We start from the raw sequence: 56,897 nt of genomic DNA, 5'->3' as shown, positions 1-56,897 counted from the left end.
ATATTCAGTATACGTCCGGTGCGTAAGGGCTGTTGCGTCAGCGCTTTAAGAATCGCACAGGTTACCGCCGCGGCGGTGGCGTAGTGCTGATGACCATGTAGCGATACCGCCACGGCAGGTAATCCAAGATGACGGCCTTCCATTGCGGCCGCCACCGTACCGGAATAGATGACATCATCTCCCAGATTGGGGCCAGCATTAATGCCCGACACCACAATGTCTGGCCGGGGTTGCATCAGCGCGTTTACACCCAAATAGACACAATCGGTGGGCGTGCCCATCTGCACCGCGATATCCCCATTTTCATGGGTAAAAGTGCGCAATGGGGTTTCCAGCGTCAATGAGTTAGAGGCACCGCTGCGATTGCGATCCGGTGCCACGACCTGCACCTCGGCAAATTGACGCAAAGCCTTTGCCAGCGTCTGAATACCAGGCGCATGGATACCATCATCGTTGCTGAGCAATATCCGCATTTAATTCTGACCTTTTCTGTTCAACCGGGCCGCCGTTATATGGACCTGTTTTGAGGCATGGCAACAAGTTAAGAGTGGACAGCGACTGTTGCATTCTAGCGGTGAGCGAGAGGAAGTGGTAGGCGAAAATAAACGAGTGGGCAGGAAAAGGGCAGGTACTTGCCGATATCGAAACGATTCAGGGCGACGAAATGCACAGATGAGGCAGCCAACGGGCCGGGAAAAACCACCAGAAGCAGGCCATGCGGCTTCCCCTGTGGTGAGGGACAAGGGAAGCAGCGGCTTATTCGTCAAGCATTTCAAGAGACTCGGTGCTGTTTAACAGCTCTCTGACGACGCTGGTGGCAAAGCTGCCTGCGGGCAGCCAAAATTGCATCTCCAGCGTGGCATCATCCTGCCAGCACCAGCGCAGGTCGCGTGGCACAACCAGCATGGCACGCCGCCCGGCATCTACGCGCTCGCGCTCAAGCAGACCTCGCAGCTCGCCGGCATCGGCCAGGCACTGCTGCTCAAACGCCAGCGCATCGGCCTGCGGGCCGGGATCGCCCTGCCCCGGTAACGGGGCCGTAATACGGAGCGCATGCTGATTAACCCGCGCCTGCAGCTCAGCCAGCTCTTCCGGCTGTGCGACGAACCAACTGCCACGACCGGCAAGTTGCAGAGCATCCCCGTTCATCACCTGAGTGAGTCCACCCTGCTGCTGCAAACGCATGCTGGTGACCTGATTAAACAACGCACTGCGCGCTGCAGAAAGCATCAGGCCGCGCTTGTTGCGATCGCGAATCTGAATCTCGTTGCGCGCCAGCCTGACCGCCGTCACCAGGTTGTTGCCATTGCGACCAAAGCGTTGTTCGCCAAAATAGTTGGGTACGCCGCTGTCGCGAAGGCGCACCAGGCGCGCGTCTGTTTCCTCGCGATGGCTGACCTGGCGAATCACCAGCCGGAAGGCGTTTCCCGCCAGCGCGCCAATGCGAAGCTTGCGTTTATGACGCACGACCTCAAGGATTTCCACGCCTTCCAGCGCAAAACCCGCCAGCACAGGCATGGCATTGCCGGGAACGCGAAAGCACAGCGTCTGTTCGGTGACCGCATGACGATCTTTCATACCTGCATAGCTCAGATCGCGAACGTTCACTTTCATAAACTTCGCCAGCGCTTCGGCAACAAAACGGGTGTTAGCACCGCTTTTGCGGATACGCACCAGCACATGTTCACCGTCGCCATCAGGCTGATAGCCCAAATCCTCCACGACCACGAAATCGTCCGCTGTCGCTTTGATCACGCCCGTCGCTGTAGGCTTGCCATAAAGGTAATGCAGCGTCATGCCGGTTCCGCTTTCAGCAGCAGTGCGACCGCTTCACAGGCAATGCCTTCACCCCGGCCGGTAAAACCCAGTTTCTCCGTGGTGGTAGCTTTGACGTTGACCTGGTCCATATGGCAACCCAGATCTTCGGCAATATTAATGCGCATTTGCGGTACGTGCGGCAGCATCTTAGGTGCCTGGGCAATCAGGGTGACGTCGACATTACCAATACAGTAGCCTTTGGCCTCAATACGGCGCCAGGCTTCCCGCAGCAGTCCGCGACTGTCCGCGCCCTTAAACGCCGGATCGGTATCCGGAAACAGCTTACCAATGTCGCCCATGGCCACCGCGCCCAACAGCGCATCGGTGAGGGCATGCAGCGCTACATCGCCATCAGAATGGGCGATAAAACCATACTCAAATGGGATTCGCACACCGCCAATCACCAGCGGACCTTCTCCACCGAAGGCGTGAACGTCAAAACCGTGACCGATACGCATCATGTGCTCTCCTTTGACTGAATCTGACTAAGATAAAAAGCCGCCAGGGCTAAGTCTTCCGGGCGGGTAACTTTGATGTTATCGCTACGACCTGTTACCAGCTCAGGATGGTAGCCACAGAACTCCAGCGCGGAGGCTTCATCGGTGATGGTCGCCCCTTCGTTCAGGGCTCGCGTCAGGCTGGCGGTAAGTAAGGCCCGGGGAAAGAACTGGGGCGTTAACGCGTGCCACAGGTTGTCGCGATCGACAGTGTGCGCAATCGCCGCCTTACCGGGTTCCCCGCGTTTCATGGTGTCACAGACCGGGGCAGCCAGAATGCCGCCCGTTTTGCTGGTCTCCCGTAACCGCAGCAGGCGCTGTAAGTCATCAGGATGCAGGCAAGGTCGCGCAGCATCATGGACCAGCACCCAGCCGGCACCTTGCGCAGCCTGAAGGCCAGCCAGTACCGATTCAGCACGCGTATCGCCCCCGGTCACGCGAATCACGCGCGGATCGCTTGCCAGAGGCAAAGTGGCAAAATGCCGATCGTCAGGGCTTAAGGCGACAATAACCTGCGTGACAGCAGGATGGGAAAACAGGCGGGCAATGCTGTGTTCCAGAAGTGTGTGCTGACCAATCGTCAGATACTGTTTCGGACAGGTTGCCTGCATGCGGCTGCCGATACCGGCAGCGGGCACAACGGCAATCACATCCGCAGAGTGGGACTGATTGTTCATGTTTTATCGTTGTTGGTTTTGCGCAGCTTGTTGCGCGTTGCGTTTGTTCTGGTCAGGTACCAGACGATAGAAGGTTTCACCCGGCTTAATCATGCCTAATTCGCTGCGTGCGCGTTCCTCAATCGCTTCAGAGCCGCCATTGAGATCGTCAATTTCAGCAAAGAGTTGATCGTTACGCATTTTCAATTTGGCGTTATTCGCCTTTTGTACCGCAACGTCGTCGTCGACGCGCGAAAAGTCATGGATGCCATTCTTACCCAGCCACAATGAATATTGCAGCCAACCTAACAGCACCAACAGCAGTAACGTCAGTTTTCCCATCCCGCCCCCTAAAAACGGCCCAATCATCCCATAACTTTACTCAGGACTCCACACTGGCAGTAAAAATGCCGTGTAATGCCGTTCACGCAGGCAAAAAAGGGAAGAAAAGATCGGGCGCAACGCAGGAAAACTTTTGTAACCTGCTGCTGCGTTTAGACATCAGTCTGGCTACCAGCGAGACAGAAACAGGAACAGTAACCAGAACTGACAAGCGACGGCAACGACGCATATCAGAGAGGTCCAGAGCAACTGCCCACGCAGCCATGTATTCAATACCATGCCTGTCAGGACGGAAACCGGAAACAGCGCCAGGAAAAATGGCCAGGTGTAGAGAAAGAAAAACAGGGTGCTTGAGCCGTACAACAGGAAAGGTATGGCAAGCGCACACCAGTAACATACAAAGCCAATGACGCCGCCCGGAAGGACAGAGCGAGGCTCATCCGGTGTGCCGTGGTCTTTGCGTGCCAGCATGGGAGTAATATTCTGCATAAATATCCTGTCAACGCGAAGGCGGCAAAACGAAAGGCGCTTTGCCGCTGTCTGTTCAGGAACTGATAATATCGCGCTGACGCAGCAGATCTAACAATTGGGCCGTCAGTTTTGTAACCAATTGTTCCCCATTAAGCGAGATTTCTGGCTGGTCCGGCGCTTCATAAACGCTATCTATACCGGTGAAGTTTTGTAGTTCACCTGCCCGGGCCTTTTTGTATAACCCTTTAGGATCTCGCGCTTCACAGACCGCCAGCGGCGTATCAACGTAAACCTCGATAAACCGGCCGCTGTCCAGCAGGTCGCGCACCATTTGGCGCTCGGCACGATGAGGCGAGATAAACGCGGTAAGAACCACTAAACCCGCATCCACCATCAGTTTAGCCACCTCACCAACACGGCGGATATTCTCTTTGCGGTGCTCATCGCTAAAGCCCAGGTCGCGACACAGTCCGTGACGAACATTATCCCCGTCCAGCAGATAGGTGCTGACACCGAGACGGTGAAGCGCCTGTTCCAGCGCCCCCGCTACGGTCGATTTCCCTGACCCCGACAGGCCGGTAAACCACAGCACCACGCCCTGATGGCCGTGCTGCTGTTCACGCGCCTGGCGCGTCACCGGATGGTCATGCCACACGACGTTTTCATCATGCTGGGCCATTACTGACCGCCCAAAAGATCGCGCGCATTCCAGTGGGGGAAGTGGCGACGCACCAGCGCATTAAGTTCAAGTTCGAACGCGCTGAATTCGCCGTTATGCTGCGGCCGATCGCTCAGTGGCTCATTGATCAGCCCGGCACCCACGGTAACGTTACTGAGGCGATCGATAATGATCATGCCGCCGGTCACGGGGTTTTGCTGATAGCTGTCGAGCACCAGCGGTTCGTCAAACGTAAACTCAGCCAGACCAATCCCGTTCAGCGGCAGGATGTCCACCTGGCGTTTCTCCAGTGAATTAATCTCAACCTGATGAATGACCTTTTCTACTCGCCCACGGGCTTTCTTGCCGGCAATTTTAACGTCGTAGCTCTGACCGGCCTGAAGCGGCTGCTCAGCCATCCAGACAACATCCACTGTGGCGGACTGAACGGCACGCAGCTCGGCGCTGGCGTCCACTAACAGATCGCCACGACTGATATCAATTTCATCGTTCAGGACAAGAGTAATGGCTTCTCCGGCACCGGCTTCCTGCAGATCGCCGTCAAAGGTTACGATGCGGGCGATGGTGGATTCGACGCCAGAAGGCAGCACTTTAACCTGTTGCCCCACTTTCACCACACCAGATGCCAGCGTACCGGCATAACCCCGGAAATCGAGATTAGGGCGATTCACATACTGCACCGGGAAGCGCATCGGTTGGTTAGCCACCACCGCGTTTAACTCCACGGTTTCCAGCACATCAAGCAACGTCGGACCGCTGTACCATGGCATGCTCTGGCTCTGCGACGCGACGTTTTCGCCTTCCAGCGCCGACATCGGCACAAAGCGAATATCCAGGTCTTCAGGCAATTGCCCGGCAAAGTCGAGGTAATCCTGCTTGATCTGCTCATACACAGCCTGCTGATAATCCACCAGGTCCATTTTATTGATTGCCACGACCAGGTGTTTAATCCCCAGCAGCGTCGAAATAAAACTGTGTCGACGCGTCTGATCCAGCACGCCTTTACGGGCATCAATTAACAGGATCGCCAGATCACAGGTCGATGCGCCCGTGGCCATATTTCGGGTGTACTGCTCGTGCCCCGGCGTGTCGGCAATAATGAACTTACGCTTTTCGGTAGAGAAATAGCGGTAAGCCACATCAATGGTAATGCCCTGCTCGCGCTCAGCCTGTAAACCATCGACCAGCAGTGCCAGATCCAGTTTCTCGCCCTGCGTACCATGGCGTTTGCTGTCGCTCTGTAACGAAGACAGCTGATCTTCATAAATCTGGCGGGTGTCATGCAGCAGGCGGCCAATCAGCGTACTTTTGCCGTCGTCCACGCTGCCGCAGGTCAGAAAACGCAGCAGGCTTTTATGTTGTTGTGCGGTCAGCCAGGCTTCAACGCCGCCCTGTTCGGCAATCTGTTGTGCAATTACGGTATTCATCTGGCGTCTCCTTAGAAATAACCCTGACGTTTTTTCAGTTCCATCGAACCGGACTGATCGCGGTCAATCACACGGCCCTGACGCTCGCTGGTAGTAGAAACCAGCATCTCTTCAATAATCTCAGGCAAGGTTTGCGCTTCAGATTCCACCGCGCCAGTCAGCGGCCAGCACCCAAGGGTACGGAAACGGACCATGCGCTGTTTAATGACTTCACCTGGCTGGAGGTTGATACGATCGTCATCGATCATCATCAGCATGCCATCACGTTCCAGCACAGGGCGCGGCGCAGCAAGATAGAGCGGCACAATCTCAATGTTTTCCAGGAAGATGTACTGCCAGATATCCAGCTCGGTCCAGTTAGACAGCGGGAAGACGCGGATGCTCTCGCCCTTGTTAATCTGACCGTTATAGTTGTGCCATAACTCCGGACGCTGGTTTTTTGGGTCCCAGCGATGAAAGCGGTCACGGAAAGAGTAAATACGCTCTTTAGCACGAGACTTCTCTTCGTCACGACGTGCGCCGCCAAAAGCCGCATCAAAACCGTACTTATTCAGCGCCTGCTTCAGCCCTTCGGTTTTCATGATGTCAGTGTGCTTGGCGCTGCCGTGCACAAAGGGGTTAATCCCCATCGCGACGCCTTCCGGGTTGCGATGCACCAGCAGTTCGGCACCCATGGCTTTCACCGTGCGATCGCGGAATTCGTACATCTCACGAAATTTCCAGCCGGTATCGACATGCAGTAACGGGAACGGCAGCGTGCCCGGATAGAAGGCTTTACGCGCCAGATGCAGCATGACTGAAGAATCCTTGCCGATGGAGTACATCATGACCGGATTGCCGAATTCGGCTGCCACTTCGCGGATAATATGGATGCTCTCCGCCTCCAGTTGACGCAGATGACTGAGTCGTTTTTGGTCCATCGTTTTTCCTCTCAAGCCAGATTGACAACGGCGGACTCGCGAGCCCCCTGCTGTGCCGAATGCTGAAACCAGGCAAGTTGCCCATGTAAATTAACCACTTCCCCAATCACCAGCAGGGCCGGGGAAGGCGCTGACGCTGCCAGCGTCTCAAGATGTTCAAGCGTGCCGGTCAACACCTGTTGGTCAGACCGTGTACCGCGACCAATCACTGCGACCGGCGTTGTCGCGGCGCGCCCATGAAGAATGAGCTGTTTGCTGATGTGAGCCGCCTTCACGGCGCCCATATAAATCGCCAGAGTCTGACGCGCACGCGCCAGGGATGGCCAGTCAATATCATCGCTATCCGGACGACAGTGACCGGTAATAAACAGCACGCTCTGCGCATAGTCACGGTGGGTCAGTGGAATACCGGCGTACGCGGTGGCACCGGCCGCAGCCGTGACACCTGGCACAACCTGAAACGGAATACCCGCCTGCTGAGCCGCCTGCAGCTCCTCGCCACCGCGGCCAAAAATAAAGGGATCACCGCCTTTCAGGCGCACCACGCGTTTGCCTTTTTGGGCCAGTTGCACCATCAACTGATTAATCTCGTCCTGCGGCAGCAGATGCGCGCTGGCACGTTTGCCCACGCAGATACGGTCGGCATCGCGCCGCACCAGATCGAGGACCTCCTCACTGACCAAATGGTCGTAGAGCACCACGTCAGCCAGTTGCATTACCTGTAGACCGCGCAGCGTCAGCAGGCCGCTGTCGCCAGGCCCCGCTCCCACCAGAATAATTTCACCCTGTCGGGGCGGCTGATCGCCCAGTTCGCTGTCGAGCGTCTGTTTCGCGGCCTCAACGTCGCCTGTTGCCATCTGACTGGCAAAACGGCCGTTAAATATTCTTTCCCAGTAACGACGGCGGTCAGACATACGGCTGAAACGTGCTTTGACCTTGTCACGCCACTGCCCCGCCAGTTCGGCCATTTGGCCCAGATGAGACGGCAACAGCGTTTCGAGTTTCTCGCGGAGCATGCGGGCAAGAACCGGCGCGGTTCCGCTGGAGGAGATAGCCACGACCAGTGGAGAGCGATCAACAATAGAGGGGAAGATAAAGCTGCATTTAGGCTGATCATCCACCACATTGACCAGCTTGTGACGGGCATTCGCCTCGTCGTAGACCTGCGCATTCAGCGCATTGTCATCGGTGGCGGCAATAACCAGAAAGACCTTGTCGAGCTGAGCGGGTTCAAAGGAGGTTGCCAGCCATTCAAGCTGTTGCTCATCCAGTAAAGCCTGCAGCTCCGGGCAGAGTTCGCGTGAGGCGATTTGAATGCGCGCGCCAGCACGACGCAGCAGTTCGATCTTGCGCGCCGCGATATCTCCACCGCCAACGACCAGTACGGGTCGGCCTGCGAGATCGGCAAAAAGAGGCAAATAATCCACGTTAACCCTAGTGTTGTTACGATGCGTTATCGCGACTATACGTTCCCTGGTTTATTGAGATGAAATTACGAATTGGAATGAGTTGTTACTGAATGGAATAACGCCCGGCAAAAGCTCAGAACAAAATGTGCTTAGCAAATGATCTTATGGGCCTTTCCGGACGATTCAAATTGTGTAATCACCGTCACAGTTTCATACTATGGGTGAAAAAATATGACCGTCCTTATAGGGAATGAGCCACAAGGAACCCGACATGTCTGCCTTTCTTCGCCTGGCGACGCTGCTTGTTGGCAGCGTTATTTTCAGCGCTCAGGCCGTGACCGACGTCACCGGACACTTTGCTGAACAACAGGTTCGACACATTTCTACTTACTTTCCCGGTCGCATGAGCGGGAGTCCGGCTGAGTTGATGGCGGCCGACTATCTGCAACAGCAGTTCACCGAACTCGGTTTTGCAACCAATACCCGACAGTTTAATACCGGCTACAGCTGGCATGAAAATGACGGCACGTCGCGCTGGCATAAAATCACGGCCACCTCAGTCATCGCCGCGCGTGAAGGCAGCGCACCTCAGGAGATTCTGGTTGTTGCCAGCCTGGATACCTGGATTCCACTCAGCCGCAGCGAAACGACGCGCAGCCTGGGCGGATTGCGTTTGCAGGGCGTTGATGACAACGCATCCGGGCTTGGCGTAATGCTGGAACTGGCAAAACAGCTCAGCCATCAGCCACTTCATTACGGCGTGCGCTTTGTCGCGCTCAGCGCCAGTGAGTCACAGCTGCACGGCATGGACGACTACGTGGCGCGCATGAGTGAGAAAGAGAAAAAGAATACGCTGCTGGTTATCGATCTCAACAGCCTGATTACGGGCGATCATCTCTATTTCAACAGCGGCATCAACACGCCGCGTGCCGTGCGTAAACAGACCAGCGAACGCGCCCTGCTGCTGGCTCGCCGCTATGGCATTTCTGCCGCCAGCCGTCAGATGCAAGAAAAGGATTTTCAGGGCATCAATCCTTTCGATGCGGCAGGGTTTCCCCTGCTGGATGTCACCGCGCGAAACTGGAACCTGGGCAGCAAGGATGGCGAACAGCAGCGCAGCCGTTCCCGGCATTTTCCCGACGGCACCACCTGGCATCAGACCGATCGCGACAATCTCGACTTTTTAGACCACTGGCTACCCGGCCGCATTGGCCTGCGTACCCATGACAGCGTGAAAGTCCTGCTGCCGTTGCTGAGTGAGCTAACCAATCCCAAAGTGTGAGGACAGACAATGTATGTGGTGTACCTGAACTATTTTCGGCCGATCGAGGAAGTAGACGCCCTGCTGGCACCGCACATTACGTGGCTGGATCGCTATTTTAACAGCGGCGTATTTATTGCTGCGGGGCGTAAAGATCCCCGCACGGGCGGCATGATAATGGTGAAAGATATTGCGCGCGCACGGCTGGATGCGATTCTGGCGGAAGACCCTTTCATCGCTGTTGCCCATTATGAGGTTACAAAGGTCAACGTAACGCGCGCAGCCGATGCGCTTGCGGTGCTGAAAGACCTGTAGCCCTTTTACCCTGAGCCGACAGCCCGGGTTTAACCCCATTGCTCGTCGGTTCAGGTGAAGTCGGACAGCTTCTGACCTGCATTGATCAAGGTTTTCAGCAACATTTGACGCCGTTCTTCGGGTGTATCCCGGCTGACCATAAAACAGATGGCTGCCACCGCCAGATCGTTACGGGCGCGAATCGGCGCAGCCATACAGCAGGTAAAACTCTCTGACAGCCCTTCCGTCATGGAGTAGCCAAGATGTCCCGCCCGATGAATGTCGGCCAGAAAATCCTGCTTATTTAGCACCTTCCCGTTCGCCAGCCGATAATCCTCTTCCGGGATCAGGGACAGAATTGCCTCATCACTCCAGTTGCTCAGCAGCAAGCGACCGGTGGCCGTCCAGGGAATAGGAATTTTAACGCCAATATCCGAGGTTATCTTGAACGGATGTGCATTGCTCTCTGACAGCACCACCGTATATTTATTGCCTTCCAGCATACACAGCTGCACGGTTTCACCATGCTCGGCAACCATCTCGATCATTAACTGATGCGCCCGACGAATCAGGGGATTGTGCGCGATGTAATCCGCACCGTAGTAGTGCATTTCACGACCAAAATAGATACTGCCTTCCGAATCGATTTCGACCAGTCCCGCTTCACTCAACAGATTAACCAGTTCATACACGCTTGAGCGGGGCGCGCCTGTCGCCTCGATCAGTTCACGCATCGCCATGGGCTGACGGGCAACGTGTAGCTGACGAAAAATAGCGATCACACGGTCCACGCCGCGCGCTCTGGCGGGTTTATCTTCCTGCATACCCTTCTTCTCCTACCGGGATCGTCACGTTGAGGTTGATTTAATACATCATACACAGGCCACTTTGTTTTACCTACGGGCGTGCACGATAACTGTCGTTTTCTTTTTTCGCTTCATGCTATTTATCGGGGCACTAAAAGAGAGCATGCCATAATTACAAAAAGAGATCCTGATCACTATTTATTTAAAACATTTATCATTAATAACAAATATTCGTGAAGCCGATTGTAAAGCACCAAAATAATCCCGGAGCAGGCTATTGCAAAAAAAATAACATTGTGCAAATCTCAACCCATCCGGTATTGCAGATTTAATTCCGGTATACCAGACAAGCTGCAGTGATGATGTTAAGGGCATAAGCATGACAATTAAGCGCTATGGCACAGAAGGCGGTGTCGGTACCGGAGGACAGAAACTGCCTTTCGCTCGCGCCGTAGAAGCCGACGGCTGGCTGTATATCTCCGGGCAGACACCGATGACAGGCGGTGAAGTGGTCGAAGGCGGCATCATTGAGCAGACGCGGCTGGCCTTTGAAAACTGTCTGACCATTATGCGGGAAGCGGGATATCAGATTCAGGACGTGGTGCATGTGACGGCGGTGCTGACCGATGCCCGCTACTTTAGCTCATTTAATAAAGTCTTTAGTGAGCTATTCCATGAAAATCCGCCAGCACGCATTTGCAGCGTGCAAGACCTGGTGGTGGATTGCAAAGTCGAAGTCGATATGAGGTGTTTTAATTCAGGCCGGAAATAACCTTCTCTTCATGTATAACAGGTGAAAACGCATTCACCCGTCAGAATAAATTGATAATTAAAAAAAGTCCCATCCACATTATTTATTAATGTTGGTGATACCACACTTTTATTTGAGATAATAAACATGAACACGACTTCACACCAAAAGGTATTGAACCTGCTGTTTCCGGCCTTGCTGACGGTTGCCGCTCTTGCCGGTTGTACGCCGACAGAAAAGAAAACGGAAGCCGGTGCCGCACCGCAGTCTACGCTGCAAACCGTGCTGCAGCGTGGCACGTTGCGGGTCGGTGACTGCCTGAGCTTTGCGCCCTTCGGCTTTTACGATAAAGCCGGTAATCCCGACGGCTACGATGTGGATCTGGCAAAATCCTTAGCGAAATCGATGGGCGTAAAACTGGAAGTGGTTAACACCACCAGTGCGAACCGTATCCCTAATCTGCAAACCAATAAAGTGGATGTCGTGTTCTGTAATTTCACGCGTAACCTGGAGCGCGCCAAAGAGATTGGCTTCACTCAGCCTTACGTGGTGGCCAGCGAAGCGATGTTGGTCCGCAAAGTAAGCGGGATCAAGTCGGCCCACGATATGGCAGGAAAAACCATTGCAACCGTGAAAGGCTCAACCAACGGTGACGAAGTCCGCAGCATGGGGATCGATGTGAAGATCCAGGAATACGATTCCTCTCAGGCGGCGATTCTGGCCGTTAAGCAGGGGCAGGCCGATGCCATGATTGAAGATAATAACTTCCTTGCCTACCAGGCCAAACTCGACCCCACGCTTGAGGTCACCAACGAAGCGCTGGTTCCGCTGGAATACAACGCATTCGGTGTGAAGCAAGGGGATCAGGTGTGGACGAACTATCTCAACGAATTCCTGTTTGAAATAAACGCGTCAGGTGAGAACGCTCAGCTCTACCAGAAATGGTTTGGCAGTAAGCCTCGCTATCCGCTGAACCCGCAGTTCTGACAGGCGAGGACGCAGGTCATGCCTGCGTCCTGTTGAGGAGGCTTTCTATGAGCTATCAATGGCTGACACTCTGGCAGTATGCCGACACCTTTCTCGCCGCCACCTGGTTAACGCTTCAGGTGACGCTGCTGGCTTTTATGCTGGCGCTGGTGCTGGGATTGCTGGCCGCACTGGCAAAATCTGCGCCTTTTGCCCCCCTGCGCTGGCTAAGCCACGGCTACGTTGAATTTATTCGTAATACTCCCGTGCTGCTGCAAATTTTTATTGTGTTCTTCGGGCTTCCCTCACTGGGCATCACTATGAGTGCCTTTACGGCGGGCGTACTGGCGCTGGGGATTAACGTCGGTGCCTATCTGGCCGAAATCTTTCGCGCCGGTATTCAGTCGGTGCCAAAAGGTCAGCTGGAAGCCGCCTGGATTCTTGGCATCAGTCGCCGCCAGCGGTTTTTAAACGTGGTGATGCCGCAGGCCGCGCGCGCCGTCTGGCCTGCCATTATCAACAACCTGATTCAGTTGCTGTTGGGCACCTCACTGCTGTCAGCCATCGCGCTGCCGGAGCTGACGGGAACCGCCACGGTCATCAATGCGCGTACGCTGCTCTACATCCAGACATTTAGCGTGGTGGCGCTGGTCTATCTGTTTCTCAGCAACCTGTTTTCCTGGCTGGGCAACGTCGTAGGACGCCATTTGTTTATGCCGCCGCTGGTGGTATCAGTCAAACGGCCCCTCTGGTCGCAGGCGAAAAAAATGTGGTCCCACACGGTTAAACGGGAGCCTGCCCAATGAGCGAACTGATTCTCAGCAGCCTGCCGCTGTTATGGCGTGGTCTGGTTATTACGTTATTGCTGTCGGTGGCCGCCATTGTGGGCAGTACCCTGCTTGGCCTGTTGGCTGCCATTTTGCGCACCAGCCGCCTGCCTGTCGCCCGACAAATTGCCGTGATCTATACAGAGCTGTTTCGCGGCACGCCCGTACTTATTACGCTCATGTTTATCTACTTTGGCGTGGCCTATTTCGGCTATGACATCAACCTGTTTGCCGCGGGCATTTTGGGATTGAGCATTTATCAGGGTGCCTACATTGCCGAGATTTTTCGTGGCGGTATTGAAGCCGTCCCAAAAGGCCAGTGGGAAGTCTCGTGGATACTTGGGCTCTCCAGGCGGCAGACCTTTACCAGCGTGATTTTGCCGCAAACCCGCGGCATCGTCTTACCCCCGCTGGTCGGTCAGTACCTGTCGCTGATTAAAGATACCTCTATTGTCAGCATGATAGGCATGTCAGAGCTGATGCATCAGGGTCAGGCGATCGTCGACCGTATCGGACAACCCGTCGTGGTTTATGGCCTGGTCGCCCTGCTCTATTTCGTTATCTGTTTTCCGCTTTCCCGCTGGGTCCAGCACCAGCAAACCAGGAACCCGTTATCATGAAAAACGCAGCCATTACCCTGAGTCGGATTAGCAAGTCATTTGGCGCGACGCAAGTCCTGAAAGAGATCAGCCTTGATGTCTCGCCCGGAGAGGTACTGGTGCTGATCGGCGCATCCGGTTCCGGTAAAAGTACCGTATTACGGATCATGAGCGGTCTGGAAAAGGCCGACGGCGGAGAGATTTGGGTTAACGGTGTTCCGCTGCATGACCAAAAACGTAATCGTGATATTTGTGGTCAGGTGGGAATGGTGTTTCAGCAGTTCAACCTGTTTCCCCACAAGACGGCGCTCGGTAATGTCACCCTGGCACTGATAAAAGCGCAGAAGCTGTCAACGGCAGAGGCAAACGCACGCGGAATGGCGGCGCTGGAACGCGTCGGACTGGCTGATCGCGCCGATCACTATCCTTCCCAGCTCTCCGGTGGTCAGCAACAACGTGTGGCCATCGCGCGAGCGCTGGCGGTACAGCCCAAAATCATGTTCTTTGATGAAGCCACATCCGCTCTCGATCCCGAATTAGTTGGCGAAGTGATGGAGGTGATGCGCGGGCTGGCGCGTGAGGGCATGACCATGGTGGTAGTGACGCACGAAATGGGATTTGCTCGCAAAACAGCCGATCGCGTTGTTTTTATGGATCAGGGCGTGATTGCTGAACAAGGCACGCCGGACGACATTTTTGTCCATCCGCAGAATCCGCGCACTCAGCAATTTCTGTCACGCGTTCTTGAGCACTAAGGAGCCGCTATGTCTTTACGTTTCCCGCTGGTCGCAGACGCGAAGCTGGATCGCGCGCAGCCCTCGCCCCGTTTTAAATCGGTTGCTGGCGCGGGCGATGCCCCGCTCGAGGCCGGCACCGCCGTGTTGAGCAGCGGGTCGGTGTTTTCGCCCGTCATGGTGATGAAACAGTCCGCACTGGACAATAACCTGCAGCAGTTGGCGCAATTTTGTCAGGAGAAAGGCGTCATGCTGGCCGCCCATGGCAAAACCTCAATGGCACCGGCGGTCTTACGCCGGGCCGTGACGCAGGGCGGTGCCTGGGGGATCAGCGCAGCGACGCCCGCTCAGGTGCGCGCCCTGCGTCATTTTGGTATCCGTAACGTGTTTCTGGCTAACGAATTAGTCGATCCTGCCGGGATTCGCTGGATTGGCGAGTGGCAGCGCCAGCATCCCGATCATGGCTTTCTCTGCTACGTTGACTCACTGGCGGGCATCACATTACTGGAGCAAAACCTGGGTGATACGGCGATTGCCGTAGTGATTGAAGTGTCCATCCCCGGCGGCAGAACGGGCTGCAGAACCGCCGAGGAGGCGCTGGCCATTGCTGAACGCCTCGCCCAAAGCCGCCATCTTCATCTTGTCGGTGTGGCAGGCTATGAAGGTGCGCTCGGTGCCGCGCGGGACGCCGCTGGTGTGGCATTAGTTCGGCACTACTGCCATGTGATGCTGGAGTGCGCCAGAAGGCTGGCTGAACGCCAGTTGTTCCATAGCAATACGATTCTGCTCAGCGCCGGTGGTGGAGCATGGTTTGATGTGGTGACAGAATGCTTTACCCAGGCCGTGCTGCCGCTGCCGGTTCAGCCCTTAATTCGCTCGGGTGCCTACATGGCACACGATAGCGGGCTTTATGCGCGTATTGCGCCTTTTGCCCAGCCCGGCGCAGACCACCATTTTGCGGCGGCGCTGGAGATCTGGGGACGCGTTCTTTCCCGTCCTGAACCCGGTCTGGCGCTGCTGGATTTCGGCAGGCGAGATGTCCCTTTCGATCAGGATTTACCGATCCCCTTGTGGATTCGCCAGGCTGATGGCACCGCGCCGCGATCCGGCACCCATTTGCACATCAGTGAGGTTAACGATCAACATGCCTATTTACGCTTACCCAATGATGAGCCGCTGATGCCCGGCGACTGGGTGGGATGCGGCATTTCTCATCCGTGCACGGCGTTTGATAAATGGCGTTATCTTCCCCTGGTGGATGATGAATACCGGGTGGTGGACAGTGTAGAGACGGCGTTCTGATCGCCGCGGACATCTGAGACTATCGCACGTCCTTCCCTGGGGTTTTGATGTCAGCGGTGCCCCCATCGCAAAACGGGCGACCCATAAGGATCGCCCGTTGATACCGCTACGCCGCGTGCGTTAGCCTTCGTGCAGGCCGCACTCGCGTTTCAGGCCAAAGAAGCGCGTTTCTTCTTCTGCCATGCCTGGCTCCCACTTGCGCGTGGTGTGCGTATCGCCTACCGACAAATAACCCTCATCCCACAGTGGATGGTATTTCAGGTTGTGGGTTTGCAGATACTGATGAATCTGACGGTTGTCCCAGTCAATAATCGGCAGCACTTTAAACACGCCGCGCTGCACGCCCAGTACCGGCAGGCTGGCACGGCTGCCTGACTGATCGCGTCGCAGGCCCGCAAACCAGGTTTGTGCGCCCAGCGTTTCCAGCGCCCGGTTCATCGGTTCAACTTTGTTGATCTGGTTGTACTGCTCAATGCCATCAACCCCTTGCTCCCACAGCTTACCGTAGCGAGCCTCCTGCCACGCGGGCGAGGTTTCTGCCCGGAACACCTGCAGATTAAGGTTAAGCTGGTCGGCCAGCTCATCAATAAAGCGGTAGGTTTCTGGAAACAGATAGCCGGTATCGGTGAGGATGACCGGAATATCGGGTTGCACGCGCGTCACCAGATGCAGCGATACCGCAGCCTGAATGCCAAAGCTGGAGGAGAGCACATAGGCACCCGGCAGGTTTTCCAGCGCCCAACTCACCCGCTCTTCTGCGGTGGCTTTTTCCAGTTGAGCGTTTGTCGCGGCCAGCGCCATCGCGCGCTGGACTTTCGACATTTCATTCAGTGCTGCCAGATCGATACTCATTTTGCCTCCTGCCAGAAGTCGCGCGCAGGGTCCAGTACCGGCGTAACGATGCCCGCACGGATAACAAAGTCACCAAAGCCTTCTGCGGCCTCGCGCTCTTTTGCCCAGCGACCTACCAGCTCATCAAGTGTGGCGAGAATGTCACTTTCCGTAATATTTTCGCGATACATACGTGGAATGCGCGTTCCAATACGGTTACCCCCGATGTGCAGGTTGTAACGACCCGGCGCTTTCCCCACCAGGCCCACTTCTGCCAGCATCGCACGCCCACAACCGTTCGGACAACCGGTAACGCGTAACACTATGTGCTCTTCGCCTACGCCATGGTTGTGCATGATCTCTTCGACTTTCGTCACGAAAGACGGAAGGAAACGTTCAGCCTCCGCCATCGCCAGCGGACAGGTTGGAAACGACACACAGGCCATCGAGTTTTCGCGCTGGGCCGTCACGTTTTCCATCAGGCCATGTTCGCGGGCAATCGCTTCAATCTGTGCTTTTTGGCTTTCCGGCACGCCTGCCACAATCAGGTTCTGATTGGCGGTCAGACGGAAATCGCCCTGATGAATGTTGGCGATTTCGGCTACGCCGCTTTTTAACGGACGGCCCGGATAATCCAGCAGACGACCGTTTTCGATAAACAGTGTCAGATGCCACTTGTTATCGATACCCTTGATCCAGCCAATGCGATCGCCACGGGTGGTAAATTCGTAAGGGCGCGTTGGCGCAAACGTCACGCCAGCGCGTTTTTCGACTTCCGCCTTAAACGTTTCTACGCCCACGCGTTCCAGGGTGTATTTGGTTTTGGCGTTTTTACGATCGGTACGGTTACCCCAGTCACGCTGTGTCGTCACCACGGCCGCCGCCACGTCCAGGATCTTATCCACCGGGAAGTAGCCAAATTCGCTGGCGGTGCGGGCATAGGTGGCTTTGTTACCGTGCTCAATGGACAAACCACCGCCCACCAGCAGGTTAAAGCCGACCAGCTTGCCGTTTTCCGCAATCGCGATGAAGTTAAGATCGTTAGCGTGCAGATCCACATCGTTATGTGGCGGGATCACCACCGTGGTTTTAAACTTACGCGGCAAATAGGTTTCACCCAGGATCGGTTCCTGGTCGGTGGTTGCGACTTTTTCCTGATCCCACCAGATCTCTGCATAGGCGCGGGTTTGCGGCAGCAGATGTTCTGACAGTTTTTTTGCCCACTCGTAGGCTTCCTGATGCAACTCAGACTCCACGGGGTTCGAGGTGCACAGGACGTTACGGTTAACGTCGTTCGCGGTCGCCAGCGCATCCAGCCCCACTTCGTGCAGCATCTGGTGCGTTGGCTTCACGTTCTTCTTCAGAATACCGTGAAACTGGAAAGTCTGACGGTTGGTCAAGCGGATGCTGCCGTAAAGGGTTTTATCGGTGGCAAATTTATCGATCGCCAGCCACTGTGTTGGCGTGATAATCCCGCCCGGCAGGCGGCAGCGCAACATCATCGCATGACGAGGCTCAAGCTTTTGCTCCGCACGTTCAGCGCGAATATCGCGGTCATCCTGCTGGTACATGCCGTGAAAACGGATTAGCAGAAAGTTATCGCCGCTGAACCCTCCGGTCAGACCATCATCAAGATCCTCAACGATAGTACCGCGCAGGTAGTTGCTCTCTTTTTTTAATCGCTCAGCGTCAGTCAGTTTGCCTTCAACCACCAGCGGTCCAGGGTATTTTTCAGTCATTAGTAAACGTCTCGCTGATAACGGCGCTCAATGCGCAGCTCACTTAAAAATTCATCAGCCGTTTCACGATCCATAGCACCGTGCTCGACCACCACATCCAGTAATGCCTGCTCTACGTCTTTTGCCATACGGTTGGCATCACCACAGACGTAAAGGTGCGCGCCTTCTTCAATCCAGCGCCACACTTCCGCACCACGGGCGCGGATTTTATCTTGTACGTATATCTTCTCTGCCTGATCGCGCGACCACGCCAGATCGATATGGGTTAACAGGCCATCTTTGACATATTTCTGCCATTCAACCTGATACAGGAAATCATCGGTAAAGTGTGGGTTACCAAAGAATAGCCAGTTTTTACCGCCGGCACCGTCATTATCGCGCTGCTGCATAAAGGCGCGGAACGGGGCAATCCCGGTGCCCGGCCCAATCATGATGACCGGTGCATCCGGGTTGGCGGGCAGACGGAAGTTATCATTGTGTTCGATGAACACGCGCACCTCGCCCTCTTCTTCAATGCGATCCGCCAGCCAGGTGGATGCGCCGCCGCCGCGCTGACGTCCTTCAATATCAAAGCGAACGGCACCGACGGTGATATGTACTTCGGTATCGGTTTCGGCCTGAGAAGAGGCAATAGAATAGAGACGCGGCGTTAACGGACGCAGTAAGCCGGATAACTGTTCTGCACTCAGCTGCGCGGGAGCCAGGCGAACCATATCAACAATCGGATAGCGTTGCGCATACTGCTGCAGTTTGGCTTTGTCATCCACCAGCGACAGCAGTTCGTCGTTACGTGCTAAGGCTGCGTACTGCGCCACGATTTGCGCGGTGTTAACCGTTAGCTCAAAATGTTTCTGCAGCGCCTCTGCCAATGGCAGCGTTTGGCCCTGCACCTTAACCGGCTCATCGCCTTTCAACCACACCAGTTCAAGCAACTCGTTAACCAGTGCGGCGTCATTTTCATACCAGACGCCCAGCGCATCACCGGGCTGATAGCGTAATCCTGAATCACCCAGATCGATTTCGATATGACGCACGTCTTTATCCGAATCGCGCCCGGTAATTTTCTGGTTCACCGCCAGGCTGGCACTAAGCGGCTGCTCTTTGGTGTAAGGGCTGGTGAAGACTTCATTCACACTGCCGGCAAGGGTGGCCGCACTCTGCGCCGGGGACGCGGTCGGGACGCGTTCTTTCAGTACCGCAGTGATTGCCGTACGCCAGGCGCTGGCCTGCTCAGCATATTCGACATCGGCATCGACCCGGTCCAGCAGGCGCTCAGCGCCCAACTCAGCCAGGCGGCTGTCAAAATCTTTGCCCGCTTTGCTGAAAAATTCATACGATGTGTCGCCCAGACCAAACACGGCAAAGGCCGCGCCGTCCATTTTGGGCGCTTTTTTAGACATCAGGAATTTGTGCAGCGCAACGGCCTCTTCCGGCGGTTCGCCTTCGCCCTGGGTCGAGGTCACGACGATCAGGATTTTTTCCTGACCAATCTGCTTGAATTTAAAGTCGCCCGCGTTGACCAGATTCACGGTCAGTTTTGCCGCCTGCAGGTCATCGCGAAGCTGCTCGGCCACCCGGCGGGCATTACCCGTTTGTGAGGCAGAAAGCAGCGTAATGGCCGGAGCTTCAGCCTGCGCAGGGGCGCTGGCAACCGCCTGACCCGGCGTTTGATTGACCATGCCCCAGAAATAGCCGGAGAGCCAGGCCAGCTGGGTGGTGGAAAAATCTGTCGTTGCTGCCTGTAAACGAGCAAGTTGCTCCGGAGAGAGCGGAAGCATTGAACCTGGTGCCTGAGTCGTCATCGCGATAAAAATTCCAGTAGCAGAAGTCCGGACCGAATAGTAGCGGAAGAGAAGAAAGGGTACAGGGAGCTATATTAACGATTAAATACGCCTTCGACATATCAAATAACCAAAATGACTAAATGGTTTTTCAGATAAAATTAATCGTTAAAAGTGGTAACGACAGGGTGAGTTAACAAACTCAGCTAATCATACTGTCGGTAGGACGTTCCGACTGGTTATCATGCTAAAGGGATGGCATAAAGACAGGAAAACCGCCACGGAGTGACAACAGATGCCAGACAGTATCACAGCATTACCGGCTGCATTGGCAGAGCAGAGTCTGGAAAAACTTGGCTTCAGTTCGCCTCCTGCCCCTGACGAGGCCGGACTGAGCACGCTTTATCGCGCCTGGTGCCAGTCCGTGCCCTTTGATAACCTTCGCCGACGTCTCATCACAGAAGACGACCGCGCCCTTCCCCTGCCAGGTAGCACGGCCAGCGACTTTTTCACCCACTGGTTAACCTTTGGCACAGGCGGTACCTGCTGGGCTGGCCACGGCGCGTTGTATGCCCTGCTCGCGTATTTGGGTTTTCACGTGCAGTTTGGCCTTTCCACCATGCTGTCTCCGCGTCCGGCACCCGTGGGTTCTCCCGGTCATGGCATGTTGATTGTTAAGCTGGATGGACGCACGCTGGTGGTTGACAGCACGCTGCTCCACGGCGATCCGCTTCCGCTGGAGGCCCGGCTGAACCCGCATCCCGTCTGGGGCACCCGCGTCCATCAGCATGATGGCAGTTGGTGCATACACTGGAAGCCGCTGGGTCGGGCATGGCTCGACTGTAAAATTCTGGCAACCGACCTCTCCGCTGACGCGTTCCAGTCACGTCATCAACAAAGCCGTAGCAACAGCCGCTTTGACGGTGCCCTGCTGATTCGCCGCGCTAACGGCGAGGCGATCACGGGAATCGTGAAGGGAGAGCAGGTCATCCGGGATCGCCAGGGAAAAGAAAGCGTTACGCCGCTGTCACGTTCAGAGCAGCACCGGCTGCTGATTGAGGAGTACGGCATAGCGGAAGCTCTCGTCGCGCGACTTCCGGCTGACGATCCGGCACATCGCTGAGCGCTTTTTAAGGAAAGTGGGATACGCGTTTTACCATTCTGGCTTAATCGTCGTTAAACGGCGCTTAGCGGATGCGAAAAACCGCCTTTTCAGGTAGAATTCAGCGGTTTTTAATGCCTGAGAGCGATTATGTCTACCACGTTATTTAAAGAGTTCCAGTTCGAAGCCGCGCACCATTTACCCAATGTGCCGGCAGGACACAAATGCGGCCGTTTGCACGGTCACTCATTCCTTGTTCGTCTGGAAATTACCGGTGAAGTGGATGCGCATACCGGCTGGGTCATGGATTTTGCAGAGCTGAAAGCGGCGTTTAAACCCCTCTATGACAGGCTCGATCACTACTATCTTAATGAGATCCCCGGGCTGGAGAATCCCACCAGTGAAGTTCTGGCGAAATGGATTTGGGATCACATGAAGCCTCGTCTGCCGCTGCTGAGCGCGGTGATGATCAAAGAAACCTGCACCGCAGGCTGCACCTATCGCGGTTAATCCGCTTCGCTACGGCCGCTCAGGGTCGATCGCCCGTATCTTCACCTGTTGATCGGCCTGCTGCCGCCTTTCCAGCACGGCGTCATGTTAACGGTCTGGCGGCCAAAGGCCGCCAGCGTTTTATCAGGCAATATTCAGATATTTATGGGTCTGCATCGACAGTCGCCAGTTGCGCGCAATGCAGGTTTCAATACACAGCTTTGTTGCCTCATCTTTGCGACTAATTGGCTGCAGCGCAATGATGCGTGCTTTGCTGTCGTGGATGCCTGCCAGCAAATCGTCTAACGCATCCACATCACGTTGCCGGGCAACCGGGTGCTTAATTTCATCCGCACGGCTCAGGGCCTGTGCCAGGACGTCATAGCCGCCACGCATGTTTACCTTGGGTGAAACGGTCACCCAGGTGGCATCAGCGCAGTGGATTTCGTGGGTCCCGCTGGTTTCAATCTGACACTGGAATCCCGCCGCCTCAAGTGATGCAGTCAGCGGACGCAAATCATAGATAGCCGGTTCACCGCCGGTGATCACCACATGGCGAGCCGTCCAGCCCTGTTGTTGTATGCTGCTCAGAAGCGTCGCCGCATCGGTATTGCCCCAGGCATCGCTTTCCACCGTTTTGACCAGAATATCGCCTAATGATGTTTCCCGATCCGCCTGTTTTTCCCAGGTGTGCTTGGTGTCGCACCAACTGCATCCTACCGGACATCCCTGTAAGCGGATGAAAATAGCCGGCACGCCGGTGTAATAACCTTCGCCTTGCAGCGTCTGGAACATTTCGTTAATCGGGTACTGCATAATGGTCTCTTTGGTTTTTTCAAAACGCGATTATCGCAGAACACCGGGTTGAGATCATGTCAGGTGATGCGAAAGAGCGCGAGCTGTTCGGCACGCGCCAGCTCGCAGGTCAGCTGAGGGCTGTGTTCAGCAGCCCGTTCAGACGGACAGATCCACCCAGACCGCCGCATGATCCGAGGCGGCATTAACCTCTTTTTTCAGTTCAGGATAGGTTTCCCACTTTACCGGACGCACGCCAGGCCACATCCCTTTGCGCCATACACCGCCCTTCTCTACCTTTTTCCACAGCGCGGGCGACAGCAAAATATAGTCAATCTTGTTGCTGGCAGTACAGCCGCCCCAGGTCCCTGGATAGCCGCCGTTATCAAACTTTTCATGGGTGAAGATATCTTTCAGGTCGGTTTCTTTCAGCAGCGGCGACAATGCATCACTGTCCGGCGTATCGTTAAAGTCGCCGGTGATGGCAATCAACGTTTGCCCCTCTTTGATGCGTTGCTGATAAATCGCTTTCACCCGTTCGGCCTGCTGCTTGCGGCGGGCATCGGAACTGGCTTTAGCGCCGTAGCCTTTACTCTTAAAATGGTTAACCAGCACGTGCAGAGTTTGGCCATCGGCCAGCGGAATCTCAAATTCGGGACAGTCGCGAGAGAAAATCAGGTTGCCCTGTTTATCTTTATCATCAACGTGGCTGCGGATGGTGTCGATGGCAAAGCCTGCCGCTGTCATCAGTCCAACATCGATTCCCCGCTCATCGTTGCCATCAATCACCATGACATGATCAAAAGGCGTTCCCTGGCGGGCCGGCAGCATGGCGTTGTTGAATTCCAGCAGGGCGGGACGGCTTTCTGCCTCCACCACGGTCAGGATATCCGCGTGAAGGTCAATCATGACCTGTGCCGTTAACCCCATGGCAATTTCGTCTACCGGCGCGCGGCGCAACTCCAGTGAACCCACCCAGTCAGCGCGGCCTGCGGCAATAATTTTTATTCCGCTGTTGTCTGTCGGTCGGGTCAACAGTTTGCCCCGGTTACGCCGGAGAATAACAAAGGGCCCGGTGTCGGACGTTTGCAGGCCAAGTGCATCCATCAATTCGACCATCTGTTTTTTGTCCGCGTCGCTGTATTCCACCTGTCCCAGCAGGGCATTAAGTTGGGCAAATTTTTCCAGCGTCGGTTTGCCCACTCGCCATTCATTCTGGTTCATTGCTCTGGCGCGATCGAACAGGTTTTCAACGTTATAAGAAGCCAGTCTCATGCGTATCCCCTTTCAGGCAGTCAGAAATGTGAACCTGAAAGCACCCGCAGACGCGCTTCAGGCAAGCGGCAAGGTGCATTGTCTGTTACAGGCGCACGGTGCTCGTCGTTCAGTGTCGATGGGTTTTGTGAAGAACGGATGTAAACAGCATAGACGTCGCGGAAAAATGTGAGGTGAACGGCAAAACCTGTGGGCATAAAAAAACCCGCCAGCATGGGCGGGTTTTATCAGAAGTCAGAAGCAGTAAACTTACTGGCCTTTCACTTCTTTCAGACCGTTGAACGGGGCTTTTGCACCCAGCGCTTCTTCGATACGGATCAGCTGGTTGTACTTCGCAACACGGTCAGAGCGGCTCATTGAACCGGTTTTGATCTGGCCTGCAGCTGTACCGACCGCCAGGTCAGCGATGGTCGCATCTTCCGTTTCACCTGAACGGTGAGAGATCACAGCGGTGTAGCCTGCATCTTTCGCCATTTTAATCGCAGCCAGGGTTTCGGTCAGAGAACCGATCTGGTTGAATTTGATCAGGATGGAGTTAGCGATACCTTTGTCGATACCTTCTTTCAGGATCTTGGTGTTAGTGACGAACAGGTCGTCGCCCACCAGCTGGATTTTATCGCCCAGCACTTTGGTCTGGTAGGCGAAGCCATCCCAGTCAGATTCGTCCAGGCCATCTTCGATAGAAACGATCGGATACTGCTTGGTCAGATCTTCCAGGAAGTGGGTGAACTCTTCTGATGTGAACGCTTTACCGCCTTCACCCGCCAGAACGTATTTGCCATCTTTGTAGAACTCAGAAGCCGCACAGTCCATAGCCAGGGTAATGTCTTTACCCAGCTCATAACCTGCTGCTTTTACCGCTTCCGCGATAACAGCCAGCGCTTCGGCGTTAGAACCCAGGTTTGGCGCATAGCCACCTTCGTCACCTACCGCCGTGCTCATGCCTTTGCTTTTCAGCACTTTTGCCAGGTTGTGGAACACTTCAGAACCCATACGGATCGCTTCTTTCACGTTTGAAGCGCCAACCGGCTGAATCATGAATTCCTGGATGTCGACGTTGTTGTCGGCATGTTCGCCACCGTTGATGATGTTCATCATTGGCAGAGGCATAGAGTATTTGCCTGGGGTGCCGTTCAGTTCAGCGATGTGCTCGTACAGAGCCTGACCTTTAGAGGCCGCTGCCGCTTTGGCTGCAGCCAGTGATACGGCCAGAATGGCGTTAGCACCGAAGTTAGATTTGTTCTCAGTACCGTCCAGGTCGATCATGATTTTATCGATGTTCGCCTGATCTTTCGCGTCTTTGCCTTTTACCGCTTCAGCAATCGGACCGTTAACCGCAGCAACGGCTTTGGTTACGCCTTTGCCCAGGAAACGGGATTTGTCACCGTCACGCAGTTCCAGTGCTTCACGAGAACCGGTAGATGCACCTGATGGTGCCGCAGCCAGACCAACGAAACCACCTTCCAGGTGAACTTCTGCTTCAACAGTTGGGTTGCCACGTGAGTCGATAATTTCGCGACCGATGACTTTTACGATTTTGGCCATTACGATTTTCCTCAGTACAAGTTAGTCAATTCTAAGACAAACAACGCGCGAAAAGTTCGCGCGTTGTTCGTTAAACTTATTTCGCTAAACGCTTCTGATGCTCATGTGCTGCCTTCACAAACCCGGCAAACAACGGATGACCATCGCGTGGCGTCGATGTGAACTCGGGATGGAACTGGCAAGCAATAAACCACGGATGATTGGGGATCTCAATGATCTCAACCAATTGATCATCACCAGACCGGCCCGCCACACGTAAACCTGCGGCCTCGATTTGCTTCAGCAGCATGTTGTTCACTTCATAGCGGTGACGATGGCGCTCAACAATGGTGTCAGAACCGTACAGCTGGCGAACCTTACTTTCCGGGTTTAGCTGACACTGCTGGCTGCCGAGGCGCATGGTGCCGCCCAGATCGCTCTGTTCAGTACGCACTTCCACATTGCCTTCTTCGTCACGCCATTCGGTGATCAGTGCGACCACCGGATACTTACAGTCTGGCACAAATTCTGTAGAGTTTGCGCCTGCCATACCGGCAACGTTACGGGCGAACTCCATCAAAGCCACCTGCATGCCGAGACAGATGCCAAGATAAGGCACGTTGTTTTCACGCGCATATTTCGCCGTCATCAACTTGCCTTCTACGCCACGATAGCCAAAACCACCGGGGATCAGAATGGCATCTAAATCTTTCAGCAATTCGACACCACGGGTTTCAACATCCTGTGAGTCAATCAGCTTGATATTCACGGTCACGCGATTTTTCAGACCGCCGTGCTTCAGCGCTTCTATAACAGATTTATAAGCGTCCGGCAGTTCGACATATTTGCCCACCATGCCGATGGTGACTTCGCCGCCTGGATTGGCTTCTTCATAAATCACCTGCTCCCACTCCGCCAGATTGGCTTCCGGGGCATTCAGGTTGAAACGCTTACAGATATAGTCATCCAGGCCCTGCGATTTCAGCATGCCCGGGATTTTGTAAATTGAATCGACGTCTTTCAGCGAGATAACGGCTTTTTCCGGCACGTTACAGAACAGCGCAATTTTGCCACGCTCATTCGCTGGCACCGCGCGATCGGAACGGCAGATGAGAACGTCAGGCTGAATACCGATGGAGAGCAGCTCTTTAACAGAGTGCTGCGTTGGCTTGGTTTTCACCTCGCCCGCCGCGGCCATGTAAGGCACCAGCGTCAGGTGCATGTACATCGTGTGCTCGCGGCCCACATCCACCGCCATCTGACGAATCGCTTCCAGGAACGGCAAGGATTCGATATCACCCACCGTGCCACCGATTTCGACCAGCACGACATCATGGCCTTCGCCGCCTTCAAGAATGCGCTCTTTGATCGCATTCGTGATGTGAGGGATAACCTGAATGGTGGCACCAAGATAGTCACCGCGACGCTCTTTGCGCAGGACTTCTGAGTAGATACGACCCGTGGTGAAATTGTTGCGGCGCGACATTTTAGTGCGGATGAAGCGCTCGTAGTGACCCAAATCCAGATCGGTTTCGGCACCGTCGTCGGTGACGAACACTTCACCATGCTGAGTTGGACTCATGGTACCCGGATCGACGTTGATGTACGGGTCCAGTTTCATGATGGTCACATTCAGACCACGCGCTTCAAGAATGGCTGCGAGGGAGGCTGCGGCAATGCCTTTACCCAGAGAGGAAACGACCCCGCCGGTCACAAAAATATAATTCGTTGTCATGCTGAACCTGAGAGTTTAGGTTTAAAGACGGTGGAATAACCAGGACGGGAAAACAGTATACTGGAAACCGCTATCAGCCACAATTGGTGAATCACATCCATCTCCCAACGCATTGCTGCGGGTAACATAGCGGATAGCGGTAAACAAAATTTTGACCTGCGTCACAAATCTGGCGTCAGGCTGAATCGAGTAAGCTCAAGAGAGCAATTTATGCTCGCTGCTGGAATAATCAGCTTTTTTCCTTCGCCTTAACCTGTTGCCAGGCGGCTTCCATTTGCGCCAGGGTGGCGCCCGGCATCGTCAGGCCCTGCGCGGTGATAATGGCTTCTACCGCACGGAAACGGCGCTCAAACTTGTCATTGGCTTTCTGCAACGCCGTTTCGGCCTTGCTGCCCAGATGACGGGAAAGATTTACGGTAGCAAACAGCAGATCGCCAATCTCTTCTTCCAGCTTTTGTGGATCAATCACGCTTTGCTGTGCCTCATGCATCACTTCGTCGATCTCTTCATGCACCTTATCGAGCACCGGGCCAAGCGTGGTCCAGTCAAAGCCCACGTTGTGGCATCGCTTCTGAATTTTATGGGCGCGCATCAGTGCAGGGAGCGCTTTCGGAATATCGTCCAGCGCGGAGTGCTGCGCTTTTTCTGCCCGTTCGGCGCTTTTAATCGCTTCCCAGTTTTTCAACACCTCCGCACTGCTCTCTGCCGTGCCCTCTGCGAAGATATGCGGATGACGGCGCTCCAGCTTGTCACTGATGGCGTGACAAATATCATCAAAGTTAAAACGCCCCTGCTCCTGAGCCATCTGTGCATAAAACACCACCTGGAAAAGCAAATCGCCCAGCTCGCCACGGAGATCCTCAAAGTCTTCACGCTGGATAGCATCCAGCACTTCATAGGTTTCTTCCAGCGTGTAAGGCGCAATAGTGGCAAAGGTCTGCTCGCGATCCCACGGGCAGCCCTGCTGCGGATCGCGCAGGGTTTTCATAATGCCCAGCAGGCGATCAATAGAGGTCATATGGCAATCCTTCAGGTGTTCAGTTGGCGTAACAGCGGTGATAAAAGCAGCCAGGCGCACGTCAGAAAGCACGTGCGCCTGATAACAGAAGTTTAGTGCAGACGTCGGGCATCAATAATATCAGGCACCTGGTTCAGGCGAGACAGGACGCGCCCCAGCACCTGATGATTATAAATTTCAATATCCATATCAATGGTGGCTAACTGTTTTTTCGTATCGCTACGGCTTGAAACCCCCAGCACGTTCACCTTTTCATTGGCGAGGATGGTGGTGATATCGCGTAACAGCCCGCTACGATCGTTGGCCGTGACTCTCACGACCAGTGAATAGCCACTGGAATAGCTTTCGCCCCACACCGCATCCACGATGCGCTCAGGCGCGGTGGAAATCAGCTCAGACAGCTGATCGCAGTCGGCGCGGTGAATCGAAATGCCGCGTCCGTGGGTGATAAATCCGACGATATCATCGCCCGGAATCGGCTGACAACAGCGTGCAATGTGGTGCATCAGGTTGCCAACGCCTTCCACCACCACGCGACCGCTCTCTTTTCGTGAGGTGGGCGCGTGCGATTTTTGCGTAAGCTGACGCAGGGCTTCGCGGTCTTGCTCTTCGGCAGTCGGCTTATTGAGCTTCGCCTGCAGGAAATTCACCATCTGGTGCAGGCGAATATCACCGCCGCCAATAGCGGCCAACAGCTCGTCCAGCGAGGTGACGTTATAGCGCGGCAGCAGCAGCTTCTCGGCCTCACGCAGGCTGATATCCATCTGGTTCAGCTCGTTATCCAGAATCTGGCGGCCGGCCAGGATGTTTTTATCCCGATCCTGTTTACGGAACCAGTTATGAATTTTGGCGCGACCACGGCTGGTGGTGATGAACCCCAGGTTCGGGTTCAGCCAGTCACGGCTCGGGTTCGGCTGTTTTTGGGTAATGACTTCAACCTGATCGCCCATCTGCAGTTGATAGGTAAAGGGCACGATGCGCCCGCCAATCTTCGCGCCGATGCAGCGATGACCGATATCGCTGTGAATATGGTAAGCAAAATCCAGTGGCGTAGAACCCGCCGGTAAATCGACCACATCCCCTTTTGGGGTAAAGACATACACGCGGTCGTCAAACACCTGACTGCGCACCTCTTCCAGCAGCTCGCCGGAATCCGCCATCTCTTCCTGCCATGTGATCAGCTTACGCAGCCAGGCAATGCGCTCTTCGTGACCTGCCGCCCCGCGCGCATGGCTGGACGACGGGCCTTCTTTGTATTTCCAGTGCGCGGCCACGCCCAGTTCTGCATCTTCATGCATCTGACGGGTACGGATCTGGATCTCGACGGTTTTGCCCTCAGGCCCCAATACCACGGTGTGGATCGACTGATAGCCATTGGGCTTGGGATTTGCTACATAGTCGTCAAACTCATTGGGCAGGTGGCGATACAGCGTATGCACCGTGCCCAGTGCGCCATAACAGTCCTGCAGCCGCTCGGCAACGATACGTACCGCGCGCACATCAAAGAGTTCATCAAACGCCAGCGACTTCTTCTGCATCTTGCGCCAGATGCTGTAGATATGCTTCGGACGGCCGTACACTTCTGCCCGCACGCCCTCTTTTGCCATCTCTTTACGCAGGTTATTAACAAAGTTTTCGATGTACTGCTCACGGTCAATGCGGCGCTCGTGCAGCAGCTTAGCAATGCGTTTGTACTCATCAGGATGCAGGTAGCGGAAGCAGTAATCTTCCAGCTCCCACTTAAGCTGCCCAATGCCCAGCCGATTCGCCAGCGGCGCATAAATGTTGGTGCTTTCTTTCGCTGCCAGTACGCGCTCATCTTCCGGCGCGTCTTTGACTTCACGCAAGTTCATGATGCGCTCAGCCAGCTTCAGCACGACGCAGCGGAAGTCTTCCACCATGGCCAGCAGCATGCGGCGGACGTTATCCACCTGCTCGGAGGCCATGGAGTCGTTATGAATGGCTTTCAGCTGACGGATGGCGTCCATATCACGAACGCCGTGCACCAGCGAAACGATGCCTTTGCCGACGGTTTTTTCCAGCTCTTCTTCGCTGACCACTTCGTCATTAGCAAGGGGGAAAATCAACGCGGCGCACAGGCTTTCAATGTCCATGCTGAGCATCGAGAGGATTTCCACCATCTCGATACCGCGCCACAGCAGTAGCGACTGGTGAGGATGCCCCTGAGTCTGCGCTTCACAATAGCGCCAGGTTTCAGCGAGACGATCACAGGATTGCGGGTTAGCAACGCCAAGGCTGGCGATCCACTGGTCAAGGGCAAACTCCCCTTCCGTATTTAAATGTGCACTTCTAACCGCAACCATATCCTCTCCTGCACAGCGCCCCTGCCGGACACTTATATTTTTTTTCTGAACAGCACCATGGATTCGAGATGACGGGTATGAGGAAACATATCCAGCATCACGACCCTTTCCAATTGGTAACCCGCCGACAGCAAGGTGCTACTGTCACGTGCGAGTGTCACAGGATTACAAGATACATAGACCACGCGTTCTGGCGATAATTTTACGACATGTGCCATAACACCTGCCGCCCCAGCGCGTGCCGGATCGAGTAATACCTTGTTAAAGCCCTGCATAGCCCAGGGCTGATGCGAAACATCTTCTTCCAGATTGTGCTGAAAAAATCTGACGTTTTTAAGATTATTCACGTCAGCATTATACGCTGCCTGTTGCACTAATGCTGCAACGCCCTCCACACCTACGGCACGTTGTACCGATTTTCCTACAGGAAGCGTAAAGTTTCCCATGCCACAAAACAGATCCAGAACCCGATCTTCAGGTTGTAAATCAAGCCATTCGATGGCCTTCGCCACCATCTGCTGGTTGACCGCATCATTGACCTGAATAAAATCCTGTGGACTGAAGATTAGCTCAAGCTGGTGAGAATGATAAAATGGTCGCTGTTCGCTAAATCCGCGCAGCGTCTCACTTCCATCATCCAGAAACAGCATCAGTTGGTGCTGATGCGAAAAACGTTCCAGTTTTGCTATATCGTCGGAGCTTAATGCATCCAGATGGCGCAGTAGCAGCACTGAGCCATTGTCAGCCTGCACCAGTTCAACATGTCCTAACCGTTTGACAGCATTAAGCATGGTGAGACAATTGCGCAGCGGAATAATTAGCGCTTCAAGTTGGGGCACCATAACAGGGCATTGCTGAATATCGACCAGATCGTTGGTGGATTCCTGGCGAAACCCCATCAGTAACTGCTGACTTTTGTTATGCCATTGTAAACCAAGGCGGGCGCGACGGCGGTAGCCCCAGGTGGGCCCGGCAATAATGTCATCAACCGCCACGGGCTGGTTCGCGGCCTGGGTCAGCATGCGCGCCAGCGCACGCGATTTACTCTGCTGCTGCAACGCTTCATCAGCATGTTGCTGCTGACAGCCACCACAGCGGCTAAAATGAGGACAGCGTGGCTCAACCCGCGACGCGCTGCGGCTGAGCAGGCGCACCGTTTTCGCTCTGGCAAACTGGCGTTTGTCCTCCAGCAGGCTTACTTCCGCCTCCTCGCCAGGCAGCGCACCCGTGACAAACAGGGTTTTCCCTTTGTGCCGGGCCACGCCCTGACCAAACGGGTCGAGGTCTTCAATGGTGACGGTGATCCGTTGTTTGGTCGTCACGCGCTGTTTTGCGGAGTAAAATTGCGCCATAGTGTGGTTCTTTCTCTTTTAGATTCGATGTGCATAAGGTTCAGCGGATGCACAGGGACGTCAATGCCGGACAGCAGGCGACTATTATGACCAAATACAGCCTGCGGGCGCGAATGATGATTTTAATTTTGGCCCCTACGTTGATGGTAGGTTTGCTGCTCAGCTCATTTTTTGTGGTGCATCGCTACAACGAGCTACAGCGACAGGTCATTGAGGCGGGTGCCAATATCATTGAACCGCTGGCAATCTCCACCGAATACAGCATGACGTGGCACAATCGTGACGCGCTACGTGAACTGGTTAGTTTACTGCATCGCCGCCATTCCGGGATCGTTCGTGCCATCTCCGTCTTTGACGACAATAATCAGCTCTACGTCACCTCCAACAACAATCAAAACCTCAGTCTGGAATCAAAACAGGCTATTCGCGCGCTTCCTGACGATGTTTCCATCGAAGGCAGCGGCAACCTGCTGATTTTACGTAAGCCGATAACGTCTGAGCGTTACGCCGTTGACGAGCTACCGGAACAGGATGCCAAACCCGCGGGCAATCCTCTGGGCTACGTGGCGATAGAACTGGATCTGCAATCCGTGCGCTTACAGCAATACCGGGAAGTCTTTATTGCCACCCTGATGCTGTTGTTCTGCCTGTGCATTGCCATGCTGTTTGCCTACCGTCTGATGCGGGATGTCACCGGCCCTATCCGTAATATGGTCAGTACCGTTGACCGCATTCGCCGTGGGCAGTTAGACAGTCGGGTGGAAGGTCATATGCTCGGCGAGTTGAGTATCCTGAAAAACGGGATCAACGCCATGGCAATGTCGCTCACCGCTTATCACGAAGAGATGCAGCACAATATTGACCAGGCCACCTGGGATCTGCGGGAAACGCTGGAGCAGCTGGAGATTCAGAACGTCGAGCTGGATCTGGCCAAGAAGCGGGCGCAGGAAGCCGCCCGTATCAAATCCGAGTTTCTGGCAAATATGTCTCATGAGCTGCGTACGCCGCTCAATGGCGTGCTGGGCTTTACCCGACAGATGCTGAAAACGCCGCTGCGTACCACTCAACGCGACTACATGCTGACCATTGAGCGCTCGGCCAATAACCTGCTGTCGATCATTAATGACGTGCTTGATTTTTCCAAACTGGAAGCCGGCAAGCTGATGCTGGAGTCCATTCCCTTCCCGTTGCGCGCCACCCTGGATGAAACCCTGGTTTTACTGGCTCCCTCGGCCCATGAAAAAGGGCTGGAGCTGACCGTGGTGTGCAATAACAGCGTGCCGGATAACGTTATCGGCGATGCGCTTCGTCTGCAGCAAATTCTGATCAACCTGATGGGAAATGCGATTAAATTCACCGAAAAAGGCACGATTAATTTACGCGTAGATCAACACACCATCACGGCGACCCATGTCGAGCTGGAGATTCAGGTTCGCGACACCGGCATTGGCATTTCCGAAGAGCAGCAGGCGCAGTTGTTTCAGGCATTTCGCCAGGCGGATGCCAGTATTTCTCGCCGCCACGGTGGATCGGGGCTGGGGCTGGTGATCACCCAAAAGCTGGTACGGGAAATGAACGGGGAGATTACTTTCGTCAGCCGCCAGAATCACGGCTCTACCTTTTGGGTGCGCGTTAAGCTCGACCTCAACCCCAATGCACCGAGTATGCCGCGGGTACTGGATGCGCTGTCGAATACGCGCATGGCCTATGTTGAAGCCAACCCAGATGTTGCCAGCGCGGTGGTGGAAATTTTAGCTGCGACGCCGTTGCAGGTTGAGCACAGCTTAACGCTGGAAGGCCTGAGCCAGCCACGCTATCCCATTCTGTTGATGGCAATGCCGGTCAACGCCAGCCAACCGCAGGTGCTTGAGGACAGGCTGATCCATTCCCTGCTGGAAAGCGCGGATCTGGTCATTATGGCGCTGCCGAGTCAGATGATGTTACTGGCCGATGAGCTGAAAGTGCGCGGTATTGATGGCTGTATTACGAAACCCGTCTCGCAAACGCGCCTGCTGCCGATGCTGCTGGAGCTGCATGCGCGTCACAGCAATGAAATGTCCGCTTCGCCGCGCCTGCCGCTGACCGTGATGGCCGTGGACGACAATCCTGCTAACCTGAAGCTGATCGGGGCGCTGCTCGAAGAACAGGTGCAACACATCGTACTGTGTAATAACGCCGAGCAGGCTATTCGCGTCGCCCACCGGCAAGCGTTGGACGTCATTTTAATGGATATACAAATGCCGGATATTGATGGCATCCGCGCCAGTGAGATCATCCGTACGCTGCCAAACCATGCAGCCACGCCGATAGTTGCCGTTACCGCTCATGCTATTGATGGTGAACGCGAGCATCTGATCAGGGCAGGAATGAACGACTATCTTGCCAAGCCAATTGATGAAAACAAGCTCGCTCAGGTTCTGGCGCGTTATATGCCAAGCCCGACCACCACGGTGCCAGAGCTGCCCCAAATATTGCCAACGCTCGACTGGAAGCTGGCATTACGCCAGGCAGCAAATAAACCGGACCTGGCACGGGATTTACTACGAATGCTGCTGGAGTTCTTACCGGAAGTGCACGGTAAAATGGCGCAGGCCATGGCCGACAATGACGCGATCGCCTTACGCGAGATCATTCATAAACTTCACGGCAGCGCCAGTTACAGCGGCGTGCCACGGATGAAACAGCTGTGTCGTAAGCTTGAGAAAGAACTTCATCAGGCCAGTGATATCGAAGCGCTGGAGCCAGAACTCCTGGAGCTTCAGGATGAAATGGAGAACGTCGCCACGCAGGCACGGCGCATACTCTCCATGCCTTAATCAGTACAGGGTGATGATACGACGGCCCTGTCACTGCTGCATGGCGGGGCCGTAAAAACGTTTAGTGAAAACCGGCGATTTTCATTGTAGCGGCCACATTTCGCGCAGTGAGCCGGACATTGTTTTCTGCCCCTTTCAGGGCCTCATCCAGCGAGCAAATACGGTAAAGCACGCTAAACACCGCATCTAAGCCATGCTGATGTACCACACCGACATCGTCAGTCAGGCTGCCAGCAATCCCTATCACCGGAATATTAAAACGCTTGGCGACGTTGGCGACGCCAATGGGCACTTTGCCATTGATACTCTGGCTATCGATGCGTCCCTCGCCGGTGATGACCAGGTCGGCGTCTTTTACCTGTTCTTCCAGTCCCAGTGCTTCGGTAACAATCTCAATCCCGCGACGTAGCTCCGCCTGACAAAAAGCATGCAGTGCAGCGCCCATACCACCGGCTGCGCCGCCGCCACTGACCTGCAGCACATCAATGCCCAGATCACGCTGAATAATGGTGGCGTAGTGCGTCAGTGCCCGATCCAGTTGCTCAACCAACTCGGGCGTCGCGCCCTTCTGTGGGCCAAAAATCGCTGAGGCACCATGAGCGCCCGTCAACGTATTGGTGACGTCACAGGCTACTTCAAAGCGGCAGTGACGGATACGGCTGTCCAGCCCGCTAATATCAATGCTTGCCAGCTCGGGCAAGGCACCGCCGCCCTGACCAATTTGCTTGTGCTGCTTATCCAGCAAGCGGGCGCCCAGCGCCTGCATCATGCCTGCACCGCCGTCATTGGTGGCACTGCCACCAATGCCAATAATGATATGTTTAACGCCTTTATCCAGCGCATTTTTAATCAGCTCTCCTGTACCAAACGAGGTGGTGATCAGGGGATCGCGCTGCGCTGCCGGTACCAGCTCCAGGCCGCTGGCCGCCGCCATTTCGATGTAGGCGGTATCTTCATTACCCGATAAGCCATAAAACGCCTCAACGGGTTCACCCAGCGGACCGGTTACCGTTAACCTGACCCTTTTTCCCTGCGTCGCGGCCACCATCGCTTCAACCGTACCTTCGCCACCATCAGCGACCGGTATTTTCACATAATGGGCATCGGGGAAAACCTCACGGAATCCCGCTTCGATTGCCGATGCCACTTCCAGGGCAGAAAGACTTTCTTTATATGAATCCGGTGCGATTACGATTTTCATAGGCAATCCAGGCGGTATTAATTAACGATTAGAGAGTGAAAGTGGCCCGACGTCCGCAGAAGCCGGGCGAGTCATTAACGAGAGATTTCGACGTTGGCTAATTTTTCATAATAGCAGGCCAACGCGCTGTGGTCGGCAGTTCCCTGTCCGTCATTACGCAGCGCCTGCATCATCTCCATCACGGCCGCGGTCAGCGGAAGGTGCGCACCGATGCTGTGCGAGGTATCCAGCGCGTTAGCCAGGTCCTTGATATGTAAGTCAATGCGGAAGCCCGGCTTAAAGTTGCGGTCCATCACCATTGGCGCTTTGGCATCAAGAACGGTACTTCCCGCCAGGCCACCACGAATCGCCTGGTACACCAGTTCCGGACTCACGCCCGCTTTGGTCGCCAGGGACAGGGCTTCTGACATCGCAGCAATATTCAGCGCCACAATCACCTGGTTTGCCAGTTTAGTGACGTTGCCCGCCCCGATGTCACCGGTGTGAACCACCGATCCCGCCATGGCTTTCATGATGTCATAGCACTCGTCAAACACGGCCTTATCGCCGCCCACCATGACTGACAGCGTCCCTTCAATCGCTTTGGGCTCGCCGCCACTCACCGGCGCATCCAGCATTTTAATCTGTTTTGCCGCCAGCGCATCGTGGATTTCCCGGCTCGCCAGCGGCGCGATGGAGCTCATATCGATCACAATCAGGCCCGGTTTAGCGCCGTCGATGATGCCGTTTTCGCCCAGGCAGACTTCTTTCACCTGCGGTGAGTTGGGCACCATGGTGATGACCACATCACACTGTTGGGCCAGTTCTTTGGCATTCGCCGCCGTTGTCGCGCCGAGCTTCACCAGTTCAGCTTCGTTTTCTGCATTGTGATCGCGCACCACCAGTGAATAACCAGCTTTTAACAGGTTTTTACTCATTGGTTTGCCCATGATGCCAAGGCCAATAAAGCCAATTTTCATTTCGTTTCTCCTGATGATTACTTTTTGAATTTGTCACACAACGCCTGAGTGGCACTGCGAAAAACACCGAGATCGCTGCCTACGGCAACGAAAGTCGCGCCCCATTCGAGATAGCGCCGGGCGTCCACCTCAACCGGTGCCAGAATACCGCTGGGCTTGTTAGCCGCTTTTGCCCGCTCAAAGATGTGTTTGATGACCTTCAATACCTCCGGGTGCGCGGGCTGCCCAAGGTAGCCAAGTGCGGCAGACAAATCGCCAGGGCCGACAAAAATGCCGTCCACCCCGTCAACGGCCGCGATAGCATCAATATTGTCCACGGCCTGCTGCGTTTCTATTTGTACTAACACAGCAATGTTGTCGTTAATGGTGCCGTTATAATCCGGCACCGTGCCGTACATGTTGCTGCGATGAGAAACCGACACGCCGCGAATCCCGGCAGGCGGATAGCGCGTTGAGGCCACCGCACGTCTGGCGTCTTCTTCGTTCTCTACAAAGGGGACGAGGATGTTGTTAAAACCAATGTCCAACAGGCGCTTAATAATTACCGGTTCGTTACAGGGTGGACGCACCACCGGCGCACTGGGGCTGCCCTTCAACGCCATGAGCTGAGGCACAAAGGTGGTGATATCGTTGGGTGCGTGTTCACCATCCAGTACTAACCAGTCAAATCCGGCCAGCCCCAACACTTCGGTCGAGAGAGGACTTGCCAGGGCACACCAACTGCCGATCAGGGTTTCACCAGCCAGCAGGCGGCGGCGAAATTCATTTGGCCAGGCTGTATTACTCATGATTTGGCTCCTGTGGAACGGGCTTCCTCAAGGAAGCCCAAAAAAGTTAACGCACCAGGCACGGGCGCTTGTTATCAAACGTCCACTGCGGGATCAGGAACTGCATCGCCTGCGCATCATCACGTGCGCCCAGACCATGCTTTTGATAAAGCGCGTTGGCCTGCATGACCTGATCCATATCCAGTTCAATCCCCAGCCCCGGTGCCTGCGGCACCGCGACCATGCCACCTTCAATCTGGAAAGGCGTTTTGGTCAGTCGTTGATTGCCTTCCTGCCAGATCCAGTGTGTATCAATGGCGGTGATCTTGCCCGGTGCGGCAGCGGCAACGTGGGTGAACATCGCCAGCGAAATGTCGAAATGGTTATTGGAGTGCGAACCCCATGTCAGGCCAAACGCGTGGCACATTTGCGCCACGCGCACGGAACCTTGCATCGTCCAGAAGTGCGGGTCCGCCAGCGGAATATCGACCGACTGCAAAGATAAGGTGTGGCCCATTTGACGCCAGTCAGTGGCAATCATATTGGTGGCGGTAGGCAGGCCGGTTGCCCGTCGGAATTCAGCCATCACTTCGCGCCCGGAATAGCCCTGCTCTGCGCCACAGGGATCTTCTGCATAGGCAAGCACGCCTTTAAGCTGCTTGCCCAGCGTAATGGCTTCGTCCAGCGACCAGGCTCCGTTGGGATCAATTGTGACGCGCGCCTGCGGGAAGCGTTTCGCCAGCGCCGTAATCGCTTCTGCCTCGTCGCTGCCGCTCAGCACGCCACCTTTGAGCTTAAAGTCGTTAAAGCCGTATTTTTCATAGGCGGCTTCAGCCAGACGCACCACCGCATCGGGCGTGAGCGCTTCCTGATGGCGCAGGCGATACCAGTCGCAGGCGTCGTTGTCCTGGTTCTGATAGCCCAGTGAAGTCTTATTGCGATCGCCAACGTAAAACAGATAACCCAGCATCTCTACTTTGTCGCGCTGCTGCCCATCGCCCAACAGCGAGGCAACATTAACGCCCAGATGCTGCCCCAGCAGATCCAGCAGTGAGGCTTCGATCCCGGTAACCACATGAATCGTGGTGCGCAGATCAAAAGTCTGATTACCCCGACCGCCGGCATCGCGATCGGCAAAGGTGGTGCGAACCAGGCTCAGGATGTTTTTATATTCGCCAATCGTTTTCCCCACCACCAGCGCCGCGGCATCTTCCAACGTCTGACGGATTTTTTCGCCGCCGGGAATTTCACCTACGCCGGTATGGCCGGCGTTATCGTTAATGATGACGATATTTCGGGTGAAGAAAGGTGAATGTGCGCCGCTCAGGTTCAATAACATGCTGTCATAACCGGCGACGGGAATAACCTGCATGGCGGTAATTTTCGGTGTCGTATTCATCTGTTATCCCTTAAGCAGAGGCCCGGCCAAACGCCGGGCGTTTACGGTCAAATGTCCAGCCGGGTACCAAATACTGCATGGCCGTGGCGTCATTGCGCCCGCCCGCTGGCAGTGATTTGTAGCGTTCGTTTGCCAGGCGGAGTTGTTCCCAGTCCAGTTCGATACCCAGGCCTGGCGCATCTGGCACCGCAATTTTTCCCTGACGGATCTGCAGCGGATTTTTCGTCAGGCGCTGATCGCCCTCCTGCCAGATCCAGTGGGTATCTATCGCGGTAGGTTTACCGGGCGCGGCGGCACCGACATGGGTGAACATCGCCAGGGAAATATCAAAGTGGTTATTTGAGTGGCAGCCCCAGGTTAAGCCCCATTCATCGCAAAGTTGCGCGACCCGCACGGCACCGCTTAACGTCCAGAAGTGCGGATCGGCCAGCGGGATATCAACGGCATTCAGCATCAGCGCATGATTCATTTCACGCCAGTTGGTGGCGATCATGTTGGTGGCGACCGGTAAGCCTGTGGCACGACGAAACTCGGCCATCACCTCGCGTCCTGAATAACCCTGCTCAGCACCACAGGGATCTTCCGCGTAGGTCAGCACATCCTGCATGCCCTTGCACAGCCCGATCGCTTCGTCCAGCAGCCACGCGCCATTGGGATCGACGGTGATTCGCGCCTCGGGAAAACGTTTTTTCAGCGCCTGCGCGGTCGCGATCTCCTGTTCGCCCGGCAGCACGCCGCCCTTGAGTTTGAAATCTTTGAAACCGTATTTATCCTGTGCCGCTTCCGCCAACCGGACAACGGCCTCGCTACTCAGGGCTTCCTGATGACGCAGGTGATACCAGTCATGCTGTGCCTTCTCGCCGGTCAGATAAGGCAAATCGGTTTTACGGCGGTCACCTAAGTAGAACAGGTAGCCCAAAACGGTCACCTCGTTGCGCTGCTGACCCGGACCGAGCAGCTCAGCGACCGGAACCCCCAGACATTGTCCCAGCAAGTCCAGCAATGCAGCCTCCAGTGCCGCGACCGCGTTGACGCGCAGTTCAAATGTCCAGGCGCCTTTGCCAAAGGTATCGAAATCGGCGGACTGGTTCCCCTGATGAACCTGCTGCACCAGCCGGTTCATGCGGGCGACCTGCTGACCGATCACCTGGGGTACGGCGTCCACCAGGGTTTGATAGATAGTTTCGCCGCCTGGCGCTTCACCCAGCCCGGTGTGTCCGGCGCTGTCAGTCAGGATCACGATATTGCGCGTGAAGCAGGCATTATGGGCCCCACCAATATTCAGCAGCATACTGTCGTAGCCAGCCACAGGAACGACCTGCATATCGGTAATCACGGGCGTTGATTGCGTATTCATGCTGGCTCCTTAACGTGTTTTCAGTTCGATGCGCTTGATGTTATCCACCAGCACCAGATAACTAAGCACGGCAACGAACGCGTGAATGCCCACATAAACCAGCGCACCGTTATAAGAGCCGGTAGACGCAATGATGTAGCCGATCGCGATAGGCGTGACGATGCCGGAGACGTTGCCAAACATGTTGAACAGACCACCGCTCAGCCCGCTGATCTCTTTCGGCGCAGTGTCCGCCATCACGGCCCAACCCAGCGCACCAATGCCTTTACCAAAGAAGGCGGTCGCCATGAACAGAACCACAACCCAGTCCGTCTCAACATAATTACAGACCACCATGGAGGTAGAGAGCAGCATCCCAAGGACAATCGGCGTTTTACGGGCAATATTCAGAGAGCCGGTTTTGCGCATGAGCCAGTCGGATATGACCCCACCGAGCACACCACCGATAAAGCCGCAGAGCGCAGGAACCGAGGCGACAAACCCCGCCTTAAGGATCGACATGCCACGCGCCTGTACCAGATAGACCGGGAACCAGGTGATAAAGAAGTATGTCAGGGCGTTGATACAGTACTGACCGATATACACACCGATCATCATGCGCGATTGCAGCAGTTGCTTAACCTGGAACCACTTATCACTTAAGCTGACTTTTTGCTTAACGCTTTTCTGATCCATGTTGATCAACGCGCCGCCCTGCTCCATGTATTCCAGTTCTGCTTTGTTCACGCCAGGATGATCGCAGGGATCGTGAATCACTTTGAGCCAGACGAGGCTCAAAATAATCCCCAATCCCCCCATAAACCAGAACACGTGCGCCCAGCCCACGGCAGAGGTCAGCCAGCCCATAACTGGCGCAAAAATCACCGTAGCGAAATATTGTGCAGAGTTGAAAATTGCCACTGCCGTCCCGCGTTCCTGAGCCGGGAACCAGGCCGCGACAATACGGCTGTTGCCTGGGAATGAAGGCGCTTCAGCCAGCCCCACCATAAAGCGCAGCATAAACAGCGCCATCACAATGGTGTAGCCGCTGAACAAGTCCACAAAGCCTTGCAGCAGGGTAAATAACGACCAAAGGAAGATACTCCAGAAATAGACGCGCTTAGAACCAAAGCGGTCCAGCAGCCAGCCGCCGGGGATTTGTCCGATAACATACGCCCACGAAAAAGCAGAGAAGATAAAGCCCATTCCCACCGGGTCGAGGCCGATATCTTTTGCCATCGCCGAACCCGCAATAGACAACGTGGCGCGGTCGCCGTAATTGAATGAGGTCACAATAAACAGCATGACCACGATCCAGTAACGCGCGTTGGTACGTTTTTGTACCGCCTCCGTTGTCTGGTGATAACTACTCATGATGCACTCCTGAAATATAGCGAAAGCCACATTCGCTCTGACTGCATACACATCGCGTTGGGTATCAGAGAGATGTAGGTTAAACACGGCGATTTTTTTAGTGGCAAACCGATAATGCGTCGTGACAAATAACCTGCCCGGGAAAACGGAAATCAGTATATGAAGCTGATTTGGTTGAGGCATTGGAATATCACCCTGGAATAAGGTGAGAAGGAGGGGTCTTTTTTGTGCCGTTGCATAAAACGCTGCGGAACGTTTCACGTATTTTGTAAAAAATCACAAAAAGCGCGCCCAAACGCGCGGAGATAACTGGCTTTGTGAGAATCTTCACTTGATTTAGTAAAAAGACATTAAAACTGCGTCACCAGAACGCCGAATATAGGTCAATTGCACAATGTGCGGGCGGTATTGCCTCTTTATACTGACCCTGGCAGATACCGAACCTGTGACACCTGGCTTATCATAATGAATGCGCCGCGCAAACAAGGCGCTACCCACTGGAAGGTGAGCGATGACCCCAACATCAAAAGAACAACCGCTCTGCATCAAAGTTCATGAAAATGACAATGTTGCGATTGTGGTGAACAGTCTGGGCCTGGCCGCGGGCACCAAGTTTAGTGATGGATTGACATTGATTGAGCATGTCCCCCAGGGACATAAGGTTGCGCTGCAGGCGATTCCTCAGGGCCAGGCCGTGCTGCGTTATGGTGAAGTGATTGGCCTTGCGATTCGTGATATTGCCCAAGGCAGCTGGATCGATGAATCACTTATTGCGCTTCCGGACGCACCCGATTTGCAGAGTTTGCCCCTGGCGAATAACGTTCCGCCTGACCTGCCGCCGCTTGAAGGTTATACCTTTGAGGGTTATCGCAACGCCGACGGCAGTGTAGGCACACGTAACCTTTTAGGCATTACCACCAGCGTTCACTGTGTGGCGGGCGTGGTAGATTATGTGGTGCAAATGATAGAGCGTGATTTACTGCCCCGTTATCCCAACGTGGATGGTGTGGTTGCGCTGAATCATTTGTACGGCTGTGGTGTGGCGATCAACGCCCCTGCGGCGGTCATCCCTATCCGTTCCGTCCACAATCTGGCCCTCAACGCGAATTTCGGCGGCGAAATCATGGTGGTCAGCCTGGGTTGTGAAAAGTTACAACCTGAGCGCTTACTGGCCGGTACGCCCGACGTGCAGCCTGTCTCGCTGGATGACGAAGATATTGTGCGTTTGCAGGATGAGAAACTGGTGGGCTTTGGCGCGATGGTGGATGAAATCCTTCAGGTGGCAGAACGCCATTTGCAGCGGCTGAATCAGCGCCAGCGTGAAACCTGTCCGGCCTCTGAATTAGTCGTGGGGATGCAGTGCGGCGGCAGTGATGCCTTTTCCGGCGTAACGGCGAATCCCGCAGTGGGGTTTGCGTCCGACCTGCTGGTGCGCAGTGGCGCGACCGTGATGTTCTCTGAGGTTACCGAGGTGCGCGACGCGATTCACTTACTGACACCGCGTGTGATCAATCAGGAAGTGGGGCAGCGGCTGATTGAAGAGATGGCCTGGTATGACAGCTATCTTGATCAAGGCAAAACCGATCGCAGCGCCAACCCCTCTCCCGGCAACAAGAAAGGCGGGCTGGCAAACGTAGTGGAAAAAGCCCTTGGCTCCATTGCCAAATCAGGTCGCAGCCCGATTGTGGAAGTGCTGTCCCCGGGGCAACGCCCTACGCGGCGTGGACTGATTTTTGCCGCCACGCCCGCCAGCGATTTTGTGTGTGGAACCCAGCAACTGGCCTCCGGCATCACGCTGCAGGTTTTTACCACCGGCAGAGGAACGCCTTATGGTCTGGCTGCAATTCCGGTGATTAAAATGGCGACCCGCAATGCGCTGGCGGAGCGCTGGCATGACCTGATGGATATTAACGCCGGCACCATTGCCACAGGTGAAGAAACCATCGAGCAGGTTGGCTGGCGGTTATTCGAATTGATTCTGGACATTGCCAGCGGCAGAAAACAGACCTGGTCAGATCGCTGGGGGATTCGTAATCAGCTGGCCGTCTTTAATCCCGCGCCGATAACCTGAGCAAGATGCCGTTATGACTGCGCTAACGGGACGGCCCGCACGGCCTGATCCCGTTAGCCAGAATGGGCTGCCGTCCGTTTAGCGTGGGACGGCAGCGAAACAGCAAGACTGACATGCGCTTATCAGAGCTGTTTGCCCCATTGCTCAACCCATGGAGTGGTAACGGATTCAGGTTCCGGATCTTCCGTGGCATCCACCAACAGCACCTCCCCTACCCGTTTGGCTTGATGCTCCTGCAACAGGGCGTCAAAACGTTTGCCCGCGCCACAGAAGTTTTCGTAGCTGCTGTCGCCTAGCGCAATGACGCCATAGCGCAGTGTCGGCTGGTGGCCCAGTTTGTCCTGCATGTCGTGGAACAGGCCAGAAATCGTATCCGGAAAATCGCCCTGACCCGTGGTTGACGTAATCACTAAGGCGACATCCTCTGCATAGCCTTGCCAGTCGGCTAACCCAGGATCTTCAAAAATCTTCACGTCATGGCCTTGCTGCTGCAAAACCGGTTCTGCTTCTTCTGCTACCAGTAATGCATTGCCATATACGGTGCCTACAAAAATACCAATTTTCGCCATTTCTCTTCCCCTTTATTCCGTCACGCTATCCTGACCTGAGCCAGCCATAAACTCAACCCGTGGCACATCAGGTAAACAGGCCTGCCAGCCAAACTGATCCAGAACGCCTTGCCAGACAGCATCCAGCCCGGCACGAATCACCAGGGGTGCTTTAGTCACAGGATGGCTGAGCGCCAGGCTGCTGGCATGTAACATTAAGCGATTAGCGCCAAAATGCTCAGCTGCGCCGCGGTTCTGACGCAAATCACCATGGGCTGAATCACCGATGATGGGATGGCGCAAATGGGACATGTGCCGACGCAACTGATGCTTACGGCCGGTTTTCGGTTTGAGCTCAATCAGGCTGTAACGTGCGGTGGGATAACGACTGACCGCAACCGGCATCTCTACCTTTGCCAGCGCATGATAATCGGTCACAGCAGGCTGTGGCACGCGCGCATCAGTGACAAATTTGTCGGCGATTTTATCCAGTTCTTCAACCAACGGATAATCCAGCCGATCGCTGCCTTCAAGCCAGCCACGTACCACGGCGTGATAGGTTTTCTCCATGTGGTGATGCTCAAACTGCTGTGACAGCAGGCGGCCCACTTCACTGGAAAGGCCCATTAACAGCACGCCCGACGTGGGGCGATCGAGCCGGTGCGCCGTAAAAACATGCTGGCCTATCTGGTCGCGCACCGTCTGCATCACAAACTGGGTTTCGTGGCGATCGAGCCAACTGCGGTGCACCAGCCAGCCAGCAGGTTTATTCACCGCCACCAGCCATTCATCCTGATAAATGATCTCTAACATCCGGCAGACTCATCCTCCAGAAGGGCATCCAACTGCTGTAACGTGAGGAGCAGCAGCGAACGACCGGGCTGCTCAGGCGTTAAGGCGACCTCAAAATAGGGCGCGACCGCGAAGTTCTTTGGCAAAGGTTGCCGGGCATCAATGATGGCCCGAACGCGCGGAATCAGTACCCACTGTAACCATTCCAGCGGTTGAAGTGTGTCGAGGAAAAAAGGTTGCTCGCTGGTGAACGCCTGAGCGTCTGGTGCAGCGGTCTGCCAGAGATTGTGCTCGTGCATTATCGCTTCGACCTGCTCGAGCCGTTGAATAATTAAGTGTTCCAGCGTCATGCATCACCTCTGACTGGGGAAAAATGGGCGGCAAGCATAACCCGCAGGCACAAAAAAAGGGAGCACTGTCATTAAACAGTGCTCCCGGTTCGTTTGCAGCTTTCCGGCTACGTTAGTGCTCCCTGCTCATCCGTGACAACTTTTCCCGTGCGAACTCCATCCGCGTATCATCCTGATCAATCCTTAGCCTCCTGGCCCGCCGCCTCTTCTGAGGGGCTCTCATTCTCCATCCTGGAGGTGTCCGTTAACTCAGTCCTGAGTGTCCTGCTTCATCCTGAAGCCTTCCTTGTGACGTAAACTCCGTTACGTTCCGGCCTCCTGGCTACCGTCATCCTGACGGCTCCTGTTGTCCAGGACATCCTGTCCGCGAGTGATATTCTCGTCAGAAACTACTCAAGGCACAAGGTGTTAAAATGATTTATAACCTTACCTTATAGAAGCAGCCCATCAGCGCAGCTAATAAGTTAATGATTTACAATATTTTTACATCTTTTCGGCATGAAGGACGCGTGAATTATAGAGCGATCTCTCACAGAGTTTGTAAGAGATCTCTCACACGGCTGCTAGCAGATATCTGTAACTAGTCACTAAGCGGTTGTAAATTATTGAGAAAAGAGGGGATATCGGACGCCAGCGTGGCGCGCTTTTTCTGCCCGGGTGTTTCCAGAATGACATTCCCGCTGATGTTACACAGCGAGATAATGTTCTCTTCAGAATCCGTGGTCGCGATAAACAAGGTCGGGGCCTGTTTCAGACGTCGCTGCATCACTAAATGACCGATCAGGTTTTCCTGCAGTCGAACAAAATCCTCTTCGCTCCAGACCTGCAGTAACGTCAGCCTGTTTTGTTCATAGCTGGCGCGCATGTCTCCGGCGAACTGGCTGGTATAAAATGCGGTGATTTGCGGATCAAGCTGGATCTCCAGCGCTCGCTCAACGGCATCCAGCGATGGCGGCAGGCTAAAGGGCTGGGGCTGCCAGAGGGCACGCTCTCCACGGTTCTCCAGCAGGCAGGGCGAGGGTACGCCATACAAATCACTGCTGGCCGGCACATGGCCGTAATCCTGCTGCCAGTGCTGGCAGTATCGGGTGGTGAAATCGATTAAGGCGTCAGCCGTTTGCTGCATCATTCAAATTCTCACTTCTGATAGGTTACACTTACTCACTTTGATGACCTCAGTGGTAACCGTTATGTCTTCTTATCAGCCGGACCCGGCGCTTAGCAATCTGACGCTGGGCAAGCCCACAGCTTATCACGATCGCTACGACAACAGCTTGTTACAGGCGGTGCCTCGCAGCATGAACCGCGAGCCGCTTGGCCTCTATCCTGATAACCTGCCCTTTACAGGTGCTGATATCTGGACGTTATATGAACTTTCGTGGCTCAACAGTAAAGGTGTTCCGCAGGTTGCGGTGGGCGAAGTGGTGCTTGACGCCCGGAGTCACAATCTTATCGAGTCCAAGAGTTTCAAGCTCTATCTTAACAGCTTTAACCAAACCCGCTTTGCCGACTGGGGCGAGGTACGCCAAACGCTGGAGCAGGATCTGCGTGTCTGCGCGGAAGGTGACGTGCGTGTTGCGCTGTTTCGGTTAAATGAAATTGAGGGCCAGCCTGTCGGGCACTTTGCGGGCGACTGCATTGATGAGCAGGATATCGAGATTGAAGATTATGGCTTCAATGCCGATTATCTGGTTGATGCTGCTGGTCAGGAGCGGGTGGACGAAACGCTGGTCAGCCATCTGCTTAAGTCTAACTGTCTGATCACCAACCAGCCTGACTGGGGCTCGGTGATGATTCGCTATAAGGGCCGACGGCTCAATCGCGAAGCGCTGCTGCGCTACATCATTTCATTTCGTCAGCATAATGAGTTTCATGAACAGTGCGTTGAGCGTATCTTCAATGACCTGATGCGTTTTTGTCAGCCGGAACAGCTTACCGTTTACGCACGCTATACGCGCCGTGGCGGACTGGATATCAATCCCTGGCGCAGTAACGTGGCCTTTACGCCCGGTCATTCTCGTCTTGTACGTCAATAGTTTGCGAGATATTTCTCAGGAAGTCAGTCAACTATCCGGTTCCACTTGAGCAAGCCCTGCCCACAAGGCTACTCTGGGCAAGGCGGTAAACAGTGGATTGCCGACCAGGGATTTTCGTCACTGCATTTGCAGTGTCAGCCATCACCCTCGCGGGTGCAAAGGAGTTCATTTGATTACACATGTCAGCCCTCTTGGCTCTATGGATCTGCTCTCCCAGTTGGAAGTAGATATGCTGAAGCGCACAGCCAGCAGCGATTTGTATCAACTCTTCCGTAACTGCTCGCTCGCCGTGCTCAACTCCGGCAGTCAGACTGACAGTAGCCATGAACTGCTGTCGCGTTTTGAGAACTTCGATATCAACGTGCTGCGCCGCGAGCGCGGTATCAAGCTGGAACTGATCAATCCGCCTGAAGAGGCCTTTGTAGACGGCCATATTATTCGTTCACTGCAGGCCAACCTGTTTGCCGTGCTGCGCGATATCCTGTTTGTTAACGGCCAGTTAGCCAGCTCTGGACGCTTACCCTGCGCAGAAGACAACGATTCGGTCATGATTACCAACACCGTGTTTTCCATTCTGCGTAATGCCCGGGCATTACACGTGGGCGAATATCCCAATACCGTTGTCTGCTGGGGCGGCCACTCGATTAACGCGGTGGAATACCAGTACTGTCGCAACGTGGGCACGCAGTTGGGCCTGCGCGAACTGAATATCTGTACCGGCTGTGGTCCGGGCGTGATGGAAGCCCCAATGAAAGGTGCAGCGGTAGGTCATGCTCAGCAGCGCTATCGCGACAGTCGCTTTATTGGTTTGACCGAGCCGTCGATTATCGCGGCTGAACCGCCTAATCCACTGGTGAACGAACTGATCATCATGCCGGATATCGAAAAGCGTCTGGAAGCGTTCGTGCGTATTGCACATGGCATCATCATCTTCCCTGGCGGCGTGGGGACGGCAGAAGAATTCCTTTATCTGCTGGGTATTCTGATGAATCCGCAAAACGAACATCAGGTTCTGCCGCTCATCCTGACCGGGCCAAAAGAGAGCGCAGACTATTTCCGTGTGCTGGATGACTTTATTGTCAGTACGCTTGGGGAGCAGGCACGTAAGCATTATCAGATCATTATCGATGATGCCGCCGAGGTCGCCCGCCTGATGAGAAAAGCCATGCCGCAGGTGAAAGAGCATCGCCGCGAAACGGGTGATGCCTACAGCTTTAACTGGTCAATTCGCATTGCTCAGGATTTGCAGGTGCCCTTTATGCCGACCCATGAAAATATGGCTAACCTCAATCTCTATACCAATCAGCCGCCGGAAAAACTGGCTGCCGACCTGCGCCGGGCGTTCTCCGGTATCGTTGCGGGTAACGTGAAAGAGATGGGCATCCGCGAAATCCGCGAAAAAGGCCCTTATAAACTGCACGGTGATGCCGACATCATGCACCGCATGGATGAACTGCTACAGGGCTTTGTGGCACAGCAGCGTATGAAACTGCCCGGCACTGCCTATATCCCGTGCTACGAAATCATTAAGTAAACCAGGAGGCAGCCTGCGGGCTGCCCTTACCTTATGTCACATCACTTACTTATTGTTGATGCACTCAATTTAATTCGTCGCCTGCATGCCGTGCAGGGCACGCCCTGTGTGGAGGGCTGCGTTGCGGCGTTGCGCCAGCTTCTGGGACACACGCGCCCCTCGCATGTTGTGGCAGTGTTCGACGGCGAGGCCCGTCATCAGGGATGGCGGCATCAGTTGTTACCCGACTACAAAAGTGGCCGACCGCCGATGCCGGAAGAGTTACAGGCTGAAATGCCAGCCCTGCAGGAGGCTTTTCGGGCGGTGGGCGTCAGTTGCTGGATTGCCGAACAGGATGAAGCCGACGATCTGGCCGCCACGCTGGCGGTAAAAATGGCGCGAGCTGGCCATCAGGCCACCATTGTTTCTACCGATAAGGGCTACTGCCAGCTTCTCGCTCCGGCGATTCGCATCCGCGATTATTTTCAGAAGCGCTGGCTGGATTTGCCGTTTATTGAAACCGAGTTCGGCGTTGCACCGTCCGTTCTGCCCGACTATTGGGGATTATGCGGCATCAGCAGCAGTAAAATCCCAGGCATCGCGGGCATTGGCCCTAAAAGCGCCCGGGAGCTACTGCTACAGTTTGGTTCACTGGAAGCTCTGTATCAGCAGTTGGATCAGGTTCCGACAAAATGGCGTAATAAGCTGCAATCAGGCCAGGAGATGGCGCTCATCAGCCGCGATGTTGCCCGGCTGAAGCAGGATTTAGTGCTGGAAGGGAATCTGAATTTACTGCGTTACCATGGCGATTAACATCACCAGGCCGGGCGCAAGGGCACCCGGCGGTGGTGATTAGCGCTCGTCGCGACGGCCACCCATGGCAGCCCAGATACGACGGATGTGCACCGTCACTTCTTCACGATCGTGGTAGAGCTGGCGCGCACGAATCTGCGCATTGATCCCATTTTCAGTGAGGCGCTCCTCGATCATGGCCAGATTCTGCGTCACTTCTTCATAACGCTTCTTCATGGGCAATTTCAGGTTAAAAATGGCTTCCCGGCACCAGCCATTCACCACCCAGTCCGCCATCAGATTCGCCACACGTGCAGGTTTTTCCACCATGTCGCACACCAGCCAGCTGATGTTGGTGCGGGGCGGACGGAAGCGGAAACCGTCTTCACGTTCATGGAACACCTGTCCGGTATCCATCAGGCTCGGAGCCATAGGACCGTTGTCCACCGCATAGACCATCATGCTGCGCTGAACCAGTTGATACGTCCAGCCGCCAGGACAAGCGCCCAAATCGACAGCATACATCCCGCTGCCTAAACGTTCATCCCACTCATCGGCTGGCACAAAAACGTGAAAGGCTTCTTCCAGCTTAAGCGTTGAGCGGCTTGGCGCGTCAGACGGAAACTTAAGACGCGGAATGCCCATATAAAATGGCGAATTGTTTTCTGGCAGCGAATAGCCCACGTAGCAGGTGCCGGGGGCGATAAAGAACACATGCACCACCGGGCGTTTTGGGCTTTCGTAGTTGAGCAGAATGTTGCTCTCACGCAGGCTGGCACGTAACGGCACGGTAAACTTACGGCAGAATTTGGTCAGCTCTTTTGCCTGGTTGGTGTCAGGAACTTCAACACGCAGCTCTCCGCCTTTCTCCACCACGCCGCTTAACATGCCAACGATGGGCGAAATGCGATCTTCCTGAGGCAGATCGCGCAGTAGCTCACCGACGACCAGCATCTGGCGGGCGAAAATCAACGTGTCGAACGGCAGTTCACGGATCAGCCTTTCCGCATCAGGCTGCTGATAACATTCAAACAGAACATAACCGGCATCCTCTTTTACCCGAGGAAAGCCGTAAACGTTATGCTCTGCAGCTTTAGCACTAATTTCTGCTGCACACTCTTTTTCAAAGCCGGAGCGGCAGTACAGTAAAACTTTATTCATGGCGTTCTGCCTTGGTTTTAAGACGCAGCGCGCCAATCAACATCAATAGCCAGCCAGTCAGGAAGAACAATCCCCCGACGGGCGTGATAAAGACAAAAAACGTTAAATGCGACAGCGCCAGCGAATAGAGGCTGCCGCTGAACAATACGGTTCCCAGCGCCATAGACGCACTGCTCCAGTAAAACCAGATGTTACAGCGATACAGCATCGCCGCACCCAGCCCCAGTACAGCCAGCGTATGGTAAGCCTGGTATTCCAGCCCGGTGTGAATCCAGGCCATTTCAGTGGCGCCCAGCGTTTTATTCAACACGTGAGCACCAAAAGCACCAAATGCCACCAGGAAAAAACCGCTGATGGCCGCAAAAATAAACATGGCACGTCTGGACATCAACCTATCCTCAAGGTGCGTTTGCAGGTCTCTGCAAAAAAATCAAAAACATTACTGATCATAACGAAAGCGGAATTTTTCTTGTTCGGTTGCCGCTTTGGCGAGAATCCACTGTCGAAAGGCGGCTATTTTACCCAGTTCTGCCTGACTGTCATGACAAACCAGATAAAAAGCATTTTTGCTCACCAAAACGTCATTAAACGGACAAATCAACCGTCCCGCTTCAATTTCGCTTTGCGCCATGACGTTATTGGCTAATGCCACGCCCTGTCCATGAATAGCCGCCTGCAGCACCATGGCGCTGTGACTGAAAATGGGGCCCTGTTGCACGTTGATGTGCTGAACGCCCAACTGGCGAATATAGGACTGCCAGTCGCGGCGCGAGGCATCATGTAGCAGGGTAAAGCGGGCAAGATCCATGGGGGTTTTAAGCGGATTCTCCCCGGTCATCAGCGACGGAGAGCACACCGGCAGCAGGTATTCTGCATAGAGTTTTTCTACCCGCAGTCCGGGCCAGTTCCCCCGGCCATAGAAAATCGCCACATCTACATCATCAGCCAGTTTCTCTTCATCCCGGTCCACCGCCTGGATACGGACATCAATGCCCGGATAAGCCATATTAAAGCTGGAAAGGCGCGGCACCAGCCATTGAATAGCAAAACTCGGCAGCAAACTGACCGTGAGCGCGCCTTTAGCACTGCGTGCCTGCAGTTTGCGCGTGGCTTCATTGAGGGCAGTGAAAATTTCTTTGATGTCCAGGTAGTAGCTTTGCCCTTCTTCCGTGAGCAAAAGCGAACGATTCCTCCGCCTGAACAGCTTTAATCCCAGAAAATCTTCCAGCGATTTAATCTGATGGCTGACGGCAGCCTGGGTGACAAACAGCTCTTCAGCGGCTTTTGTAAAGCTTAAATGGCGTGCTGCGGCATCGAATACCCGCAGTGCATTAAGGGGAGGAAGACGTTTTGACATGGTTTTCCGTAGCCAGCCTGGCAAAAAATACGCGAACTAATACAAAGGCATTACGTATTAGAATTTATAATCCGAGACATTATAAATTGTCCGTTGAGGAAGCTCCAGCAAATACCTATAGTTGCGCTACTTCCAGAGCCGGAACGAAAAGTTTTTAGATTTGTGAGTGAGTTCGCAGATTTTCTGAAAGCTTTTGGCTTGTGGTCGTGATGTTGTGTTTGCAATTTTGATCTGACCTTTACAGATCAAGCTTTTTAATTCCTGTAGATTTACCCTGTCTGTCCATTGTGATATTGAGTAGCACCGCAAATTGCGGTGCTTTTTTTATGCGCTGACTACTTCGTTTCAACCATCTCTTTCACATCTGAACGGTTAATTTGCTGCTCATTGCCATTCGCATCTTTATAGCTGATCATACCGGTGTCAGTATCGACCTTTGGTTTGCCTTCTGCGACGATCGTGCGGCCATCATTGGTATGCATCACGTAGTTGCTTGAACAGGCAGCCAAAGTAAAGGCCATTGTACAAACGGCCAACATTGCGGCGAGTTTTTTCATCTTCTATCTCCTTGCAGATTGATTGCACCAAACCCCCCGCGTTACGCTGACCAAAGAGACGGTCAAGTGGGATCGACTGTAAGTATGTCGTATCGCCATGCGGGTTAAGTTTATACCTTGCAATACTCAGCATAACCCGCTTTTCCAGCTTTGCCAGACAGATAGCCATCTTTCAGCCTTAATCTGAAAATTAACAACCTATGAGCCACGTATGAGCGCCTTCAATCCTTCTTCATTTCGTCAGCAGTTTCCAGCGCTAAACGATGCCGGTGTTTATCTCGACAGTGCCGCTACCACGCTGAAACCGCAGGCGGTGATAGACGCGACGCAACAGTTCTACAGCCTGAGCGCCGGTACGGTCCACCGCAGCCAGTTTGCAGCCGCACGCCAGCTGACAGCCCAGTACGAACAGGCGCGTGGCACGGTGGCGCACTGGCTTAATGCCGCCAGCGATCGCCAGATTGTGTGGACGCGCGGCACCACGGAGGCGATTAACCTGGTTGCCCACGGCTGGTTAGCCCCGCGTTTACAAGCTGGCGATGAAATTATTGTCAGTGAAGCGGAGCATCACGCCAACCTGGTGCCCTGGCTGATGGTCGCCCAGGCCAGCGGTGCCCGGGTGGTGAAATGGCCGATTGGGCCCGATCGCCTGCCAGATATGTCACAACTGCCCGGATTGATTAACAGCCGGACTCGCCTGTTAGCGATCGGACAGATGTCCAATGTGACCGGCGGCTGTCCGGATTTAGCTCAGGTCATCGCGCTGGCCCACGCGGCAGACGTAAAAGTCATGGTGGATGGCGCGCAAGGTGTGGTGCATTGCCCGCCGGATGTGCAGGCGCTGGATATTGATTTCTATGCCTTTTCCGGGCACAAACTTTACGGGCCAATGGGCATCGGCGTGCTGTACGGGAAAGCCGAACTGCTGGAAGAGATGATTCCCTTACAGGGCGGCGGTAAGATGCTGACGCAGGTAGATTTTACCGGTTTTACCCCGCAACCGGTGCCCTGGCGTTTTGAAGCCGGTACGCCAAATGTTGCGGGTGTGACCGGGTTAAGCGCTGCGCTCAGTTGGTTGCAGCAGCTTGATATGCGCAAAGCCGAGATGTGGAGTCAGCAGTTAGCCAGCCTTGCCGAAGAGCAGCTTGCTGAGCTGCCCGGCTTTCGAAGCTTCCGCTGCGGCAGTGCCAGCCTGCTGGCCTTTGATATTCAGGGCATTCATCACAGCGACATCGTGACGCTACTGGCAGAGCACGGTATCGCCCTGCGAGCAGGCCAGCACTGTGCTCAGCCGCTCATGGCGGCGTTAGGCGTTGAAGGCACGTTACGCGTTTCGTTTGCACCTTATAATAATCTTCAGGATGTGGATGCGCTGCTGCGCGCCATGCACAGCACCATCGCATTGCTATCGGAGTTTTGATGATGACCGCCCCCCTGTTAGCGCCCCACCCGTTCGGTGTGGAAATAACCCCGGCTGATTTGCAGGCAACCTTTTCCCGCTTTCATCAGTGGGAAGATCGCTACCGGCAGTTGATTTTGCTGGGTCGGCAGTTGCCCGCTTTACCCGACGCGTTAAAAACGCCGGATATCGAGCTGAGCGGTTGTGAAAACCGCGTCTGGTTCGGCAGTCAGCTGTGCGAAAAGGGTGCTCTGCACTTTTATGGTGACAGCGAAGGTCGCATCGTGCGCGGTTTGCTGGCCGTGCTGCTGACCGCGGTGGAAGGCAAAACGCCCGCACAATTGCTGGCGTCCGATCCGCTGGACCTGTTTGAAGAACTGGGCCTGCGCGCCCAGCTCAGCGCCTCACGCAGCAGTGGCCTGAAAGCGCTGGCTGACGCCGTGCAACAAAGCGCACAGCGGTTGCTGGGTTAAGCCTGGCGCGCCGCGCGCGCCAGAAACTTCTTCAGCGCATGGGATACCGCCACAAAGCCGAAGGTGGCCGTCACCATGGTTGCCGCGCCAAATCCCGATTCGCAGTCCATTCTTTTCGGCCCTTCTGCCGTGCTACGTGAGGCGCAAACCGTGCCATCCGCTTGCGGATACACCAGCGCCTCGGTAGAAAACACACAGTCGATGCCCAGCTTGCCTTTGCTGTTCTTTACCACGCCTGACTGCTTCAGACGCTCGCGCAGTTTGGCCGCAAGAGGGTCCTGAATCGTTTTGGCCAGATCGCTCACCTGGATTTGCGTCGGATCGATTTGACCTCCCGCGCCGCCAGTTGTGATCAGTGGGATCTTATTGCGTCGACACCAGGCAATTAACGCGGCCTTGGGGCGGACGCTATCGATGGCATCGATCACATAGTCAAAATCGGCCGCCAGCAGCGTGGCCGTGTTGTCCGGGGTAATAAAATCATCAATGCACACCACCTCACAATCAGGATTAATTGCGCGCAGGCGATCCGCCATCACTTCCGTTTTGGCTTTGCCCACGTTGCCGCTAAGCGCATGTATCTGACGATTGGTATTGGTGATACAGACATCGTCCATATCGATCAGGGTTATTTTGCCAATCCCGGTGCGCACCAGCGCCTCTGCGGCCCAGGAGCCAACGCCACCAATACCGATGACGCAGAAATGCGCATCGGCGAACAGCTGCAGCGCCTGCCGGCCATAAAGACGTGCCGTACCACCAAAACGCTGGTGCCAGGCATCGTTTAACACTTTCATAATTAAACCTGTTACAGAGTGCGGGCCAGCGCGCCCGCAGCATCAAGAATTAGTTAGCACCTAACAGCATGGTGCCGTTGTTACCGCTCTGAGCATTGCTGAACAGCGGCTGCCCAGCGCCAGGCGCAGACTTCAGCACCCACACGCGACCATAGTGGTTATAGAAACCGGCAAGATGAGCAGCATCCGGCCCTACGCCCTGATAAATATCGAAGTGCTGGCCTTTAATTGCACCACCCACATCCAGCGCCACCATCATCCGCATCTCATATTTACCGTTGAATTTGCCCTTTTCATTCAGCTGCGGCACTTCTGCCAGCAACACCGTTCCGGCAGGAATCAGTGAACGATCTGATGCCACAGAGGCTTTCGTCACCAGCGGTACAGCGCTGGCGCCGCGTACCGGCACATAGGATTCAGGTTTGAAGAAGACAAATGAAGGATTGGTTTCTAACAGCGCACGCACTTCCTCTGGGGAATGCTCATCCGCCCACTGGCGAATCGCCTGCATGGACATGTCTTCACGCTTAACTTCGCCACGGTCAATCAGCTCTTTACCGATGCTATGATAACCCCAGCCGTTTTTCCCGCCATAACCAAAAAAGCTCATCGGACGACCGTCGCCGAAATCGACGTAGCCACTGCCCTGCACATCCATAATGAAGTTATCAATAAGTGAATTACTCCAGGCAATCACATAACGATCGTCTAACCCACCACTATATATAGAAGAACGACTGGGCAGCTTTTGTCCGCGTTTGCGTGGCGGCATCCGGTAAATAGGGTACTGGAACTCGCCCTGTCGCGTGTAGCGCGCCTCGACCACCGGTGTGTAATAGCCCGTGAACTGCACGTTGCCGTAATTATCGGTGCCTTCCATCTGAAACGCATTCAAACCAAACTGCCGCAGCTGACGCGTATCGCCACCGGCTATCAACCAGTTCTCGACCGCACTGTACGTACTGTTGTTGCGACCAAACAGGGCAGATGACGTGGACTGAATCTGCCGCACCTGTTCGCCAAAATCTCTGCCATTAACCGGACGGCCTTTGGCGTTAGGTTGATTGACCAGGGCAAGGGGCTGCTCCAGTTTACCGTCTTTATACTGTTGACCCCGATCGGTTGGCTTAGAACTACAGCCCGCCAGCAGCGCTAAAAATGCGCCAGTAAGTGCATACTTCGCCCAATGTCCTTTCATCTTCATCTCTTTTTATGACTGTTCGCCACGCGACGATAGCAAAGCCGTCATCATAATGAAATCCATCCTGTTTGGTCATAATGGATATCGGTTCAATAAATCATCAAACGGGGGAATCCTTCAGCAATTAACAGCAAATTTAGCCTTTTAGGGCAAAAAGGGGTTGCAACAATCATCGTGCGGAGTATAGTGCGCATCCACGGACGCGGGGTGGAGCAGCCTGGTAGCTCGTCGGGCTCATAACCCGAAGGTCGTCGGTTCAAATCCGGCCCCCGCA

General features: G+C 54.7%; 54 protein-coding genes and 1 tRNA gene (1 of these 55 running past the window's edge). 18 read left to right on the top strand and 37 right to left on the bottom strand.

Annotation, left to right across the window (positions count from 1 at the left end):
- From surE to cysG, 10 genes are all read right to left on the bottom strand, one after another.
- Positions 1-473 carry the 5' portion of a 5'/3'-nucleotidase SurE gene (gene surE / locus NR177_RS17425; RefSeq protein ID WP_063880729.1) on the bottom strand. It extends 289 nt beyond the left edge of the window, so 473 of the gene's 762 nt are visible here — the first part of the coding sequence; it begins with the start codon at positions 471-473; the stop codon falls past the left edge of the window.
- Between the two features lie 283 nt (positions 474-756).
- A complete protein-coding gene (gene truD, locus NR177_RS17420) occupies positions 757-1,797 on the bottom strand; it encodes a tRNA pseudouridine(13) synthase TruD (protein WP_063880730.1) in 1,041 nt (346 codons plus the stop codon).
- Positions 1,794-2,276 carry a 2-C-methyl-D-erythritol 2,4-cyclodiphosphate synthase gene (ispF, locus tag NR177_RS17415; protein ID WP_063881240.1) on the bottom strand — a complete coding sequence of 161 codons (483 nt, stop codon included), beginning with the start codon at positions 2,274-2,276 and terminating at the stop codon, positions 1,794-1,796. The genes truD and ispF overlap by 4 nt, the downstream gene beginning before the upstream one ends.
- Positions 2,276-2,992 (bottom strand): 2-C-methyl-D-erythritol 4-phosphate cytidylyltransferase, encoded by a 717-nt coding sequence (gene ispD / locus NR177_RS17410; protein WP_241568307.1) that lies wholly within the window; start codon positions 2,990-2,992, stop codon positions 2,276-2,278. The genes ispF and ispD overlap by 1 nt, the downstream gene beginning before the upstream one ends.
- 3 nt (positions 2,993-2,995) lie before the next feature.
- Entirely contained in the window at positions 2,996-3,313 is a 318-nt protein-coding gene (ftsB, locus tag NR177_RS17405; protein WP_063881239.1) for a cell division protein FtsB, read from the bottom strand.
- A 168-nt stretch (positions 3,314-3,481) separates the two neighbouring features.
- Complete coding sequence (locus tag NR177_RS17400; protein WP_063880732.1) at positions 3,482-3,802, bottom strand: DUF3561 family protein; 321 nt, start codon at positions 3,800-3,802, stop codon at positions 3,482-3,484.
- A gap of 55 nt (positions 3,803-3,857) precedes the next feature.
- Positions 3,858-4,463: an adenylyl-sulfate kinase gene (cysC, locus tag NR177_RS17395; protein WP_063880733.1), complete on the bottom strand. Its 606-nt coding sequence runs from the start codon at positions 4,461-4,463 to the stop codon at positions 3,858-3,860.
- Positions 4,463-5,890 (bottom strand): sulfate adenylyltransferase subunit CysN, encoded by a 1,428-nt coding sequence (gene cysN, locus NR177_RS17390; protein WP_241568306.1) that lies wholly within the window; start codon positions 5,888-5,890, stop codon positions 4,463-4,465. The genes cysC and cysN overlap by 1 nt, the downstream gene beginning before the upstream one ends.
- Positions 5,891-5,901: 11 nt before the next feature.
- On the bottom strand, positions 5,902-6,810 hold the full coding sequence (cysD, locus tag NR177_RS17385) for a sulfate adenylyltransferase subunit CysD (RefSeq protein ID WP_256853300.1): 909 nt from the start codon (positions 6,808-6,810) through the stop codon (positions 5,902-5,904).
- 11 nt (positions 6,811-6,821) lie between these two features.
- A complete protein-coding gene (gene cysG, locus NR177_RS17380; protein WP_109717039.1) occupies positions 6,822-8,237 on the bottom strand; it encodes a siroheme synthase CysG in 1,416 nt (471 codons plus the stop codon).
- Between the two features lie 253 nt (positions 8,238-8,490).
- Here cysG and NR177_RS17375 point away from each other — a divergent pair, with 253 nt between their 5' ends.
- Positions 8,491-9,501 carry an aminopeptidase gene (locus NR177_RS17375; RefSeq protein ID WP_063880736.1) on the top strand — a complete coding sequence of 337 codons (1,011 nt, stop codon included), beginning with the start codon at positions 8,491-8,493 and terminating at the stop codon, positions 9,499-9,501.
- A gap of 9 nt (positions 9,502-9,510) precedes the next feature.
- Positions 9,511-9,795 carry a YciI family protein gene (locus tag NR177_RS17370; protein ID WP_096011734.1) on the top strand — a complete coding sequence of 95 codons (285 nt, stop codon included), beginning with the start codon at positions 9,511-9,513 and terminating at the stop codon, positions 9,793-9,795.
- Between the two features lie 50 nt (positions 9,796-9,845).
- Here NR177_RS17370 and NR177_RS17365 read toward each other — a convergent pair whose 3' ends face one another.
- Positions 9,846-10,598 carry an IclR family transcriptional regulator gene (locus tag NR177_RS17365; protein ID WP_063880738.1) on the bottom strand — a complete coding sequence of 251 codons (753 nt, stop codon included), beginning with the start codon at positions 10,596-10,598 and terminating at the stop codon, positions 9,846-9,848.
- Between the two features lie 361 nt (positions 10,599-10,959).
- On the opposite strand from NR177_RS17365, the gene NR177_RS17360 reads away from it, so the two are divergent.
- From NR177_RS17360 to NR177_RS17335, 6 genes are all read left to right on the top strand, one after another.
- Positions 10,960-11,352 (top strand): RidA family protein, encoded by a 393-nt coding sequence (locus tag NR177_RS17360; protein ID WP_063880739.1) that lies wholly within the window; start codon positions 10,960-10,962, stop codon positions 11,350-11,352.
- 126 nt (positions 11,353-11,478) lie between these two features.
- Positions 11,479-12,318 (top strand): transporter substrate-binding domain-containing protein, encoded by an 840-nt coding sequence (locus NR177_RS17355; RefSeq protein WP_145394517.1) that lies wholly within the window; start codon positions 11,479-11,481, stop codon positions 12,316-12,318.
- A 47-nt stretch (positions 12,319-12,365) separates the two neighbouring features.
- The gene (locus NR177_RS17350; RefSeq protein ID WP_218996139.1) at positions 12,366-13,103 is read left to right on the top strand and encodes an amino acid ABC transporter permease; all 738 of its coding nucleotides are present in this window, start codon (positions 12,366-12,368) and stop codon (positions 13,101-13,103) included.
- Positions 13,100-13,744, top strand: coding sequence for an amino acid ABC transporter permease (locus tag NR177_RS17345; RefSeq protein WP_063880742.1), 645 nt, complete (start codon positions 13,100-13,102; stop codon positions 13,742-13,744). The genes NR177_RS17350 and NR177_RS17345 overlap by 4 nt, the downstream gene beginning before the upstream one ends.
- The gene (locus NR177_RS17340; RefSeq protein ID WP_096011739.1) at positions 13,741-14,478 is read left to right on the top strand and encodes an amino acid ABC transporter ATP-binding protein; all 738 of its coding nucleotides are present in this window, start codon (positions 13,741-13,743) and stop codon (positions 14,476-14,478) included. The genes NR177_RS17345 and NR177_RS17340 overlap by 4 nt, the downstream gene beginning before the upstream one ends.
- A 9-nt stretch (positions 14,479-14,487) precedes the next feature.
- Positions 14,488-15,759, top strand: a complete 1,272-nt coding sequence (locus NR177_RS17335) for an alanine racemase (RefSeq protein ID WP_096011740.1) — start codon at positions 14,488-14,490, stop codon at positions 15,757-15,759.
- 120 nt (positions 15,760-15,879) lie between these two features.
- Here the strand turns inward: NR177_RS17335 and NR177_RS17330 are convergent, their stop codons facing one another.
- The 3 genes from NR177_RS17330 to cysJ are packed head-to-tail and all read right to left on the bottom strand — an operon-like array spanning position 15,880 to position 20,131.
- On the bottom strand, positions 15,880-16,611 hold the full coding sequence (locus tag NR177_RS17330) for a phosphoadenosine phosphosulfate reductase (RefSeq protein ID WP_096011741.1): 732 nt from the start codon (positions 16,609-16,611) through the stop codon (positions 15,880-15,882).
- On the bottom strand, positions 16,608-18,329 hold the full coding sequence (cysI, locus tag NR177_RS17325) for an assimilatory sulfite reductase (NADPH) hemoprotein subunit (RefSeq protein WP_063880746.1): 1,722 nt from the start codon (positions 18,327-18,329) through the stop codon (positions 16,608-16,610). Before cysI ends, NR177_RS17330 begins: the two co-directional genes overlap by 4 nt.
- Positions 18,329-20,131 carry an NADPH-dependent assimilatory sulfite reductase flavoprotein subunit gene (gene cysJ, locus NR177_RS17320; protein ID WP_256853299.1) on the bottom strand — a complete coding sequence of 601 codons (1,803 nt, stop codon included), beginning with the start codon at positions 20,129-20,131 and terminating at the stop codon, positions 18,329-18,331. The genes cysI and cysJ overlap by 1 nt, the downstream gene beginning before the upstream one ends.
- A 274-nt stretch (positions 20,132-20,405) precedes the next feature.
- On the opposite strand from cysJ, the gene NR177_RS17315 reads away from it, so the two are divergent.
- Positions 20,406-21,233 carry an arylamine N-acetyltransferase gene (locus NR177_RS17315; protein WP_109717032.1) on the top strand — a complete coding sequence of 276 codons (828 nt, stop codon included), beginning with the start codon at positions 20,406-20,408 and terminating at the stop codon, positions 21,231-21,233.
- A gap of 129 nt (positions 21,234-21,362) precedes the next feature.
- Entirely contained in the window at positions 21,363-21,722 is a 360-nt protein-coding gene (gene queD / locus NR177_RS17310) for a 6-carboxytetrahydropterin synthase QueD (RefSeq protein ID WP_063880749.1), read from the top strand.
- Positions 21,723-21,845: 123 nt separating this feature from the next.
- Here the strand turns inward: queD and queE are convergent, their stop codons facing one another.
- The 7 genes from queE to rlmD form a co-directional block, all read right to left on the bottom strand.
- The gene (gene queE / locus NR177_RS17305) at positions 21,846-22,517 is read right to left on the bottom strand and encodes a 7-carboxy-7-deazaguanine synthase QueE (RefSeq protein ID WP_256853298.1); all 672 of its coding nucleotides are present in this window, start codon (positions 22,515-22,517) and stop codon (positions 21,846-21,848) included.
- Positions 22,518-22,655: 138 nt separating this feature from the next.
- Entirely contained in the window at positions 22,656-23,771 is a 1,116-nt protein-coding gene (locus NR177_RS17300) for an endonuclease/exonuclease/phosphatase family protein (protein WP_256853297.1), read from the bottom strand.
- Positions 23,772-24,020: 249 nt separating this feature from the next.
- The gene (eno, locus tag NR177_RS17295; RefSeq protein ID WP_063880752.1) at positions 24,021-25,316 is read right to left on the bottom strand and encodes a phosphopyruvate hydratase; all 1,296 of its coding nucleotides are present in this window, start codon (positions 25,314-25,316) and stop codon (positions 24,021-24,023) included.
- 76 nt (positions 25,317-25,392) lie between these two features.
- The gene (gene pyrG, locus NR177_RS17290; RefSeq protein ID WP_063880753.1) at positions 25,393-27,030 is read right to left on the bottom strand and encodes a glutamine hydrolyzing CTP synthase; all 1,638 of its coding nucleotides are present in this window, start codon (positions 27,028-27,030) and stop codon (positions 25,393-25,395) included.
- A gap of 229 nt (positions 27,031-27,259) precedes the next feature.
- Entirely contained in the window at positions 27,260-28,048 is a 789-nt protein-coding gene (gene mazG, locus NR177_RS17285; RefSeq protein ID WP_145394508.1) for a nucleoside triphosphate pyrophosphohydrolase, read from the bottom strand.
- 92 nt (positions 28,049-28,140) lie between these two features.
- Positions 28,141-30,372 (bottom strand): GTP diphosphokinase, encoded by a 2,232-nt coding sequence (gene relA, locus NR177_RS17280; RefSeq protein WP_063880755.1) that lies wholly within the window; start codon positions 30,370-30,372, stop codon positions 28,141-28,143.
- 32 nt (positions 30,373-30,404) lie between these two features.
- Positions 30,405-31,724 carry a 23S rRNA (uracil(1939)-C(5))-methyltransferase RlmD gene (gene rlmD / locus NR177_RS17275; protein ID WP_063880756.1) on the bottom strand — a complete coding sequence of 440 codons (1,320 nt, stop codon included), beginning with the start codon at positions 31,722-31,724 and terminating at the stop codon, positions 30,405-30,407.
- Positions 31,725-31,810: 86 nt separating this feature from the next.
- Here rlmD and barA point away from each other — a divergent pair, with 86 nt between their 5' ends.
- A complete protein-coding gene (gene barA / locus NR177_RS17270; RefSeq protein ID WP_256853331.1) occupies positions 31,811-34,540 on the top strand; it encodes a two-component sensor histidine kinase BarA in 2,730 nt (909 codons plus the stop codon).
- A gap of 61 nt (positions 34,541-34,601) precedes the next feature.
- Here the strand turns inward: barA and NR177_RS17265 are convergent, their stop codons facing one another.
- The 6 genes from NR177_RS17265 to NR177_RS17240 all read right to left on the bottom strand — a co-directional run bounded on the left by NR177_RS17265 (position 34,602) and on the right by NR177_RS17240 (position 41,576).
- Positions 34,602-35,741, bottom strand: a complete 1,140-nt coding sequence (locus NR177_RS17265; protein ID WP_063880758.1) for a glycerate kinase — start codon at positions 35,739-35,741, stop codon at positions 34,602-34,604.
- Between the two features lie 74 nt (positions 35,742-35,815).
- Positions 35,816-36,700 (bottom strand): 2-hydroxy-3-oxopropionate reductase, encoded by an 885-nt coding sequence (gene garR, locus NR177_RS17260; RefSeq protein WP_063880759.1) that lies wholly within the window; start codon positions 36,698-36,700, stop codon positions 35,816-35,818.
- Between the two features lie 17 nt (positions 36,701-36,717).
- Positions 36,718-37,488, bottom strand: coding sequence for a 2-dehydro-3-deoxyglucarate aldolase (gene garL, locus NR177_RS17255; RefSeq protein WP_063880760.1), 771 nt, complete (start codon positions 37,486-37,488; stop codon positions 36,718-36,720).
- 46 nt (positions 37,489-37,534) lie between these two features.
- On the bottom strand, positions 37,535-38,866 hold the full coding sequence (gene gudD, locus NR177_RS17250) for a glucarate dehydratase (RefSeq protein WP_063880761.1): 1,332 nt from the start codon (positions 38,864-38,866) through the stop codon (positions 37,535-37,537).
- 10 nt (positions 38,867-38,876) lie between these two features.
- Complete coding sequence (locus NR177_RS17245) at positions 38,877-40,223, bottom strand: glucarate dehydratase family protein (protein ID WP_256853296.1); 1,347 nt, start codon at positions 40,221-40,223, stop codon at positions 38,877-38,879.
- Between the two features lie 9 nt (positions 40,224-40,232).
- Positions 40,233-41,576 (bottom strand): MFS transporter, encoded by a 1,344-nt coding sequence (locus tag NR177_RS17240; RefSeq protein WP_096011748.1) that lies wholly within the window; start codon positions 41,574-41,576, stop codon positions 40,233-40,235.
- A gap of 511 nt (positions 41,577-42,087) precedes the next feature.
- On the opposite strand from NR177_RS17240, the gene garD reads away from it, so the two are divergent.
- Positions 42,088-43,647, top strand: a complete 1,560-nt coding sequence (garD, locus tag NR177_RS17235) for a galactarate dehydratase (protein WP_256853295.1) — start codon at positions 42,088-42,090, stop codon at positions 43,645-43,647.
- Positions 43,648-43,769: 122 nt separating this feature from the next.
- Here the strand turns inward: garD and NR177_RS17230 are convergent, their stop codons facing one another.
- The 4 genes from NR177_RS17230 to syd form a co-directional block, all read right to left on the bottom strand.
- Entirely contained in the window at positions 43,770-44,216 is a 447-nt protein-coding gene (locus NR177_RS17230; protein ID WP_256853294.1) for a flavodoxin, read from the bottom strand.
- Between the two features lie 12 nt (positions 44,217-44,228).
- Complete coding sequence (truC, locus tag NR177_RS17225; RefSeq protein ID WP_063880766.1) at positions 44,229-45,008, bottom strand: tRNA pseudouridine(65) synthase TruC; 780 nt, start codon at positions 45,006-45,008, stop codon at positions 44,229-44,231.
- Positions 45,002-45,337 carry a YqcC family protein gene (locus NR177_RS17220; protein WP_063880767.1) on the bottom strand — a complete coding sequence of 112 codons (336 nt, stop codon included), beginning with the start codon at positions 45,335-45,337 and terminating at the stop codon, positions 45,002-45,004. The genes truC and NR177_RS17220 overlap by 7 nt, the downstream gene beginning before the upstream one ends.
- Before the next feature lie 580 nt (positions 45,338-45,917).
- Positions 45,918-46,466 (bottom strand): SecY-interacting protein, encoded by a 549-nt coding sequence (gene syd / locus NR177_RS17215; RefSeq protein WP_256853293.1) that lies wholly within the window; start codon positions 46,464-46,466, stop codon positions 45,918-45,920.
- 61 nt (positions 46,467-46,527) lie between these two features.
- Between syd and queF the strand changes: the two genes are divergently transcribed.
- From queF to xni, 3 genes are all read left to right on the top strand, one after another.
- Positions 46,528-47,373, top strand: a complete 846-nt coding sequence (gene queF / locus NR177_RS17210; RefSeq protein ID WP_256853292.1) for an NADPH-dependent 7-cyano-7-deazaguanine reductase QueF — start codon at positions 46,528-46,530, stop codon at positions 47,371-47,373.
- Positions 47,374-47,542: 169 nt separating this feature from the next.
- Positions 47,543-48,907 (top strand): nucleotide 5'-monophosphate nucleosidase PpnN, encoded by a 1,365-nt coding sequence (gene ppnN, locus NR177_RS17205; RefSeq protein ID WP_014605152.1) that lies wholly within the window; start codon positions 47,543-47,545, stop codon positions 48,905-48,907.
- 33 nt (positions 48,908-48,940) lie between these two features.
- Complete coding sequence (gene xni / locus NR177_RS17200) at positions 48,941-49,699, top strand: flap endonuclease Xni (protein WP_063880770.1); 759 nt, start codon at positions 48,941-48,943, stop codon at positions 49,697-49,699.
- A gap of 39 nt (positions 49,700-49,738) precedes the next feature.
- Here xni and rlmM read toward each other — a convergent pair whose 3' ends face one another.
- From rlmM to NR177_RS17180, 4 genes are all read right to left on the bottom strand, one after another.
- Positions 49,739-50,839, bottom strand: a complete 1,101-nt coding sequence (rlmM, locus tag NR177_RS17195) for a 23S rRNA (cytidine(2498)-2'-O)-methyltransferase RlmM (RefSeq protein WP_063880771.1) — start codon at positions 50,837-50,839, stop codon at positions 49,739-49,741.
- Positions 50,832-51,227: a DUF423 domain-containing protein gene (locus tag NR177_RS17190; protein WP_063880772.1), complete on the bottom strand. Its 396-nt coding sequence runs from the start codon at positions 51,225-51,227 to the stop codon at positions 50,832-50,834. The genes rlmM and NR177_RS17190 overlap by 8 nt, the downstream gene beginning before the upstream one ends.
- Positions 51,228-51,278: 51 nt before the next feature.
- Positions 51,279-52,196, bottom strand: coding sequence for a transcriptional regulator GcvA (locus tag NR177_RS17185; protein ID WP_063880773.1), 918 nt, complete (start codon positions 52,194-52,196; stop codon positions 51,279-51,281).
- A gap of 335 nt (positions 52,197-52,531) precedes the next feature.
- Positions 52,532-52,753: a YgdI/YgdR family lipoprotein gene (locus NR177_RS17180; protein ID WP_063880774.1), complete on the bottom strand. Its 222-nt coding sequence runs from the start codon at positions 52,751-52,753 to the stop codon at positions 52,532-52,534.
- A 211-nt stretch (positions 52,754-52,964) separates the two neighbouring features.
- Between NR177_RS17180 and csdA the strand changes: the two genes are divergently transcribed.
- Together csdA and csdE are read left to right on the top strand one after the other, a co-directional pair.
- Positions 52,965-54,173: a cysteine desulfurase CsdA gene (gene csdA, locus NR177_RS17175; protein WP_063880775.1), complete on the top strand. Its 1,209-nt coding sequence runs from the start codon at positions 52,965-52,967 to the stop codon at positions 54,171-54,173.
- Between the two features lie 2 nt (positions 54,174-54,175).
- Entirely contained in the window at positions 54,176-54,625 is a 450-nt protein-coding gene (gene csdE / locus NR177_RS17170; RefSeq protein WP_063881241.1) for a cysteine desulfurase sulfur acceptor subunit CsdE, read from the top strand.
- Here csdE and tcdA read toward each other — a convergent pair.
- Complete coding sequence (gene tcdA / locus NR177_RS17165) at positions 54,622-55,422, bottom strand: tRNA cyclic N6-threonylcarbamoyladenosine(37) synthase TcdA (RefSeq protein ID WP_109717019.1); 801 nt, start codon at positions 55,420-55,422, stop codon at positions 54,622-54,624. The genes csdE and tcdA overlap by 4 nt on opposite strands.
- 49 nt (positions 55,423-55,471) lie before the next feature.
- Positions 55,472-56,620 carry a murein transglycosylase A gene (gene mltA / locus NR177_RS17160; protein WP_256853291.1) on the bottom strand — a complete coding sequence of 383 codons (1,149 nt, stop codon included), beginning with the start codon at positions 56,618-56,620 and terminating at the stop codon, positions 55,472-55,474.
- Positions 56,621-56,824: 204 nt separating this feature from the next.
- On the opposite strand from mltA, the gene NR177_RS17155 reads away from it, so the two are divergent.
- Positions 56,825-56,897 (top strand) — tRNA-Met (locus tag NR177_RS17155).

The organism is Pantoea sp. Fr+CA_20 (assembly GCF_024520835.1).
GTDB classification, from domain to species: Bacteria; Pseudomonadota; Gammaproteobacteria; order Enterobacterales; family Enterobacteriaceae; genus Pantoea; species Pantoea allii.
The sequence above is the reverse complement of the archived record's forward strand: the minus strand, read 5'-3'. Positions and strand labels throughout refer to the sequence as shown.

What these genes read in the sequence shown, in the direction of transcription:
- queD (WP_063880749.1), top strand. Translation starts at nt 21,363, where the DNA reads ATGTCTACCACGTTATTTAAAGAGTTCCAGTTCGAAGCCGCGCACCAT.
- NR177_RS17190 (WP_063880772.1), bottom strand. Translation starts at nt 51,227, where the DNA reads ATGTCCAGACGTGCCATGTTTATTTTTGCGGCCATCAGCGGTTTTTTC.
- csdA (WP_063880775.1), top strand. Translation starts at nt 52,965, where the DNA reads ATGAGCGCCTTCAATCCTTCTTCATTTCGTCAGCAGTTTCCAGCGCTA.
- garL (WP_063880760.1), bottom strand. Translation starts at nt 37,488, where the DNA reads ATGAGTAATACAGCCTGGCCAAATGAATTTCGCCGCCGCCTGCTGGCT.
- NR177_RS17300 (WP_256853297.1), bottom strand. Translation starts at nt 23,771, where the DNA reads ATGAGACTGGCTTCTTATAACGTTGAAAACCTGTTCGATCGCGCCAGA.
- xni (WP_063880770.1), top strand. Translation starts at nt 48,941, where the DNA reads ATGTCACATCACTTACTTATTGTTGATGCACTCAATTTAATTCGTCGC.
- NR177_RS17340 (WP_096011739.1), top strand. Translation starts at nt 13,741, where the DNA reads ATGAAAAACGCAGCCATTACCCTGAGTCGGATTAGCAAGTCATTTGGC.
- NR177_RS17375 (WP_063880736.1), top strand. Translation starts at nt 8,491, where the DNA reads ATGTCTGCCTTTCTTCGCCTGGCGACGCTGCTTGTTGGCAGCGTTATT.
- eno (WP_063880752.1), bottom strand. Translation starts at nt 25,316, where the DNA reads ATGGCCAAAATCGTAAAAGTCATCGGTCGCGAAATTATCGACTCACGT.
- NR177_RS17180 (WP_063880774.1), bottom strand. Translation starts at nt 52,753, where the DNA reads ATGAAAAAACTCGCCGCAATGTTGGCCGTTTGTACAATGGCCTTTACT.
- ispD (WP_241568307.1), bottom strand. Translation starts at nt 2,992, where the DNA reads ATGAACAATCAGTCCCACTCTGCGGATGTGATTGCCGTTGTGCCCGCT.
- NR177_RS17265 (WP_063880758.1), bottom strand. Translation starts at nt 35,741, where the DNA reads ATGAAAATCGTAATCGCACCGGATTCATATAAAGAAAGTCTTTCTGCC.
- mltA (WP_256853291.1), bottom strand. Translation starts at nt 56,620, where the DNA reads ATGAAAGGACATTGGGCGAAGTATGCACTTACTGGCGCATTTTTAGCG.
- NR177_RS17185 (WP_063880773.1), bottom strand. Translation starts at nt 52,196, where the DNA reads ATGTCAAAACGTCTTCCTCCCCTTAATGCACTGCGGGTATTCGATGCC.
- csdE (WP_063881241.1), top strand. Translation starts at nt 54,176, where the DNA reads ATGACCGCCCCCCTGTTAGCGCCCCACCCGTTCGGTGTGGAAATAACC.
- relA (WP_063880755.1), bottom strand. Translation starts at nt 30,372, where the DNA reads ATGGTTGCGGTTAGAAGTGCACATTTAAATACGGAAGGGGAGTTTGCC.
- rlmD (WP_063880756.1), bottom strand. Translation starts at nt 31,724, where the DNA reads ATGGCGCAATTTTACTCCGCAAAACAGCGCGTGACGACCAAACAACGG.
- garR (WP_063880759.1), bottom strand. Translation starts at nt 36,700, where the DNA reads ATGAAAATTGGCTTTATTGGCCTTGGCATCATGGGCAAACCAATGAGT.
- tcdA (WP_109717019.1), bottom strand. Translation starts at nt 55,422, where the DNA reads ATGAAAGTGTTAAACGATGCCTGGCACCAGCGTTTTGGTGGTACGGCA.
- NR177_RS17240 (WP_096011748.1), bottom strand. Translation starts at nt 41,576, where the DNA reads ATGAGTAGTTATCACCAGACAACGGAGGCGGTACAAAAACGTACCAAC.
- mazG (WP_145394508.1), bottom strand. Translation starts at nt 28,048, where the DNA reads ATGACCTCTATTGATCGCCTGCTGGGCATTATGAAAACCCTGCGCGAT.
- NR177_RS17245 (WP_256853296.1), bottom strand. Translation starts at nt 40,223, where the DNA reads ATGAATACGCAATCAACGCCCGTGATTACCGATATGCAGGTCGTTCCT.
- truD (WP_063880730.1), bottom strand. Translation starts at nt 1,797, where the DNA reads ATGACGCTGCATTACCTTTATGGCAAGCCTACAGCGACGGGCGTGATC.
- pyrG (WP_063880753.1), bottom strand. Translation starts at nt 27,030, where the DNA reads ATGACAACGAATTATATTTTTGTGACCGGCGGGGTCGTTTCCTCTCTG.
- NR177_RS17230 (WP_256853294.1), bottom strand. Translation starts at nt 44,216, where the DNA reads ATGGCGAAAATTGGTATTTTTGTAGGCACCGTATATGGCAATGCATTA.
- NR177_RS17345 (WP_063880742.1), top strand. Translation starts at nt 13,100, where the DNA reads ATGAGCGAACTGATTCTCAGCAGCCTGCCGCTGTTATGGCGTGGTCTG.
- gudD (WP_063880761.1), bottom strand. Translation starts at nt 38,866, where the DNA reads ATGAATACGACACCGAAAATTACCGCCATGCAGGTTATTCCCGTCGCC.
- NR177_RS17365 (WP_063880738.1), bottom strand. Translation starts at nt 10,598, where the DNA reads ATGCAGGAAGATAAACCCGCCAGAGCGCGCGGCGTGGACCGTGTGATC.
- cysC (WP_063880733.1), bottom strand. Translation starts at nt 4,463, where the DNA reads ATGGCCCAGCATGATGAAAACGTCGTGTGGCATGACCATCCGGTGACG.
- NR177_RS17330 (WP_096011741.1), bottom strand. Translation starts at nt 16,611, where the DNA reads ATGAGTATCGATCTGGCAGCACTGAATGAAATGTCGAAAGTCCAGCGC.
- cysJ (WP_256853299.1), bottom strand. Translation starts at nt 20,131, where the DNA reads ATGACGACTCAGGCACCAGGTTCAATGCTTCCGCTCTCTCCGGAGCAA.
- NR177_RS17315 (WP_109717032.1), top strand. Translation starts at nt 20,406, where the DNA reads ATGCCAGACAGTATCACAGCATTACCGGCTGCATTGGCAGAGCAGAGT.
- cysI (WP_063880746.1), bottom strand. Translation starts at nt 18,329, where the DNA reads ATGACTGAAAAATACCCTGGACCGCTGGTGGTTGAAGGCAAACTGACT.
- NR177_RS17350 (WP_218996139.1), top strand. Translation starts at nt 12,366, where the DNA reads ATGAGCTATCAATGGCTGACACTCTGGCAGTATGCCGACACCTTTCTC.
- NR177_RS17360 (WP_063880739.1), top strand. Translation starts at nt 10,960, where the DNA reads ATGACAATTAAGCGCTATGGCACAGAAGGCGGTGTCGGTACCGGAGGA.
- NR177_RS17400 (WP_063880732.1), bottom strand. Translation starts at nt 3,802, where the DNA reads ATGCAGAATATTACTCCCATGCTGGCACGCAAAGACCACGGCACACCG.
- NR177_RS17220 (WP_063880767.1), bottom strand. Translation starts at nt 45,337, where the DNA reads ATGACGCTGGAACACTTAATTATTCAACGGCTCGAGCAGGTCGAAGCG.
- cysD (WP_256853300.1), bottom strand. Translation starts at nt 6,810, where the DNA reads ATGGACCAAAAACGACTCAGTCATCTGCGTCAACTGGAGGCGGAGAGC.
- garD (WP_256853295.1), top strand. Translation starts at nt 42,088, where the DNA reads ATGACCCCAACATCAAAAGAACAACCGCTCTGCATCAAAGTTCATGAA.
- ftsB (WP_063881239.1), bottom strand. Translation starts at nt 3,313, where the DNA reads ATGGGAAAACTGACGTTACTGCTGTTGGTGCTGTTAGGTTGGCTGCAA.
- ispF (WP_063881240.1), bottom strand. Translation starts at nt 2,276, where the DNA reads ATGCGTATCGGTCACGGTTTTGACGTTCACGCCTTCGGTGGAGAAGGT.
- cysN (WP_241568306.1), bottom strand. Translation starts at nt 5,890, where the DNA reads ATGAATACCGTAATTGCACAACAGATTGCCGAACAGGGCGGCGTTGAA.
- NR177_RS17335 (WP_096011740.1), top strand. Translation starts at nt 14,488, where the DNA reads ATGTCTTTACGTTTCCCGCTGGTCGCAGACGCGAAGCTGGATCGCGCG.
- queE (WP_256853298.1), bottom strand. Translation starts at nt 22,517, where the DNA reads ATGCAGTACCCGATTAACGAAATGTTCCAGACGCTGCAAGGCGAAGGT.
- NR177_RS17355 (WP_145394517.1), top strand. Translation starts at nt 11,479, where the DNA reads ATGAACACGACTTCACACCAAAAGGTATTGAACCTGCTGTTTCCGGCC.
- queF (WP_256853292.1), top strand. Translation starts at nt 46,528, where the DNA reads ATGTCTTCTTATCAGCCGGACCCGGCGCTTAGCAATCTGACGCTGGGC.
- NR177_RS17370 (WP_096011734.1), top strand. Translation starts at nt 9,511, where the DNA reads ATGTATGTGGTGTACCTGAACTATTTTCGGCCGATCGAGGAAGTAGAC.
- truC (WP_063880766.1), bottom strand. Translation starts at nt 45,008, where the DNA reads ATGTTAGAGATCATTTATCAGGATGAATGGCTGGTGGCGGTGAATAAA.
- barA (WP_256853331.1), top strand. Translation starts at nt 31,811, where the DNA reads ATGACCAAATACAGCCTGCGGGCGCGAATGATGATTTTAATTTTGGCC.
- syd (WP_256853293.1), bottom strand. Translation starts at nt 46,466, where the DNA reads ATGATGCAGCAAACGGCTGACGCCTTAATCGATTTCACCACCCGATAC.
- rlmM (WP_063880771.1), bottom strand. Translation starts at nt 50,839, where the DNA reads ATGAATAAAGTTTTACTGTACTGCCGCTCCGGCTTTGAAAAAGAGTGT.